The 57,671-nt window shown below is 45.2% G+C and carries 47 protein-coding genes, 1 tRNA gene and 1 pseudogene (1 of these 49 running past the window's edge); 25 read left to right on the top strand and 24 right to left on the bottom strand.

The features are described from left to right. The 7 genes from Q1V85_RS08330 to Q1V85_RS08300 all read left to right on the top strand — a co-directional run. Positions 1 to 259, top strand: partial view of a helix-turn-helix domain-containing protein gene (locus Q1V85_RS08330; RefSeq protein ID WP_300598873.1) — the 3' portion only. The gene continues 629 nt to the left of window position 1, outside the view; 259 of the gene's 888 nt are visible here — the last part of the coding sequence; its start codon lies beyond the left edge, outside the window; its stop codon occupies positions 257 to 259. A 118-nt stretch (positions 260 to 377) separates the two neighbouring features. Next, entirely contained in the window at positions 378 to 1,664 is a 1,287-nt protein-coding gene (locus Q1V85_RS08325) for a 6-bladed beta-propeller (RefSeq protein WP_300598871.1), read from the top strand. Positions 1,665 to 1,671: 7 nt separating this feature from the next. Further along, positions 1,672 to 4,596: an outer membrane beta-barrel protein gene (locus tag Q1V85_RS08320; RefSeq protein WP_300598869.1), complete on the top strand. Its 2,925-nt coding sequence runs from the start codon at positions 1,672 to 1,674 to the stop codon at positions 4,594 to 4,596. 313 nt (positions 4,597 to 4,909) lie between these two features. Continuing rightward, a complete protein-coding gene (locus Q1V85_RS08315; protein ID WP_300598867.1) occupies positions 4,910 to 5,074 on the top strand; it encodes a DUF1328 domain-containing protein in 165 nt (54 codons plus the stop codon). Between the two features lie 82 nt (positions 5,075 to 5,156). Then, a complete protein-coding gene (locus tag Q1V85_RS08310) occupies positions 5,157 to 5,876 on the top strand; it encodes a DUF72 domain-containing protein (RefSeq protein WP_300598865.1) in 720 nt (239 codons plus the stop codon). 12 nt (positions 5,877 to 5,888) lie between these two features. Then, entirely contained in the window at positions 5,889 to 6,182 is a 294-nt protein-coding gene (locus Q1V85_RS08305) for a hypothetical protein (RefSeq protein WP_300598863.1), read from the top strand. 450 nt (positions 6,183 to 6,632) lie between these two features. Then, a complete protein-coding gene (locus tag Q1V85_RS08300) occupies positions 6,633 to 8,195 on the top strand; it encodes a Na+/H+ antiporter (RefSeq protein ID WP_300598861.1) in 1,563 nt (520 codons plus the stop codon). A gap of 88 nt (positions 8,196 to 8,283) precedes the next feature. Here Q1V85_RS08300 and Q1V85_RS08295 read toward each other — a convergent pair. From Q1V85_RS08295 to clpB, 4 genes are all read right to left on the bottom strand, one after another. Then, positions 8,284 to 8,372, bottom strand: a tRNA-Ser gene (locus tag Q1V85_RS08295). Between the two features lie 106 nt (positions 8,373 to 8,478). Then, complete coding sequence (gene dnaA, locus Q1V85_RS08290; protein ID WP_300598860.1) at positions 8,479 to 9,912, bottom strand: chromosomal replication initiator protein DnaA; 1,434 nt, start codon at positions 9,910 to 9,912, stop codon at positions 8,479 to 8,481. Between the two features lie 429 nt (positions 9,913 to 10,341). Next, on the bottom strand, positions 10,342 to 10,998 hold the full coding sequence (locus Q1V85_RS08285; protein ID WP_300598858.1) for a thioredoxin domain-containing protein: 657 nt from the start codon (positions 10,996 to 10,998) through the stop codon (positions 10,342 to 10,344). A 349-nt stretch (positions 10,999 to 11,347) separates the two neighbouring features. Then, positions 11,348 to 13,942 (bottom strand): ATP-dependent chaperone ClpB, encoded by a 2,595-nt coding sequence (clpB, locus tag Q1V85_RS08280; protein WP_300598856.1) that lies wholly within the window; start codon positions 13,940 to 13,942, stop codon positions 11,348 to 11,350. Positions 13,943 to 14,315: 373 nt separating this feature from the next. Between clpB and queG the strand changes: the two genes are divergently transcribed. Continuing rightward, positions 14,316 to 15,245, top strand: coding sequence for a tRNA epoxyqueuosine(34) reductase QueG (gene queG / locus Q1V85_RS08275; RefSeq protein ID WP_300598855.1), 930 nt, complete (start codon positions 14,316 to 14,318; stop codon positions 15,243 to 15,245). Positions 15,246 to 15,403: 158 nt separating this feature from the next. Here queG and Q1V85_RS08270 read toward each other — a convergent pair whose 3' ends face one another. From Q1V85_RS08270 to sppA, 3 genes are all read right to left on the bottom strand, one after another. Beyond that, the gene (locus tag Q1V85_RS08270; protein WP_300598854.1) at positions 15,404 to 15,904 is read right to left on the bottom strand and encodes an SRPBCC family protein; all 501 of its coding nucleotides are present in this window, start codon (positions 15,902 to 15,904) and stop codon (positions 15,404 to 15,406) included. Positions 15,905 to 15,972: 68 nt separating this feature from the next. Further along, positions 15,973 to 17,061 carry an ABC transporter permease gene (locus tag Q1V85_RS08265; protein ID WP_300598852.1) on the bottom strand — a complete coding sequence of 363 codons (1,089 nt, stop codon included), beginning with the start codon at positions 17,059 to 17,061 and terminating at the stop codon, positions 15,973 to 15,975. A gap of 119 nt (positions 17,062 to 17,180) precedes the next feature. Beyond that, positions 17,181 to 18,935 carry a signal peptide peptidase SppA gene (sppA, locus tag Q1V85_RS08260; RefSeq protein WP_300598850.1) on the bottom strand — a complete coding sequence of 585 codons (1,755 nt, stop codon included), beginning with the start codon at positions 18,933 to 18,935 and terminating at the stop codon, positions 17,181 to 17,183. A 216-nt stretch (positions 18,936 to 19,151) separates the two neighbouring features. Here sppA and folK point away from each other — a divergent pair, with 216 nt between their 5' ends. The 5 genes from folK to Q1V85_RS08235 all read left to right on the top strand — a co-directional run bounded on the left by folK (position 19,152) and on the right by Q1V85_RS08235 (position 25,124). Further along, the gene (gene folK / locus Q1V85_RS08255) at positions 19,152 to 19,631 is read left to right on the top strand and encodes a 2-amino-4-hydroxy-6-hydroxymethyldihydropteridine diphosphokinase (protein WP_300598848.1); all 480 of its coding nucleotides are present in this window, start codon (positions 19,152 to 19,154) and stop codon (positions 19,629 to 19,631) included. A 35-nt stretch (positions 19,632 to 19,666) separates the two neighbouring features. Next, complete coding sequence (locus tag Q1V85_RS08250; protein WP_300598846.1) at positions 19,667 to 20,302, top strand: deoxynucleoside kinase; 636 nt, start codon at positions 19,667 to 19,669, stop codon at positions 20,300 to 20,302. Positions 20,303 to 20,721: 419 nt separating this feature from the next. Beyond that, positions 20,722 to 21,984 (top strand): MFS transporter, encoded by a 1,263-nt coding sequence (locus Q1V85_RS08245; RefSeq protein WP_300598844.1) that lies wholly within the window; start codon positions 20,722 to 20,724, stop codon positions 21,982 to 21,984. An 837-nt stretch (positions 21,985 to 22,821) separates the two neighbouring features. Next, positions 22,822 to 23,631, top strand: a complete 810-nt coding sequence (locus Q1V85_RS08240) for a DUF1080 domain-containing protein (RefSeq protein ID WP_300598842.1) — start codon at positions 22,822 to 22,824, stop codon at positions 23,629 to 23,631. 212 nt (positions 23,632 to 23,843) lie between these two features. Then, positions 23,844 to 25,124: a CinA family nicotinamide mononucleotide deamidase-related protein gene (locus tag Q1V85_RS08235; RefSeq protein WP_300598840.1), complete on the top strand. Its 1,281-nt coding sequence runs from the start codon at positions 23,844 to 23,846 to the stop codon at positions 25,122 to 25,124. Here the strand turns inward: Q1V85_RS08235 and Q1V85_RS08230 are convergent. From Q1V85_RS08230 to Q1V85_RS08220, 3 genes are all read right to left on the bottom strand, one after another. Next, positions 25,119 to 25,634 (bottom strand): 5'(3')-deoxyribonucleotidase, encoded by a 516-nt coding sequence (locus Q1V85_RS08230; RefSeq protein WP_300598838.1) that lies wholly within the window; start codon positions 25,632 to 25,634, stop codon positions 25,119 to 25,121. The two genes, Q1V85_RS08235 and Q1V85_RS08230, sit on opposite strands and share 6 nt — an antisense overlap. Positions 25,635 to 25,688: 54 nt before the next feature. Next, positions 25,689 to 26,210, bottom strand: a complete 522-nt coding sequence (locus tag Q1V85_RS08225) for an N-acetyltransferase (RefSeq protein WP_300598836.1) — start codon at positions 26,208 to 26,210, stop codon at positions 25,689 to 25,691. Positions 26,211 to 26,448: 238 nt separating this feature from the next. Further along, positions 26,449 to 27,546 (bottom strand): DUF3810 domain-containing protein, encoded by a 1,098-nt coding sequence (locus Q1V85_RS08220; protein WP_300598834.1) that lies wholly within the window; start codon positions 27,544 to 27,546, stop codon positions 26,449 to 26,451. A 60-nt stretch (positions 27,547 to 27,606) separates the two neighbouring features. Between Q1V85_RS08220 and Q1V85_RS08215 the strand changes: the two genes are divergently transcribed. Then, positions 27,607 to 28,158, top strand: a complete 552-nt coding sequence (locus Q1V85_RS08215; RefSeq protein ID WP_300598832.1) for an N-acetyltransferase — start codon at positions 27,607 to 27,609, stop codon at positions 28,156 to 28,158. On the opposite strand, the gene Q1V85_RS08210 is transcribed toward Q1V85_RS08215, so the two are convergent. Continuing rightward, positions 28,155 to 29,354: a M20 family metallopeptidase gene (locus tag Q1V85_RS08210; protein ID WP_300598831.1), complete on the bottom strand. Its 1,200-nt coding sequence runs from the start codon at positions 29,352 to 29,354 to the stop codon at positions 28,155 to 28,157. The two genes, Q1V85_RS08215 and Q1V85_RS08210, sit on opposite strands and share 4 nt — an antisense overlap. A 1,059-nt stretch (positions 29,355 to 30,413) precedes the next feature. On the opposite strand from Q1V85_RS08210, the gene Q1V85_RS08205 reads away from it, so the two are divergent. Together Q1V85_RS08205 and Q1V85_RS08200 are read left to right on the top strand one after the other, a co-directional pair. Further along, on the top strand, positions 30,414 to 31,070 hold the full coding sequence (locus Q1V85_RS08205) for an HD domain-containing protein (protein ID WP_300598829.1): 657 nt from the start codon (positions 30,414 to 30,416) through the stop codon (positions 31,068 to 31,070). A 22-nt stretch (positions 31,071 to 31,092) separates the two neighbouring features. Beyond that, complete coding sequence (locus Q1V85_RS08200) at positions 31,093 to 32,238, top strand: methionine aminotransferase (RefSeq protein ID WP_300598827.1); 1,146 nt, start codon at positions 31,093 to 31,095, stop codon at positions 32,236 to 32,238. Between the two features lie 4 nt (positions 32,239 to 32,242). On the opposite strand, the gene Q1V85_RS08195 is transcribed toward Q1V85_RS08200, so the two are convergent. Together Q1V85_RS08195 and Q1V85_RS08190 are read right to left on the bottom strand one after the other, a co-directional pair. Next, on the bottom strand, positions 32,243 to 32,740 hold the full coding sequence (locus tag Q1V85_RS08195; protein WP_300598825.1) for a hypothetical protein: 498 nt from the start codon (positions 32,738 to 32,740) through the stop codon (positions 32,243 to 32,245). A gap of 674 nt (positions 32,741 to 33,414) precedes the next feature. Further along, positions 33,415 to 34,116: a VIT family protein gene (locus Q1V85_RS08190; RefSeq protein ID WP_300598824.1), complete on the bottom strand. Its 702-nt coding sequence runs from the start codon at positions 34,114 to 34,116 to the stop codon at positions 33,415 to 33,417. 200 nt (positions 34,117 to 34,316) lie between these two features. Here Q1V85_RS08190 and Q1V85_RS08185 point away from each other — a divergent pair, with 200 nt between their 5' ends. Both Q1V85_RS08185 and Q1V85_RS08180 read left to right on the top strand, forming a co-directional pair. Next, a complete protein-coding gene (locus Q1V85_RS08185) occupies positions 34,317 to 34,940 on the top strand; it encodes an FMN-binding negative transcriptional regulator (RefSeq protein ID WP_300598823.1) in 624 nt (207 codons plus the stop codon). Further along, positions 34,937 to 35,716: a hypothetical protein gene (locus Q1V85_RS08180; RefSeq protein ID WP_300598822.1), complete on the top strand. Its 780-nt coding sequence runs from the start codon at positions 34,937 to 34,939 to the stop codon at positions 35,714 to 35,716. The genes Q1V85_RS08185 and Q1V85_RS08180 overlap by 4 nt, the downstream gene beginning before the upstream one ends. A 2-nt stretch (positions 35,717 to 35,718) precedes the next feature. Here Q1V85_RS08180 and Q1V85_RS08175 read toward each other — a convergent pair whose 3' ends face one another. After that, positions 35,719 to 36,900, bottom strand: coding sequence for an oxygenase MpaB family protein (locus tag Q1V85_RS08175; protein WP_300598820.1), 1,182 nt, complete (start codon positions 36,898 to 36,900; stop codon positions 35,719 to 35,721). A gap of 32 nt (positions 36,901 to 36,932) precedes the next feature. Then, the gene (locus Q1V85_RS08170) at positions 36,933 to 38,204 is read right to left on the bottom strand and encodes a nucleoside recognition domain-containing protein (RefSeq protein ID WP_300598819.1); all 1,272 of its coding nucleotides are present in this window, start codon (positions 38,202 to 38,204) and stop codon (positions 36,933 to 36,935) included. Between the two features lie 270 nt (positions 38,205 to 38,474). On the opposite strand from Q1V85_RS08170, the gene ychF reads away from it, so the two are divergent. Beyond that, positions 38,475 to 39,572: a redox-regulated ATPase YchF gene (gene ychF / locus Q1V85_RS08165; RefSeq protein WP_300598817.1), complete on the top strand. Its 1,098-nt coding sequence runs from the start codon at positions 38,475 to 38,477 to the stop codon at positions 39,570 to 39,572. Between the two features lie 1,222 nt (positions 39,573 to 40,794). Here ychF and lysA read toward each other — a convergent pair. The 4 genes from lysA to Q1V85_RS08145 form a co-directional block, all read right to left on the bottom strand. Then, positions 40,795 to 42,006 (bottom strand): diaminopimelate decarboxylase, encoded by a 1,212-nt coding sequence (lysA, locus tag Q1V85_RS08160; RefSeq protein ID WP_300598815.1) that lies wholly within the window; start codon positions 42,004 to 42,006, stop codon positions 40,795 to 40,797. 64 nt (positions 42,007 to 42,070) lie between these two features. Next, on the bottom strand, positions 42,071 to 42,958 hold the full coding sequence (gene scpB, locus Q1V85_RS08155) for an SMC-Scp complex subunit ScpB (RefSeq protein WP_300598813.1): 888 nt from the start codon (positions 42,956 to 42,958) through the stop codon (positions 42,071 to 42,073). 74 nt (positions 42,959 to 43,032) lie between these two features. Further along, positions 43,033 to 43,914 carry an ATP synthase F1 subunit gamma gene (gene atpG / locus Q1V85_RS08150; protein ID WP_300598811.1) on the bottom strand — a complete coding sequence of 294 codons (882 nt, stop codon included), beginning with the start codon at positions 43,912 to 43,914 and terminating at the stop codon, positions 43,033 to 43,035. A 140-nt stretch (positions 43,915 to 44,054) separates the two neighbouring features. Then, positions 44,055 to 44,924 carry a phosphodiester glycosidase family protein gene (locus Q1V85_RS08145; protein ID WP_300598809.1) on the bottom strand — a complete coding sequence of 290 codons (870 nt, stop codon included), beginning with the start codon at positions 44,922 to 44,924 and terminating at the stop codon, positions 44,055 to 44,057. 211 nt (positions 44,925 to 45,135) lie between these two features. Between Q1V85_RS08145 and Q1V85_RS08140 the strand changes: the two genes are divergently transcribed. After that, a complete protein-coding gene (locus tag Q1V85_RS08140) occupies positions 45,136 to 45,750 on the top strand; it encodes a hypothetical protein (protein ID WP_300598808.1) in 615 nt (204 codons plus the stop codon). A gap of 142 nt (positions 45,751 to 45,892) precedes the next feature. On the opposite strand, the gene Q1V85_RS08135 is transcribed toward Q1V85_RS08140, so the two are convergent. Then, entirely contained in the window at positions 45,893 to 46,933 is a 1,041-nt protein-coding gene (locus tag Q1V85_RS08135; RefSeq protein WP_300598807.1) for a hypothetical protein, read from the bottom strand. Between the two features lie 181 nt (positions 46,934 to 47,114). On the opposite strand from Q1V85_RS08135, the gene Q1V85_RS08130 reads away from it, so the two are divergent. Next, positions 47,115 to 47,714: an ankyrin repeat domain-containing protein gene (locus Q1V85_RS08130; RefSeq protein ID WP_300598806.1), complete on the top strand. Its 600-nt coding sequence runs from the start codon at positions 47,115 to 47,117 to the stop codon at positions 47,712 to 47,714. Between the two features lie 51 nt (positions 47,715 to 47,765). Then, positions 47,766 to 48,152, top strand: coding sequence for a hypothetical protein (locus Q1V85_RS08125; RefSeq protein ID WP_300598805.1), 387 nt, complete (start codon positions 47,766 to 47,768; stop codon positions 48,150 to 48,152). A 193-nt stretch (positions 48,153 to 48,345) separates the two neighbouring features. On the opposite strand, the gene Q1V85_RS08120 is transcribed toward Q1V85_RS08125, so the two are convergent. The 3 genes from Q1V85_RS08120 to Q1V85_RS08110 form a co-directional block, all read right to left on the bottom strand. After that, complete coding sequence (locus Q1V85_RS08120; protein WP_300598804.1) at positions 48,346 to 48,654, bottom strand: DUF3467 domain-containing protein; 309 nt, start codon at positions 48,652 to 48,654, stop codon at positions 48,346 to 48,348. A 281-nt stretch (positions 48,655 to 48,935) separates the two neighbouring features. After that, on the bottom strand, positions 48,936 to 50,330 hold the full coding sequence (locus Q1V85_RS08115; protein WP_300598803.1) for a SusD/RagB family nutrient-binding outer membrane lipoprotein: 1,395 nt from the start codon (positions 50,328 to 50,330) through the stop codon (positions 48,936 to 48,938). A gap of 53 nt (positions 50,331 to 50,383) precedes the next feature. Further along, positions 50,384 to 53,659: a SusC/RagA family TonB-linked outer membrane protein gene (locus tag Q1V85_RS08110; RefSeq protein ID WP_300598802.1), complete on the bottom strand. Its 3,276-nt coding sequence runs from the start codon at positions 53,657 to 53,659 to the stop codon at positions 50,384 to 50,386. 670 nt (positions 53,660 to 54,329) lie between these two features. Here Q1V85_RS08110 and Q1V85_RS08105 point away from each other — a divergent pair. From Q1V85_RS08105 to Q1V85_RS08095, 3 genes are all read left to right on the top strand, one after another. Then, entirely contained in the window at positions 54,330 to 55,703 is a 1,374-nt protein-coding gene (locus tag Q1V85_RS08105; protein WP_300598801.1) for a serine protease, read from the top strand. 308 nt (positions 55,704 to 56,011) lie between these two features. Beyond that, entirely contained in the window at positions 56,012 to 56,212 is a 201-nt protein-coding gene (locus Q1V85_RS08100) for a hypothetical protein (protein ID WP_300598800.1), read from the top strand. Between the two features lie 4 nt (positions 56,213 to 56,216). Then, positions 56,217 to 56,789, top strand: coding sequence for a transposase (locus Q1V85_RS08095; protein WP_300598799.1), 573 nt, complete (start codon positions 56,217 to 56,219; stop codon positions 56,787 to 56,789). Here Q1V85_RS08095 and Q1V85_RS08090 read toward each other — a convergent pair. Continuing rightward, a pseudogene (locus Q1V85_RS08090) lies at positions 56,779 to 57,370 on the bottom strand (IS481 family transposase); the annotation flags it as partial. The gene Q1V85_RS08095 and the pseudogene Q1V85_RS08090 overlap by 11 nt on opposite strands. Positions 57,371 to 57,671: the final 301 nt, after the last annotated feature.

The following is a 57,671-nucleotide window of genomic DNA, read 5'->3' as shown; positions in this document are numbered from 1 at the left end:
GCTGCGGCTGGATGAGATCAGCACCGCCGTTGGCCTTTCGGCATCTCATCTGTCTTCCTTATTTAAAAAGCAGGTCAAATCCAGCCCCATCCATTTATTTACCTCCCTTAAAATACAGAAGGCCTGCCAAATGCTGATGGATAGCTCACACAATATCAAAACCATTTCCTATAGCCTGGGATATGAAGACCAGTATCACTTCTCCAGGGTTTTTAAAAAGATTATGGGTGTTGCACCAAAACATTTCAAACACAAGTAACCTATTCGTGGGCCGCGGTGATAGCTACCCGGAGAATTAACAAATCGCTAGATAAAAAAAACGGGGCATCTGCCGTTGCACCCGTACATTTGATATACAGACCAATGCGCTTCCGGTTATGAAAAGACTAATGCTACTGAGTTTGCTTATAGGGGCCTGGCATCTGATACATGCCCAGCCTCCGCCGGTATTGTTAGACCCGGCTAAGGCTAAAGACACCACATATTCCGGCATTTTTGAAGAAACCGAATTTATCCCCCTGGAAACAACCCGCCAATCGATCTTTGGCGTTATAAAACAACTGGTGGTAACCGACCGGTACTTTATCATCCTGGATACAGACACGGACGCCATTCTTTTTTTTAACAAACAGGGGAAATTTATTACAAAATATAAAAACAGGCTTAGCCGCTACCGTATTACCTATATTCAGCAGGACCTGCTCCATAATGCGCTGCTCGTTTTTAGCCAGAACCGTAACTACAATATTACAGCGGCCAAGCTGCAAAAATATTTGGCAAAAGAGGCCAGCCAAAATTTATCAACACTGGCAATGGCTACCCGGTTTTATCTTGATGATCCCTACGTTCATCATACCGAATCGTTATCAACACCGGCCTACCTGCTTACGAACCCCGTTTTCCTGGGTAATGGCCAATTTGCGTTTAGCTTTATCTGGTCCGATCAAAAAAACCCCGATATCCAGGATTATGAATTACAGGTAGTAAAGGATGACAGCCTGATACAAAAGCATTTCCCATATCATTTAAAGACCGATTCTGCTTTTTATGGTTCAACGGCCCGGCAGTGCAGCTTTTTCCCAACACTGAACGATTCGGTGGTTTTCATGTCCCGCCCTTTTCAGCCCTTTATCTACAGGCTTACGCCCCGGACCGTTACAGAAGCCTATCAAATCGCGCCCTCCCAGGCATCGGCCAATAAGACGCCACCGGAGGGGTTTTCATTTGCAAGTTTTGGTCAAATTTCCATTGGCAGTGTTACGATCAGATCCGGAAGATCGCAAAACCGGCAAGGAGGTCTTTCTTTGAATAACGCGAATACCGTTACCAACTTTATCAGCCAGAAACGGTTTATTTTTTTTAATGTGCAGCAATCCACAGGCAGCTACAACAATTACATTTTTGATACCCGCGAAACCCGGTTGTATGACCGCAGTAAATTAAAGGCAGACAGCAATAATTATATATTTCCTTTGCGAACGCCGATACTGGCCTTTGATGAAACAAATATTTATCAAAGCTTTTCCGCAAGAGCTCTTTTTAATTTAAAAAAAGGAGCCGGGAAGGATACACCGCATTATGAAAAAAGTCTTGCCCGTTTTTATGATACCGGCAAGCCGGAGAACAATCCGGTCATTCTGCGTTTAAAGCCAAAACAAGACTGATAAACCTATGAAACGGCTGCTGGTTATCCTACTACTTCTTTTCCGGCTCGCATCTTTTGCGCAAAACAAAGGCGTCGTTAAGGGCACGGTACTCAGTTCTATTGACAGCAGTGCTTTACCTTCCGCAACCGTTACTGTTTTTAAGCGATCCGATTCCGCCGTCGTCAATTACCAGGTAACGGAAGCGCAAGGATTGTTTGAGATAAAAGAGCTGCCGCTAAAAACACCGCTATACATTTCAGTAAGCCACACCGGTTTTGTACCCTTTATAAAAGATGTTGACCTGGATTCCGCTAAAAGTAACTACAACTTTAACAATATAAGCCTGATACGGGATACCGGGCAGGTATTGGAAGAAGTAGTCGTAAAAACTGTAGCACCCGTAACCATCAATGGGGATACCCTGGAAATTAATCCGGCGGGGATCCGGCTGGATTCCACAGAAGTTGCTGAAGAAGTGTTATTAAGAACCCCTGGTGTAACCCAATGGCAGGACAGCTCGTTTACCGTAAACGGAAGACGGGTAAAAAAAGTGTTGGTAGATGGGCGGCCTTTTTTTGACGGCAGCTTTAACATGGCGCTGAAGAACCTGCCTAAACATGCCATTGACAAAATACAGGTATACCAGGAGCGCGATTTTTATAAACAAAAAATAGAAGACATACAGAAAGACACCACCGTAGTGATGAACATAAAGCTAAAGGCAGATAAGCGTAAAGGCCATTTTGGCAATGTTACGGCCAGCGCCGGAACCAATAAAAGTTATGGTGGCAATACGTCAATGCAGTTGTATAATAAAAAAACGAACCTGGGCCTGAATGCCAATGTGAATAATATAAAAAAGGCCCTGGGCAATATAGAGCCCGTACTGCAAAACAAAGACCTGAACATTCAAAACAACTGGGTCTCCGGCCTCTCCTACCGGAAAAACTTCAACGAGGCTGCCGATTTTTTCAACGACCGATCCTTCAACGGACAGTATACAGTTTCCGGTAACCGGAATAGTTCGATCAACAACCGCACCACGGTCAGAAGCCTGGGTGATACACGATTTACCGATGTCAATAGCGGCTACAATCTATCCCGCGTATTATCACAATCGCTCCGGGGAGAATATAATTTCCGGAAGAGAGAACGGTCTTTTTCCATGAACGCTTCCTATCGCCGGACCAATTCCAGCTCAGCTTCTGAAGGGAATGTAATTTCATACCGGGATGACTCTATACCCGCCAGCCGTTCGGCCAATAAATCACAGGCCGAAAGTACCGGCAACGACTTCAATGTGAATGGCAATTATAGCAATACTTCGGTGAATGAGGAGCCGGGGGCAAAAAATCTCTCATTGAACTATTCGCTAAATTATGGAACAACCCTAAGCAACAACAATACCTACAGCCGTTTCGAAGCGCTGACAGACAGCATATACACCAATCTTTACGACCGGAAGTATGTTAACAGAAACTCAAACCTGAACGGGAACCTGGGCATAAATTACGGCGGCTTACGGCAGCTCCTGTTAAAGAATCATAATTTCTGGAATATTAATATGGGACTGAACAATAATACCCAGTACTCCGTTTCGGAAATACATGCGGATGTAAGCGACCGGGACACGATCGCCAATACCTATTACCGGAACAACAATCTTTCGAATATCAGCAGTACCACGAATATTAATAACAGGACCGGCTTTCAACTGGAAAAAACTTTTTTAAAAAACATTACCGACCGGTTTCAGCGAAGCATACAAATCAGCACCAACCTGCTGAACCAGATGCTGTATCAAAAGAACCAGTCTACGCTGAGCTACCGGAACCGCACATTCATTTATAACTTTTTTACACCCAGCTCCGGTATTTCCTATAACTACGTAAAAACGGACGGTCCCAGTATGACGGCAAACCTTACCCATAACAGTTCTGCTACGGCGCCCACTATTGACCAGTTATATCCCATACAGGATAGTGCTGCCAACCGGTATCATATGGTAGTAGGAAATCCGAATCTAAAATCCCGGTTCAGCAATATCTATAATCTTAACCTATCTTATAATAAAGGCAGCTTATTTGAAAGCAAATACGCTTACAATACCAATTTAAATCTTGGTTACAATAAAGAGCGGAACGGCATATCGGATAGCACGATCTATGATGGTAATGGGGGCAGTATTTCTTACTTTATTAATACGCCCGGAACTAAAACATTTAACGCCGGTTTGAATGCGGGGTTATCGTTAATGCTCAAAAAAACAACCGTTCACGTAAACACCAATGGCGGGTATGCCAACGGCCGTACTTATTATGCTTCGGGGGCCGGCACCAATAGTTCCTTTAATGGCGGTGCCACCCTGAACATCTCCTATCCAGTGAAAAAAAATATTTACCAGTTCAACTATAATGGCAATTGGGGCAGTTCCCGCGGACCCCAATATATCGATGGCGACCTGTTAACCTACAAGAATGACCGGCTGAATCACTTTGTTGTGCTTTCCTTTAATGCACCAGGCATTATTGAAGTATCTGTACAGCAATCCATTTCAAGGACCAGGACGGAACAATCTGGTGGTCGCAATCCATACCCCCCCGCAAAAACACAATCGTATAACACTACTGCAAGAGCGACACTTAAAGTACCCAAAAATTTCACATTAGGAAACAGTTTCCGATATAGCAAAAACATTTCGGTAGACCGGCAACCGATCCGGAACCTCAATTGGGATGCGTTTGCCAGCTACGCATTTCCCAGGAAAACAAAAATGTTTGAAACCCGGGTATCCGTATTCAATATCCTGGGACAAAACCAGACGGTAAACAGCTACTCAAACGGGAACACCACTACCACCAGCGTATCGCAAGGATTACAACGCTATTTCCAGCTAACGCTTTCCTATTTTCCAAAGCAATTTGGCGGAAAGGTTAAACCCTCCCGCTAACGCCTGATATAAGTAATTTTTGCAGGGCAACATGCGGAAACCTCTTGTGTTATATAATGCAGTAAAAGAGCAATGCAGAACCCGCGATATATCAATTGCACGTTGTGATACGCCCTTATGTGTTGCAGCCGTTCTACATTGTGTTAAAAATTCCCCGTTATAGCGGTAAAACGCGGACGATAACAACAGTATGATGGAAGCCGCCCATGGTCCAAACCACCTGTTAACGTTGGTATAGTTCTTGTTTTTATTGAAACAGGTTTGCGATCAGCTTATTTTGTATAGCATATTTTCTTATTTAAAACACATTCTTATGTTACGCTGGACCATCACATTTCTGATCATCGCCATCATTGCAGGTGTACTGGGATTTACAGGCATTGCCGTTGCTTTTGCAGGCATTGCCAAAGTATTATTCATTATTTTCGTAATCCTTTTTATCCTGTCCTTTTTTATGGGAAAAAGAAGCGCACCCTAGCTCAATAAATCTTCTGTAATTATACTCGAACCGCTTTTATAAGACGGTGATCAATATCACGGTCTTATCATCCATACAGCGAATGCTTTATATTGGCACATCAGGTTATAGTTATCCTTATTGGAAAGGCCGGTTTTACCCGGATAAGTGGCCGGCATCCAGGTGGCTGGAGTACTACGCTACGCAATTCAGCACCCTCGAATTAAACCATACATTTTACAGGTTTCCAACGGTTGCTTCCTTAAAGAAATCGGCAAGCCGCACACCGGCCAACTTTTCTTTTTCTGTGAAGGCGCACAAGGTCATCACCCACACCAAACGGCTGACGGGTGTTAAGGATACGATACAGGAATTCATGAACATCCTGCATGATGGACTTGAAAATAAATTAGGCTGCATTCTGTACCAGATGCCCCCATCCTATACATTTTCGGAAGAACGACTGGCCCATGTTATTGAACACCTATCGTTCAGCAACCGGAATGTTATTGAGTTCCGGCACCTTTCCTGGTGGCAGCCGGCTGTATTTGATCTCCTTGCAAAACATCGTATTAATTTTTGCAGCGTCAGTTATCCCGGGCTACCGGCCGAAAATATTATCACCGGTGACTTTTTATACCGTCGCATGCATGGTGTACCGGAATTGTTTAAGTCGGCCTATTCCGAACAACAACTAATGCAGCTGTACCAGGAACTGCCGGTTGCAAAAGAAGTATTTATTTATTTTAATAATACCACTTTTGAAAGCGGGTATACCAATGCGTATTTTTTACAGGAACTGGCAGCCGCAGCACATCACTAAAACCTGTCATAAATGTTCGCTTACCTTCTTTCCGCCGGTTGTCTGACCTCGGTTTCCCGGTATGGTATTTGGCAGATTATCTATGTACTCAAACTATTTTTTATGAAGATCCTGGTATTCATGATCGCAGCAGTCATATTGGGAAGCTGCAACAACCCATCGAACAAAGCCCCCGCTCCAACAGACGGCGTAAACGGAACGGTTACCACTCCGGATAGTTCTACAACTACAACCGGCACACAGCAGCTAAAAGATCCGCACGATACCAGCACCTGGGAAGGCGCGCCGAATGACTCAGGGCGGTAGTGAAACAATGGACGGCCGGTCAGCGTGGTGAAGAAAACCGCGCTCCGGGCTCTAATACGTTACCAACACAAATGCCTGTAAGCTTAAATGCTCCCGAAGGGCGCGTATTTAAAGCTAAACAAAGTACCGGTCCGTTCAAAAACGGATCTGCCTTTTGCTATGGCATTATTTCAACCTTCTGTCACTCTTCCAACATCCTTCATCCTAATTAAAATCATTTAAAGCCAAGGGTTATTATCATCAGAACAAAAACCGGCCGGTGTTTTCAGTTTAAAATATTTGCCGCATACTTCCAGCCAGACTATACGATGCTTGTTATACCAGCGAACCGGACTGTTTACAAAAAAGCCAAGAATCACTTTTAGAAGGCGCTTTTTTTATATATATTTACTTAAGATACCAATGCTCAGCCTTTGTGACATTCTCGTTCAATTTAAAATTTAAGGTTCAATGCATACACTGTTGCCGTTTTTCTTAGCAATGATAGCTGCCATTGTACTTCTCAATATGCTGGCAACCAGGTTAAAAATAGCTTATCCCATTGTGCTGATTATTGCTGGGCTATTGATCAGTTTTATTCCCGGCCTGCCCGTTATACATATCAATCCGGATCTTATTTTTTTTGTCTTCCTCCCGCCCTTATTGTTTTTTTCGGCATGGTCTGTTTCTTTTAAAGAAATGCGCAAATGGTGGCGTATGATCAGCAGCTTTGCTTTTCTGGTGGTGTTTGTTACAGCATGCACTGTAGCAGTGGCTGCCAATTATTTTATTCCGGGGTTCTCTATTGCGCTAGGATTTTTACTGGGTGGTATCGTATCTCCGCCCGATGCCATTAGTGTAGCAGCCATCACCAGGTTTGTCAAAATCCCTAAAGTAATAGCAACCATTCTCGAAGGAGAAAGCCTTATGAATGATGCCTCATCACTGATCATATTTCGGTTTGCGCTGATAGCTGTAGGCACAGGACAGTTTATCTGGAAAGCTGCGGCACTTAGTTTTTTGTGGATGATTTTCGGGGGCATCGGCATTGGGTTGCTGCTGGGCTGGATATTTGTTCAAATGCACCGGCGACTTCCTACAGATGCACCCTCTGATATCGCTTTTATGCTGATTGAGCCGTATTGCATGTACTGGATTGCGGAACAGGTGCATAGTTCCGGCGTAATGGCCGTAGTAAGTGGTGGCCTGCTGATGGCCAATCAATACCTCGTTTTTCTAAACAGCACCAGTCGCATACGGGCATTTAGTGTATGGGAATGTTTTGTATTTATCCTCAATGGTATTGTGTTTTTTATTATCGGGTTGGATCTGCCGGAAATTGTGCAGGGGCTAAAAGCGGAGGGTATTTTCTTAAGCACCGCAATTGGCTATGGAGTGCTTGTAACTGTTGTTTTAATAGCAATCCGTATTGTTTGCGGTTATGCAGCACAGCTAGCCACCTTTATTTTCAGGAGGCAAATACTGCCGGCCACGATTCCCAAAACGGCGCGGTATGCACCATTGGTAATGGGCTGGACAGGTATGCGAGGGGTAGTATCGCTGGCAGCAGCATTATCTGTTCCTGTTGCTTTCCCACAACGTAATTTAATATTGTTTATCACCTTCCTGGTCATCTTGCTCACATTAGTGGTTCAGGGGCTTACGTTGCCCTACTTTATCGTGCGCAGCAAAGTATTTGAAGCCTTTGCCGAATCCCCGGAAGAAGCACAGAAGCAAAAAATAAAAAGCGGATTAAAAAAAGAAATAAGCCTGTTTTTAAAACACAAATATGATAACGGGCATTTTCAAAATAATATGGTCATTCAAAAAATGATGCAGCATTGGGAAGAAAAAAGCAGGGCCACCGATGACGACTGGATGAATGCGGAAACAAAAATCGTATTTAGAGAAATGCTTGACATGCAACGCAAATACCTTGTTGAGCTGAATAAAGATCCCGATATAAGCGAAGAGCTGATTCGGGGACAATTGTACCAGCTGGATCTGGAAGAAGAACGTCTGAGAGTCCTTTAAAAGATCATTGCCGCAGGCGTTTATGCAAATTATCCTCCGTGGTCCCTCAAAAAAAATGCTCCCTTTTGGGAGCACTTATTCTTTTTTGCGGTGAGGGCGGGATTCGAACCCGCGGTACAGTTTAACCCGTACGGCAGTTTAGCAAACTACTGATTTCAGCCACTCATCCACCTCACCGGGGCTGATCCCCTTTCAGGGGTTGCAAAAATATAGAAACTCAACTATATAAACTAAAAATTGTGTGCAAATTCATGAAAAAAAATCAAAAAGATTTCTGACGCTTTTACATGGCAGCCAACTGCACTTTCTGATGCAATTCCAGCACATTTTCACGAAAAACAGCATCGGTATCCATCAGGTCTTTAACCGTTTGACAGGAATGAATCACTGTAGTGTGATCTCTTCCACCAAAATGTTCCCCGATCGTCTTCAGGCTGTTTTTTGTAAAAGACTTGGCCAGGTACATCGTAATCTGGCGGGCCTGCACAATTTCCCGTTTGCGGGTTTTTTGTAACAGTTTGTCGTAGGGTACATTAAAATAATCGCAAACCATCTTCTGGATCGTGTCTATCGTAATTTCTTTACTAGAGGATTTAATAAAGTTCCGGAGTACTTTCTTAGCCAGGTCCAGGTCAATCTCCCGCCGGTTCAGGGAAGACTGGGCCAGCAATGAAATCAGCGCACCTTCCAGTTCCCGCACATTGCTATTGATATTATACGCAATATATTTTACTACTTCCTTGGGCATGTCAAGGCCATCGGCCTTCATTTTCCGTTCAAGAATCTCGATACGGGTTTCATAATCAGGAATTTGGAGGTCCGCACTCAGTCCCCACCGGAAGCGGCTCAACAGTCGTTCCTGCACCCCTTCCAGGTCCTTGGGCGACTTATCCGAAGTAAGGATCAGCTGCTTTCCTGACTGATGAAGGTGGTTAAAAATGGCAAAAAAAGCATCCTGCGATTTTTCGGCTTTGCTGAAGAACTGTACATCATCAACAATCAGCACATCGATCAGCTGGTAAAAATGAATAAAGTCATTGATGGCATTATTCCGGCTATGGTCCATAAACTGGTTGATGAACTTTTCGGAACTTACATAAAGTACGATCTTATTGGGATGTGTTTTCTTTACCTCATTACCGATGGCCTGCACAAGGTGCGTTTTTCCTAATCCCACACCGCCATATACAACCAATGGGTTAAACGAATTGGCTCCGGGTTTCTCCGCCACCGTTTTACCGGCACGGCGGGCAACACGATTACAATCGCCCTCAATATATGCGTCAAACGTATAGTTCACGTTTAACTGAGGATCGATCTGCATCTTTTTAATGCCCGGGATGACAAACGGATTCTTTACGGGGTTATTGATCACGAGCGGAAAATCCATTTCGTTATTGGAATAGGTTTTATATCCCGTACCTGTAACATCCATTGTCAGTGGTTTGTTCTTGCTGTTTCCACTGTCGACCATGATGCGATATTCAAGACGGGCCTCTTTCCCCAACTCACGCTTCAATGTCTTTGCCAATAAATTTACGTAATGTTCTTCAAGATACTCAAAAAAGAATTGGCTGGGGACCTGGATCACCAGCACATTATTTTTTAATGAAATTGCTTTAATCGGTTCAAACCAGGTTTTATAGTGCTGCCACTCCACAATGTCTTTAATAATCTTTAAACAATTCGACCAGATTTTTTCGACATTTTTCTCCATCAGAAGTTACCAAGTTTATTGATGCATTTACGATAATGTTTCTCCTAAAAGTCCAGCAAAAAACCATCCTCTCATAACGATAAAAAAGTTTCGCGGGACAGCGAATATCCACATTTATTCAACATAAAAAAAATTTAATCTTCTATTTTTTTTACGTATCGCACAAAAAAGTTTTTTTCCGATTGTTTCTTGAATTTTTTTCAATTAAATCCCTGAAAATATAAACAATGCTGGTGCTGCAAAGAAGGCACACATGTCTGCCCGCTGCTTAACAATTAAGCGGAAGCCGCTTCCACCAAAAAGGCTGAAACCCTTTACTGTAAAGGATTTCAGCCTTTTAATGTTCTTTTTCACTATTCCGTTCTTTCAAGAAATCCGCATGGGCCGCCTGCAACAGAAGTATTGCAAAGCGCGGACTGTAATAAAAAATTATTTGGTTTTTGTCTTTGTTTTTACAGGTGCTTTTGCAGCCGGTTTTACCTCCGTCTTCACTTCTGCTTTGGGCTCTGTTTTGGGTTTTGCTTTCGCTTTATCCACAGGCTTTTTCTTTGCACCTTTAAGGGCTTCATCAATGGCCTGACTAAGGAGCGCATAGGTTGTTTTTCCCTTTACCATCTGGCCGTTTACAAAAAAGGTTGGCACTTCTTTTACACCCAGGTCGATCCCATATTTCAGATCGTCCTGCACCTGCCAGCCATAGGTTCCGTTTACCAGCTCTTCCAAAAAGTTTTTGTTGTTTACGCCCGCTTCTTTGGAATGCAACTTCAGACTTGTGGTACCAAGATTCCGTCTGTTTTGAAAAAGCACATTGTGCATTTCCCAAAACTTACCTTCCTGCGCAGCAGCAATTGCGGATTCGGCTGCCTTCAAACTTCTCTGATGAATTCTTGTTTGAGGAAAGTGGCGGAAATTAAGCTTTACCGTGCCTTCATAATTTTCCAAAATCTGTTTTACAATTTCATTGGCCCGGGCACATTCTTCGCTTTCATATTCCCCAAACTCCATCAATACGACAGGCGCGTCTTTTTTGCCCACAAATATGTCCTTCGGCTCAATAATTTCTTCAGATTCTTTCTTCAGACTCATACAATTTAAAAATTTTTCTGGTTTGGAAGGGCGGCGTTGATTTTAAACTTTTAAAAATCAATACATAAATACAACAAATATCTCAAAAAAGCGGTTGAAGATAATTTTTTTTTTCTTGTTACAAATTTTTTCTTTGAGGGAATAAATAGCCATATACAAATGGCTGGTTGTCAGCCAATAAAAAGCCATCCCGAATTCATTTTATTTAAGACCATTTCCGGGCGGCGCGGATCTCCCGGAAGGCCATGCGAGCAACCGGCTGCGATGCTCCAATTTGTACCCCATCCTTCCTCTTCTTAAAAAAAATCCCCGCAACTGCGGGGATCTGTTCTGTCCTTTTCGTTCAGCCTTATTTTTCATTTCGGAAAACGACCATATTATCAAATACATCAACCAATACCGGTTTAGACCGGTCCAGGTCGCCCTGCAGGATCCGTTTGCTCAGCTGGTTAACGATCTCCTTTTGGATCAGCCGTTTCAGCGGCCTTGCTCCAAACTGGGGATCATATCCCTGATCGGCCAGGAACTCGAGCGCATAATTGCTAAATTCCAGCTGGATGCCATTCTGGGCCACCAGTTTTTTCAATGCCTCCAATTGTATCTTCACAATGTCCACGATGTCTTTTTTCAACAGCGGGTGGAACATGATGATTTCATCGACCCGGTTGAGAAATTCGGGACGAATGGTTTCCCTCAGCAGGCTCATCACCTCCGTTTTCGCCTTTTCAGTAGCTTCTTCTACATTTTTTTCACTTACATCTTCAAAGGCATTCTGTATAATATGACTGCCGATGTTGCTGGTCATAATGATAATGGTGTTCTTAAAGTTTACCACCCGGCCTTTATTGTCGGTCAGGCGTCCATCATCCAGCACCTGCAGTAATACATTCCATACATCCGGATGTGCTTTTTCAATTTCGTCCAGCAATACCACGCTATAGGGCTTCCGCCGCACGGCTTCGGTTAACTGCCCCCCTTCATCATATCCCACATACCCGGGAGGCGCGCCCACCAAACGGCTCACCGTATGCTTTTCCTGGTATTCGCTCATGTCGATACGGGTCATCATCCCTTCGTCATCGAACAGGAATTCGGCCAGGGCCTTTGCCAGTTCCGTTTTTCCCACACCCGTAGTACCCAGGAAAATAAAGGATCCGATGGGTTTGCGGGGATCCTGTAACCCGGCCCGGCTTCTGCGCACAGCATCAGCCACCGCAATGATGGCTTCGTCCTGACCTACCACCCGCTGGTGCAGGTGCGCTTCGAGATTCAGCAGCCGCTCTTTATCACTCTGCATCATTTTAGTAACCGGGATACCCGTAGCTTTGGCGATGCTTTCGGCAATATCTTCTGCATCCACCTCTTCTTTCAGCAAACGGCTTTCTGCCGTATCGTTCAGCTCTTTTGTAAGCCGGACAATCTTGGCTTCTTCTTCTTTTATTTTACCATACCGGATTTCTGCTACCCGGCCATAATCACCATTCCGTTCCGCCTTCTCTGCTTCAATTTTGAAATCTTCGATATTCGATTTGCCGGTCTGTATCTTTTCCACCAGTTCTTTTTCCTCCTGCCATTTGGCTTTCAGCGTGTCCCGTTCTACAGACAGGTTGGCAATATCGGTATTGAGTTGTTTTAATTTTTCGTCATCATTCTCGCGTTTGATCGCCTCCCGTTCAATTTCCAGCTGGCGGATATGACGGTTCAGGCGGTCCAGCTCCTCCGGCATGGAATTCATTTCCAACCGCAGCTTTGCGGCGCTCTCATCAACCAGGTCAATGGCCTTATCCGGAAGATACCGGTCTGTAATATAACGGTGCGACAATTCTACAGCAGCAATGATCGCCTCATCTTTAATGCGTACATGATGGTGGGTTTCGTATTTATCTTTTAACCCACGCAAAATAGAAATAGCATCATCCACCGAAGGCTCATCCACCATTACCTTTTGGAAGCGCCGTTCCAATGCCTTGTCTTTCTCAAAAAACTTCTGATATTCATTTAAGGTGGTAGCGCCCACCGCTCTCAATTCACCACGCGCCAATGCCGGCTTCAGGATATTGGCGGCATCCATGGCCCCTTCACCACCGCCGGCTCCTACAAGCGTATGGATCTCATCGATAAATAAAATGATCTCCCCATCGCTTCCGCTTACCTCTTTAACCACACCTTTCAAACGCTCTTCAAATTCGCCCTTGTATTTAGCCCCGGCAATCAGCAGCCCCATATCCAGGGCATAAATCACTTTCGACTTCAGGTTCTCCGGCACATCACCATTAATGATCCGGTGGGCCAATCCTTCCACGATGGCCGTTTTACCCACACCGGGTTCCCCAACCAGGATGGGATTATTTTTGGTACGGCGACTTAATATATGCAGAGTACGGCGAATTTCTTCATCACGGCCAATCACCGGATCCAGTTTACCCTGGCGGGCCAGTTCGTTCAGGTTCTTTGCATATTTATTTAATGCATTAAACTCCTGCGATTGCGTTTGCGATGAAACAGTATCGCCTTTTCGCAGCTCCCTGATTGCCATAACCAGCCCTTTTTCGGTAAGGCCTGCGTTCTTCAGCAATTTTGCCGCAGCATCATTCCCCTGTACAATGGCCAGTAACAGGTGTTCCGGGGTGATAAATTCATCATTAAATTGTTTTAAGGCAGCCCCGGCCCTTAAAACCACGTTATTAGCATCCCGGCTGATCTGCTGTGCCGGTTCTCCATTTGTAACAGGCAGTTTTTGGATCAATTCATCCAGCTTGGCATGTACCAGGTTCAATGTCACGTTGTTTTTCTTTAAAAGAAACTCCACCGGTGAATCCTCCTGGTCCAGCAAAGCTTTCAGGATATGCTCTACCTCTATGTTTGGATTTTTAGCATTAAAGGCCAACTGCTGGGCCTGTTGAAATGCCTCTGCTGCTTTAATTGTAAAATTTCCTAGATTCATAATTTGTATTGTTAATGGTTACCCATTCCCTGATTTTGGATTCTGAATGCCTGGCATCCAGGATCAGTTATGGTGACCGGTATTGAGATAGCAAATCAAAATCCAAGCCGGTTTTTATGGAAATTTTGTCAGGAAACCCTCTTCAAAACTGACTATAATGCAGTCAAAATAAATGTTTTATGAAATTTTAGCAGGAACCATTCGCTGCAACAGCATTTCCTTTGAGATCCCTTGCCGGTTATCATTCTAATGTCCTGACATTTGAGAAGCAGAAGGCCGTCATCCGCCTGGAAACAACAGCGTTTGCTACATTCCTGTTTTTAGCCAGAACAAATTTACCGTTTAATTTAACGGAGCCCGTAATTTTACGCCGGTGAATCCGATTGAACAGCATACACAGCTTATTAAACAATACAGCAGGGAACTGGGCTTTGACTATTGTGGCATTGCAAAAGCCGTACAGCTGGATGAAGATGCGCGAAAGCTGGAACAATGGTTGTCAAAAGGCATGCATGGCCAGATGCAATACATGGAAAATCACTTTGACCTGCGGATCGACCCCACAAAGCTGGTTCCTGGTGCTCAATCGGTAATCACCCTGCTGATGAATTATTATCCGCCGCAATTACAGCAAACCGATGGCCCCCGGGTTTCAAAATATGCTTACGGACAGGATTATCATGAAGTGATCCGCGCCCGGTTGAATGCGCTGCTGCACCGTCTCCGGGTGCAGATCGGAGATATCAGCGGGCGGGGCTTTGTAGATTCTGCCCCTGTGCTGGAACGGACCTGGGCCCGGAGAAGCGGGTTGGGCTGGATCGGAAAGAACGGCAACCTGCTGGTAAAAGGGGCCGGATCGTTTTATTTTATTGCTACCCTTATTACCGACCTGCCACTGCAATATGATGATCCTTACACCAGGGATTTTTGCGGCAGCTGCACGAAATGCCTCGACGCTTGTCCAACCGGGGCCATCCTTCCCGGGAAAGTGGTAGACGGCAGCAAATGTATTTCTTATTTTACCATCGAATTAAAGGAAGCGCTGATACCGGATGCGGTAAAAGGACAGTTCCAGGATTGGGTATTTGGTTGTGATGCCTGCCAGGATGTATGCCCGTGGAACCGCTTCAGTAAGCCGCATCAGCAGGAAGTATTTATGCCCCTGCCGGAGATCCTGAATCTTTCTACCCGGGAATGGGAACAGTTTTCGGAAGAACAATTCCGGATAGTCTTCAAACATTCGCCGATCAAGCGAACAAAGCTTAAAGGCATTCAACGCAACCTGGAGTTTATTAAAAACTAAGCGATTTCTGCCACAAGGTGCTAAGGCACTAAGAAACATAGGAGGCGCGTATTCCGGGGTTTTGTAGTGGCCATGAAGGTACCAGGACGCCAAGAAACGTGAAGGATTTATTTCCATCCTTTGTGATAGTTTGTGTCTTCGGGTCTTTGTGGTTCCAGCTATTTGTGCATTTGCTCCTTTAGCTGCCTTAATCCCTGCTCCATGATGCGGCCATAGGAGCCATCCAGCAGCAGACCCGAAAAACGCTCCCAGGGATACCATTTAAAATCAAACTCCATATAGTTCTGAAGCGTCAATGAATCTGAATGGGCATAGCGGATGAGTTTCCAGCTATTGCGTACCGGCTGTGTGCCCTTCTTCATTTGAACGGTCACCAGCGAATCGGTGGTATTGATCACCTGCAGTTGTATATTCTTTACAGAGGCCCTGATTACCCGGCCGTTCTCCACTACAGCGTCCTTCAGTTCCAGCGTATCAAAACCCGGATACCAGTTTTTCCATTTAGCCAGGTCACTTACCTGGTTCAACACCGAATCATTCCCCGCATACAGGTTTACGGCTCTTGATACCCGCACATGTGAAGGCAACAAAAGTGTTACTCCGGTAATGGTCAATAAAAGGATCACCGCACTAAAAATCAAAAGCTTTATATACTTCATAGTTGATATTGGATTTGCCGGTTAGGATATGGTCGCCGGCCCTAACAGTTAATACATTTATACCTGGGTTATTCCCATCGCATGATCCGGGAAACGGTGAAATAAATCACCACGATCCAGATGCCCAGGTACCCCAGCTCCTTCCAGCAGTCGTACAGATGAAGTCCTTCGAACGATACTTTGCGCATAGCATTATTGAACTGCGTAAGCGGCAGCAGCTCACAAAGGCGCTGCATCCAGTTCGGGAATACCTCTACCGGGAAAAAAGTTCCGGAAAGCAGGATCTGCGGAAATCCAAAAACATTGATCATTAACGGGATGACCGTATCGTTTTTTGCAATGCTGCTGATGATCAGCCCTACCCCCATCAGCAGGAACAACATCACTACCGACAATAACAGCATCTCCACAAATGTAAGGGCCCCATGCACCAGGGTAAAGTGTAAGAAGAAATGACCAAACAGGATCAGTACCACTACGTTTATGAGCTGAAAGGAAAGACGGCTAACCCCGATACCGATCAGGATATTCAGCTTTTTTACCGGTGACGCATAAAAGCGTTTTAATACCAGCTGTTCCCGGAGGTTAAAAAAGATAAAGGCAATACCAAATAACGTAGCAAACAGTACGGAAAAGCCCAGCTGCCCGGGCAGCACAAAATCGATCGACCGGTATTTTTTTCCCGGCACGATCTCCGTTTGAATGGTATAGTTCTTTTTTATGTGTGCTGTGTTCAGCTGCATACGGAGTGCCGCATAATCAATGGTGCGTACCAATCCTGGTAAAGCCGCCATTCCTGCTTCGCTGGTCCGGATCAGCACTTTTGCACCGGCCGTGTCTGCTGCATTGCGGATCTGCAACACGGCATCGAGCTTTCCCTTAGCCAGGTCGGCGTTACGGGCAGCCGTATCTTTATAAGGCACTACTTTTATAAATCCGCTGCTTATAAGGCTGTCTAAAAATACACCGGAGGTATCGCCCACCGGGTCAATCGCCACACTTCTTGCAGCCGGTGGCCTGTCTGTAAATGCTCCAAAAATCAGGATAAATATGATCGGGAACAGCAAGCTAAAAAAAAGAGAAGATGGCTGGCTGAATATAGCCTTAAAACTTGCCTTGGTAATGGCCCAGAGAGCCCGTGACTGACGATACTTCATTTTTATTCGTTGATACCCGATTAATTTCAATATTTCCGTTTCCTATATGAGTCCAGTATTTCCCTTATCTGATCTCTCCCCATTGCCTCTTCACCATTCACTCTTCACCATTTCCCCGCTTACTGAACAAAAAATTCAAACGGCAGCCGGGCCTGCACACTGTTGGTCATTTGCTTTACCGATTTCAGCTGTTGATATACTTTTGCATATTCCGGTCCCAGCTCCTGCTTCACCATGGTTTCGGTGCTGCTGTTCTTATTAAAGCCCAGGATCCGTTCCAGCAAATTACCATACCGTGGGTATTCTTTTACTTCAAACTCTTTCAGGCCCGCCTTTTTTGCAGCCGCATTGATGGCATCCTGCAAACCGCCATAACTGTCCACCAGCCCAATCTCCTTGGCTCGCAGTCCTGTCCACACCCGCCCCTGGGCAATGCTTTCTATATAGGCAGTATCTCTTTTACGGCCTTCCGCCACCCGCTGTTTAAACTGCTCATACACCCGTTCGATGCTCCCCTGCACGATCTTTTTCTCCTGATCGGTCATCGGGTGGTCAATGGAACCTGCATTGGCCAATGGCCCTGTACTAACCCCGTCAAACGTTACCCCCAGTTTATTTTTCAGGAATGCGCTCATATCTGGTATCACGCCAAATACACCGATTGATCCGGTAAGCGTTCCGGGCAATGCAAAAATACTATCTGCCGCACAGGACATATAATAGCCGCCGGATGCCGCCACATCTCCAAAACTCACCATCAGCGGTTTCACCGCCCGGGCCAGTTTCATCTCCCGCCAGATATGATCACTGGCCAGCGCACTGCCGCCTCCTGAGTTCACCCGTACCACGATGGCCTTTATAGAAGGATCCAGGCGCGCTTTTCGCAACAAGTCTACATAAGCACCATCGCTGATCACACCTTCCTCTTCTTTACCATCAACAATATTCCCTGCGGCATAGATCAACGCTATTTTTTCGCCGCTGCCGCCCAGGTTTTTGTTTACCTGTGCATACTGCCCAATGCTTACAAAATTTATTTTATCGGTACTGTCTATTTTCAGCTGCCGTTTGATCTCAGTTTGTAATTCATCATCATAGCGAACCCCATCAATCAGTTTACGCTCTACAGCCTGCTGCGGCGTAACAATCACACCTTCGTTTGCCCATTGATGCAAAACGGCCGTATCCAGCTTTCGCTCTGCCGCCGTCTTTTGCAAAAGATCCGCATACAGATCATTCAGCCAAACGCTTGTTTGGAGTTGATTGGCCTCCGTCATTTTTTCTGCCCGCAACGGTTCTGTTGCGCTTTTAAATTTCCCGGCATAAAAGATCTGCGGGTTAATCTGCAGCCGGTCCAGGGCGCCTTTCAAAAACAGGTAGTTTACCCGGTAGCCAACCCATTCAAAATCCCCTGATGGGCTTACATACACTTTATTGGCAATATTTGCCACGGCATAAGCCTTCTGGGTCATGGTATTTCCAAAGGCGATGATCTCTTTTCCTGAACTTTTAAAATCTGCCAGCGCGGTCCGGATCTCGTCGCTGGATGCAAACCCGTTTGCATTTCCGTTCGCCTCCAGGTAAATCACCTTGATCCGGTCGTCTGTTTTAGCCTTTTTTATCAGCCGGATCACATCATATAAGGTAGGCGTTTCTTCCAATGATTTTGCCTGTACGATTGACTGCATATCTTTGGATGAGATTTCTGTAAAAGGCGCTCCCAGGTTAATTTTCAGCACCGACGGATCGGCAATGACCGGAATGGAGCTGGAAACCGCACTGCTGGCCATTCCCATAAAAAAGAAAAAGATGATGGCACAAAAAACGAGGAGCGCCAGGAAGGAGGCCAGGAATATTTTAAAAAAGGAACGCATTATAGTTAATTTTAAAACGGATCTTCTTTTGATGAGATGTCAAAATTAAAGATATTTGACGTGCAGGAATGCAGAACATTTTTATTAACCGCAGAGAACAGGAGAAACAGAGCTAATGCCAGGCGGTGGCAATACAGCGCTGTGGGAGCTCAGCCGTTATGCTGCTCCACGGTAGAAAAGGCAGCACACAAAAATATTATCGTTTATATATTCAGGATGAACCGGATATTTTTATTAATAGGAGGAAATCTGGGCGATCGTACTGCCCATTTGGAACAAGCCCGTGCATTGATTGAACGGCATATTGGTACCATAGAGAAAACGTCGGCCATCTATGAAACCGCAGCATGGGGACTGGTGCATCAGCCGGATTTTTACAACCAGGCCCTGCAGGTTTCTACGGCATTGCAGCCGGAGCCGCTGATGCAAATGATTTTAAAGATCGAATCCGGTATGGGCCGGGTCCGGAACGAACGGTATGGACCCCGGGTGATTGATATCGATATTTTATTATACAATGACCTTGTTTGCGCGTTGCCCCAGGTAACCCTTCCCCATCCCCGGATGCAGGAACGCCGGTTTGTGCTGGCACCGCTGGATGAAATCGCCCCCGAACTGCAACATCCGGTGCTGCACCAAACCATCCGGCAATTGCTTGCCACGGTAAGCGACGATTCCGCCGTAAAAAAAATATAAGGTTTCAAAATTGTGCTTACTTTGCAGCCGGTTACATGCAGTACGATTTTATTACCATCGAAGGAAATATTGGAGCGGGGAAAACAACCCTTGCTACGGCATTGAGCAAAACATACAATGCGCGCCTGGTGCTGGAAGAATTTGCCGACAATCCTTTTCTGCCAAAATTTTATGAAAATCCGCAGCAGTTTGCCTTTCCCCTGGAGCTATTTTTTATGGCCGAACGGTACAAGCAATTACAGGAGCTGCTGGTGCAAAAAAACATGTTCCAGCAATTAACGATCAGCGACTACCTGTTTACCAAATCCCTGCTCTTTGCCCGGGTTACACTTTCGGATGACGAATACAAGCTTTACCAGCGCCTGTTTGAAATCGTGCAGCAGCAACTGATACAACCGCAGTTGCTGATTTACCTGCACGCTCCTGTAAGAAAGCTACAGGAAAACATTAAAAAAAGACAACGCAGCTACGAGCAAAAAATCCCCGACGAATACCTGCAACGTATCCAGGAAACCTATCTGCAATATATTAAACAACTTCCCCTGCCGATTTTATTTGTAGATGCTTCGCGAGCCGATTTCATTACCAACCAGGTTCACCTGGACATCATCCGTGCAGCGCTCGAAAAGCCCTATACTGCTGGGTTACATCCCATCTCGCTGGAGCCCTGAACAGCCGGCTATCAGCTGTTAGTCTTCAGTGATCAGTTATCAGCCATCAGTTATCAGTTGTGATGTCAGGCGAAGATGTTTGTTTCTTGCTTTTGGGATTTTTTGGGGATCTTGCCTTTTGAGATTTGTAATTTGGATCTTGTTTTTTTGACCCTTTAGAATTTGGTATTTAATATTTTAGAATTTATTCCAGGTCAGGAGCTTTCAGTTATCAGCCATTAGTTATCAGTTATCAGTGTCATGCGATGAGGTCTGTCTCTCTCTTGGAATTTTTTTGGATCTTGTCTTTTGAGATTTGTAATTTGGATCTTGCTTTTTGCCCTTTAGAATTTAGCATTTAGTATTTAGAATTACACACCCGGTTTTTAGCACCGATTACCAGGTATTAATTGTAAACCTTCCGTACCTTTGTCCCCTCCATGGAAGATGAACAACAACCTGTTGTCCAGGTAACCGATGATCCTTTTGCAGCAGTACGCATTCCTGAATACCGGAACTTAATGACCGGGCGCTTTTTATTTGTATGCGCCATGCGCATGATTACCACCGTTGTAGGCTGGTGGATTTACAAACTTACCAAAGATCCCGCGGCCATTGGGTTAATCGGGCTTTCGGAAGTCATTCCCGCATTTATGCTGGCTCTGTATTCCGGACATAAGGTAGATGTGAGCGACAAAAAGAAACTATTACTGCAATCGATCACCGGGTACTTCCTCGCAGCCTGTTTTCTCTTATTTCTTTCTACCAGCGCGGCCGGGCATTCCTTTCATATCCGGCACATCACCTGGTTTATTTATGGCACATTCTTCTTCACGGGTATACTTCGCTCCTTTGCCGGTCCTTCCTTAAACTCAATGATCGCCACGATTGTACCCAGGCACCTGCTTCAGAACGCCACTACCTGGAACCAGGGCACCTGGCTTTCTGCTTCAGTTACCGGGCATGCCGTGGGCGGCTTCCTGATTGCGCTGGCCGGTATCACCAACACCTTTATTGTAATTGCGGTTCTTATTTTCCTGGCCCTGCTGGCCCTTACCCGGCTAAAGCCCAAACCGCCTTTTAAAGGCAATGTTGAAAAGAAAACATGGGAAAGTGTAGAGGAAGGCCTGCGTTTTGTATTCCGCACCAAGGCGCTGCTGGCAGCCATGGCACTGGATATGTTTGCCGTGCTTTTTGGCGGAGCCGTGGCCATGATCCCCGTTTTTGCCTCCGATATTCTAAAGATCGGGCCCATGGGTTATGGCTGGCTGAACGCCGCTGCAGACATAGGGTCCATCATTATTGTACTAACCCTCACCTTCTCCCCCATGAAAAAGGCCCAGGGTAAAAAGATGCTGATCGCCGTTGCCGGTTATGGCATCTGTATCATTTTATTCGGGTTATCCAAATGGTTCCTGCTTTCGTTCTTTGCATTACTGGTCTCCGGTATCCTCGACGGTATCAGTGTAGTAGTAAGAGGCACTGTGATGCAATTATTAACGCCGGATCATATGCGCGGCCGGGTAAGCAGTGTCAGCAGCATGTTTGTTACCAGCAGTAATGAACTGGGACAGTTTGAAAGTGGCATGATGTCGCGGGTAATGGGCGTTATCCCTTCCGTAATTTTTGGCGGTGGCATGACGCTGATCGTAGTGGCCGCAGCCTGGCTGAAAACACCTACCTTAAGAAAGTTTGAGTACTGATTTTTTTTAGGTACCCAGCGGCAGTACTGCTATCAGCTTTACTTGTGTCACTCACTTGAGCCCCGGTGCACTGCTCGGCATTGCGTTCCGGCTTCAGGTTGGGTTGCGTTTGATGCCCGATGAGAAAAGGCAAATCTGTGCCCCCGGACGTAATCGACTGAAAACTGATTACTGACGACTGAAAGCTGTTTCAAGTTTCAGGTTTAAGGTTTCACGTTGGAGCCATTTCATGCTCGGTGATCTGTTCCTGCACTTCCACATTTCCACATTTTCACATTTCGTATTCAATATTTTACATTCCTGCAGAACGCCACGCGGTATACCGGCTAAAGAAAAATCTCCAGGCAAGCACCGTCGCTTCATTTTCACATTTCCACATTTTCACATTCCTAAAAAAGGAAAAGCTTTAAAGTTCCAGCTAGATCCATTTGACACCTGATGCAAGAAGACAAACTTATAATCCCGGGCGTAATCGGCTGAAGGCTGAAAACTGATCACTGAAAGCTGTTTAAAGAAAGAATCCCGAAGCATAACGGCCTCTTCATTTTCAAATTTTCAAATCTTCACATTTTCACATTCCTAAAGAAGGAAAAGCTTTAAAGTTCCAGCTAGATCCATTTGACACCTGATGCAAGAAGACAAACTTATAATCCCGGGCGTAATCGGCTAAAGGCTGAAAACTGATCACTGAAAGCTGTTTAAAGAAAGAATCCCGAAGCTGTAACGGCAGCTTCATTTTCAAATTTCCACATTTTCACATTTTCACATTATACCCGGCTACCAGAAAACCGTCCCTGCTTCTTTTATACAATTCCCTATCTTTATCCAACCCAATTTATGTTTTCCAGACATTACATACCCGCACTTTTATTTTTCATGGCCGTTGTTGTCATTTTCAATGGTTGTACCGGTACGCATAACTCCACTTCAAAGGATGGCTGGGAGTCGCTGTTCAATGGTAAAAACCTTAACAACTGGATCGTAAAGATCCATCATCATGAAACCGGCGACAATTATGCCAATACATTCCGCGTAGAAGACGGCATGATCAAAGTGCGGTATGATGGTTATGATCATTTTAACGAGCGTTATGGTCACCTTTATTATAAAACACCCCTGTCTCATTATCACCTGAAATTTGAATACCGCTTTCTTCCGCAATCCGAATGGAGAACCGATGCGCCGGAATATACGATTGAAAACAGCGGTATCATGTATCACTCCCAGGACCCGCGTACAATGCCTAAAGAGCAGGACTGGCCCATCTCTATTGAAATGCAGTTACTGGCCGGACTGGCAGATGGCCAGCCAAGAACAACCGGCAACATGTGCTCACCGGGTACGCATATTTTTTACCAGGGCAAACTGGATACCCGGCATTGCATCAACTCTTCTTCCAAAACATTCCCGCCCGGCGTTTGGGTAAAAGGCGAACTGATCGTACACGGCGATTCGCTGATCACCCATATTATCGAAGGGGATACCGTAATGCAATATTCAAAACCCCAGATCGGAGGCCCCGTGGTAAACCGGTATGCACCCGATCAGAAGATCGATGGCAAAGCCCTTACCTCCGGCTATATTGCCCTGCAAAGCGAAGGCCAGCCGATCGACTTCAGGAATATTCAATTAAAAAAATTAAAATAAGGCCGGTCAAACAGGCAGCATATCCGGTCAAACCGGACCGCCATCATCATCCAGGCCAGGGTCGTTCTCTTCATCCCGACCGCAGTGGAGGGATCTCTGCGGCAACTCCCAAACCTGAGTCCTCAGAGCAGCACCATGCCCTTTCCATTCAAACTGTTTCAGCCCGGTAACGGAAGAATAAGGATATTTGCAAACTAAATGCATGGAAATTTATGAATGCGTCCATTATTACAATCGGAGATGAGTTACTGATCGGCCAAACCATCGATACCAACAGCGCTTTTATTGCACAGGAATTTAATAAAAAGGGGATCTGGGTTAAAAGACGGGTAGCCGTGGGCGATGTAGCGGAAGACATTGAAAAGGCACTGGATGAAGAATCCAAAGAGGCGCAGATCGTTATTCTTACCGGTGGACTGGGACCAACGGCCGATGATATTACCAAACCACTTTTGAACAATTATTTCGGGGGTAAAATGGTGCTTGACCCGGATGTGGCCAGGCACATCGAATACCTGTTCCGGGAAGTATACCGCCGGCCCGGCCCCATTGCCGAACGCAACAAAAAGCAGGCAGAGGTACCAGATGTAGCAAAAGTATTACACAATGCCCGCGGATCGGCACCCGGTATGTGGTTTGAAAAAAATGTGAATGGCCGGAATGTGGTCTTCGTTTCATTACCGGGTGTACCACACGAAATGAAAGGGTTGTTGATAGAAGCAGTGATTCCCCGGCTGCTGAAACATTTTAAATTTCCGTTTATCATACACCGTACGGCTTTTACAGCAGGTATGGGTGAATCGATGGTGGCCGAACGGCTGCTGGATTTTGAAGCAGCCCTGCCCAGGCATATAAAACTGGCCTATCTGCCCAGCTATGGTGTTGTAAAACTCCGGCTTACGGCGCAGGGGCAGCAGGAGGAACAACTTACCGAACAAATAAATTTCCAGTTTGGCCAGATGACGGCCCTGCTCGATGATATCGTTGTTTCAAAAGAAGATGAGCCCATTGAAAAAGTAATCGGCCATCTGCTGCTGCAACAGCAAAAAACAATGGCTACCGCCGAAAGCTGCACCGGTGGCAACGTTGCACACTGGATCACCCGCGTACCCGGTGCATCCGCTTATTACAACGGAAGCATTGTTTCTTATTCCAACCTTATTAAAGAAGCGCTCTTAGAAGTACCGGCTGAAACCCTTCGTATGCAGGGCGCGGTGAGCAGCGAAACCGTGGAGGCCATGGTAAAGGGCGCTTTAAAGCAACTGGGTACTGATTATGCGGTTGCCACTTCCGGCATTGCCGGGCCGGATGGAGGTACCCCTAACAAACCGGTGGGCACAATCTGGATCGCTGCAGGAAACCAGGACCGGGTGGTTACCAAACTGCTGCAACTCCGGTTTGACCGTGAACAAAACATCGAGATCACTACCATGCAGACACTTTTATTATTGCGCCGGGTAATTTTGGGCCTGGAGGCCGATCCGGCTTTATAGCAAAACCAGCCGTACCTCCTGCCAGTTTGCTACGCGCTGATGTTTGCCGGCGTCTCTTTGCATGTTGTGTGGCTGGGAATACAACAGGGTTTTACCACCAAAATGATCCAGGTTCTTAAAGTGATCATCCAGCATAATATCGCCCTGAACGATCTTCTTGGAACCACAGAGCACCAGTTGCTCCCAGATAAGAAAGGGAAAATGTTGTTGCAGCCATTGATATTTTTCATAAAGGCTTAGGGGAAATTCCATAGCCGAAGAAACGATATACAGATCATATTGCTGGTTTAGCTGCTGCATTACTTCCACGCTATCCGGTATTACCGGCGCTTCCAGGAAAAAGCCGGGCGTGTTTACATAGGTCCGTACATTTTTAAAGGCTTCCCGTTCTGTTTTCCCGATAATTGCGGCTTCGTCCTGCTCAATACCCAGGTCTAACCGCTCATATTTCCTGAACTGGCTATATACATCAGCCAGCACTCCATCCATGTCTACAATCAAACGTTTCATATATATACTTTTCCCGAAGCATTACATTTTGGCAACATCAGCGCACTGCGTTGGTTAAACCGCTTCAAATTCTTTTGCATAAACCACAATACCGGATACCATTTTCAAACCGCACTCTACCAGTTCCACTGCCATAAAAGCCTCATCCGGCACATCAAACGGGGCCTGTATATTCCAGCGCGAAGCGGGTTGAAAACCAAATTTCGGATAGTAGGTCTCATGTCCCAATACAATTACAGAAAGATAACCAATTTCCCGGGCCTTATGCAACCCCGCCCGGATCAGCGCTGCACCGATCCCCTGCCGCTGAAAGGAGCTGCGGACAGCTATGGGCGCCAGCGCCAGGCTTTCAAAACGATGATTGAAACTGTCAATAATCTTTATTTTGGTAAAAAGCACATGCCCAACGATCGTGCCGTCCATTTCCGCTACCAGCGAAAGTTCCGGAACAAAAGCACTGCTGTTTCTGAGAAGGTCTACCAGGTTCGCTTCATCTGCCCTTCCAAAAGCTTCTTCATTTACTTCCGAAATGGCCGTTGCATCTGCACTGTGCTCTTCCCGAATCAATACGTCCATTGATCTGAAATTTTACCAAATTTAAGAAACGAAGCGCGTAATAGCGGCAGGTTAGAAAATCTTTGCGAAATTTTAGAACTACGAAATAATTCCGGGTTTACACAAGTGATGCCTTATTCATATATGCTGCGCCAGACAAATGCAGATACTTGTTATTGCGTTATTTGAGTCTGCATAAACGTTAAAACACTGCCTTTAACATTTATTAAACTTTTTCAACACCGGTAATTACCAAACATTATATAGCATCCTTGCCATATTTTTTGTACCAGGCCACCAGCCAGTATACCACTTCATCGTATGCATATTTTCCTGCGGGCTGGTTGTTAATCTTCAGGTAATTGGCATACAGCCAGCTGACAACCGTTTCTACTTTGCCCTGGTACTTTTCATAAAAAGCGCGATAGGCCGCCATATCCCGTTGCACCTGCGGGTGAAGGGTACTGTCGTATTGTTTTACCTTCGTTGAATCGGCCATATATAACATGCCCTGGGCATACGCATACATTACAAAATCGGTTGCATACTGAAAATGAATAGAAGGATGTTGCCGGCTGGTCAAAAAGCTCAGGAAATTGGCTTCACTTTCCATTCCATAACCCGCCTGATGCCCTATTTCATGAGTAACTACAGAAGGCAACAGGAAGTCTGGAATGGTAGTATTTACCTGCGCCTCCCCGGAAAATGGATTGTAATAACCCTGCACGCCTGTATAGTTCATCAGCCTGCCAAAAAGCGAGGACTTTACCGATACCGGCCGGCTGTCTAAAAAGGGATATCTTTTCCGGGTAAGGCGATACGCTTCTTCTGCCTGTTTAAAAAGATATTCCTGGTTGGTAAGCGAATCCCGGTCCTGTATCCGCAATAAGGTTATATCATGATTAATGCGGGTATGCAGCAGCTGCACCAGCGTATCCATATCCTGTGTGGTTATGTTTTTCTCAGGAAGATCAAACTGAACAGCAATACCCTGCCGGCTGTAGTTCAACCCCCAGGCGGCATAAAAAACCACATAAAGCAATAACACCGCAAAAGCCAGTTTCCGGAAACCGGCGGCCCACCGTATGGGCTGTTTGCGCCGGTTAAAGAACCGTTTAATGCCGCGGGCAGCGATGAACAGGATATAAAAGATCAGGACTGCATAAAAAACATCCCCGATGCTAAAAGGCAGCCATCCAAAAAGGAACCGCAATGTTTTTGAAATGCCCATATAAAGGCCACGTGTGTACCAGGTTTCCACAAAACCGGGAAACAGGGAAACCAGTTTAATAACGAGTGCTGTTATTCCCAGCAATACCCAGGTCCTGTGCGTACGTATCCAAGCCAGCCATTTCATAAAAACAAATGTATCATATTAAATGAATGATCATACCCTGCCGCTTTATTAATTTTGGGTATGAAAATCGATCCGGTTATTGTAACCCTAAAGAACCAGGTTAGCATTACCATCAGAGCCGCCATAAAAACAGATGCCGAGGGCTTGCTGGAAGCCGGCTGGCGTTATCTGCAGGAAAGTCCCTATCTGATCACTACCGTTAATGAATTTAACTTTACAAAATCACAGGAACAGGCCTGGATCCGCTCGTTGAACGAAAGCGACAACAGCTTGCTGTTGGTGGCCGTATACAATCACAAAATCATTGGAAATCTTCAGCTGCGCGGGGAACCCCGTAGTAAGATACGGCACAATGCCCTGCTGGGAATTGCCATCCGGAAACAATGGCAATCGATCGGCCTGGGAACCGCGCTGATCGGTACCGCTGTAAACTGGGCCCAGCGCAAGGGCATATTGAAAACCATCTGGCTGCATGTACATGCCACCAATGAACCGGGCATCGCCCTTTATCAAAAAATGGGATTCAGGGAAACCGGTCGGCAATCGCATTATATAAAAGAACCGGATGGACGGTTTACCGATAATATACTGATGGGATTGTTACTGGATTAAGCATTCGAAGCATTTTCCAGCCACCGGAGGGCCCCATAGGCCATTAACCCCATTCCCAGCTCCAGCGCTTCTTCATCGATATTAAAGGTGGGCGTATGTAAGGCCGAACAGATATCAAGGCCTTCATTGCGCACGCCAAGCAGATAGAAAAATGATGGCAGTTCCTGGCTATAATAAGCAAAATCTTCAGAGGCCATCCAGATATCCTGGGGAAGGACCTGCTCCGGGCCCGCATATTCCTCAAAATAGGTACGCATTTGTTCCCCCAGGACTTCATCATTCTTTAAATGCGGGTATCCCCTGCGAATCTCGATCTCGCATCGCCCTCCCATGCCAGATACCAGGGTCTGCGCCAGTTCTTTTATACGGCGATGAGCCTCTGTTCGCCAGGACTCATCCAGGGTACGGAACGTACCTTCAATAAGCACCATATCCGGAATGATATTGATGGCGCCGTCTGCTTTTAATTTTCCAAAAGACAAAACGGTAGGCATCAGCGGCGGCGCATTGCGGCTCACCACCTGTTGCAATGCCTGCAGCAGCGAGCAGGTGATCATCACCGGATCCACCCCTTTATGTGGTTCTGCGCCATGGCCGCCTTTTCCGTATACTTCTATTTTTATTTCATCCATCGATGCCATAAACAAACCGGTACGCATTCCGATCTTTCCTGCCGGAATCGCCGGCATCACATGCTGCCCCAACACCACATCCGCCTGGGGATCGGTTAATCCACCTTCTTCAATCACCTGCTTTGCCCCGCCCGGCAGCAATTCCTCTCCCGGCTGAAAGATCAGTTTAACGGTTCCTGAAAAATCGGCCTTCATCGATTCCAGGATGCGCGCCACACCCAACAGGGACGCGGTATGCGCGTCATGTCCGCAAGCGTGCATCACCCCATCATGCACCGACCGGTACGCCACCGCATTCGCCTCTGTAATGGGTAATGCATCGATATCGGCCCGCAAAGCAATTACTTTATCAGAAGATCCCGCTCCTTTTATAACCGCCAGCACACCCGTTCCTGCAATGGGCTTCCAGGGGATGTTCATCCTGTCCAGTGCTTCTTTTATAAATGCCGAAGTCCGGAACTCCTTAAAGGAAAGCTCCGGATGCTGGTGCAGGTGTCTCCGGAAGCCGGTTACTTCCTCTTTGATCGCCGCGGCGGCGGCATGTACCTTTCTTTTCAGATCCATAATGCGATAGCGTATTTATGCGTTGTAGCGGATATCCTGGCAAAGCAGTAAAATTAACACACCCGCTTTAAATTACAGGGGAAAACGTCTTTAAATTATTTACATCCACCAATGATGATGATTCCGGGGATAATGCTCCTGAAAATTTCGAGAACATGGCTCATGTCACCCCTTCGGGGTTTAAATCGCCCAATGATTCGAAGCTAGTATCCTTGCATCCCTTCGGGATTGAGGAGGTGATGATTCCTTAAACTTAGTGTGTTTGTGCTGGTATAAAGAGAATGCATCTGAATTATTATTCCATTGACAGCAGCTATAAATCATTTCATAGCAGGTTATCCGTAAGAGATGAAACAGGTAAATCCCGAAGGGATGATCTGATTATAACAACTAGATCTGGAGATCAGGAACCCCGAAGGGGTGACATGCATCATTGAGTATGGGGTGTACCAATTTTTGCAGTGTTGTATGTCACCCCTTCGGGGTTTAAATCACCCAATGATTCGATGCTGGTATCCTTGCATCCCTTCGGGATTGAAGAAAGCTGCTAGTACATAAATACTGCATATTTGTCCTGGTTTTAATAAGGAGCTCATCTGAGTTATTATATCACTATCAAACAGCTACCGATCATTTCTGCTCTTCAGGATTCAGCAGGAAAGACCAATGATTGATCCATAAGAGGTGCAACAGGTAAATCCTGAAGGGATGACATGATTATAACACAGCTAAGCCCCGGGGACCAGGAACCCCGAAGGGGTGACATGAATCATCGGAGTAAGGGGTGTGCCAATTTTTACAGTGTTGTATGTCACCCCTTCGGGGTTTAAAACCCTTCCAATCACCCGATGCTATTAGTATTGCATCCCTTTGGGATTATGAAAGCACAATAATACAGGACATCAGATTTCGCCAGGAAAGGCCGGCGAACATCTGCGTAAAACACAGCGGTATCTGCGGTCAAAGTCATCACCAGCCACTCCGGACACTTAATTAAAATACCGGCCCTGCGTGCGCTTATGCCGAAATAAATATCTTTGTTCCGGAATCTTTATCAGCATGACAGCACACAATGAGATAATTGAAAAGACGCTTGTTTTTGTTCAGCAGCAGCTACAGGGTGCAGAGGCCGGGCACGACTGGTTTCATATTGAGCGGGTTTGGAAAACTGCCAAACATATTGCAGCACAGGAAACATCCAACCTCCTGGTGGTGGAGTTGGGAGCTTTGCTGCATGATATCGCCGACGCTAAATTTCATAACGGTGATGAGACCCTGGGTCCGCGTATTGCCCGGCAATTCCTGGAAAAAGAACAGGTGGCCGAACCGGTTATTACCGCAGTGGAAAATATTATCCGCCATATTTCCTTTAAAGGAAGCTATACATCAGAAAACTATAAAACCATTGAGCTGGACATTGTGCAGGATGCGGACAGGCTGGATGCACTGGGCGCTATCGGCATTGCCCGGGCTTTTAATTATGGGGGGTATAAGAACCGGAAATTATACGACCCGGCCATAAAACCGGCGCATTATACCACAAAAGAACAATACAAAAACAACGAGGCCCCCACTATCAATCATTTTTATGAAAAATTGTTTTTATTAAAAGACAAGATGAACACGGCAACCGGCAAACAAATGGCCGAAGACCGGCACAGGTTTATGGAAACCTTTGTGGAACAATTTTACCAGGAATGGAATGGCTTAAACTAATCCGGTCCTATAACGTATAAACATGAAAATGATTCCTAAACATACAGCTGCTGCGCTCAATATCTTCACCACTATGTCGTCACTGGCCCGGAAAGAAAATGCCTACAATCTTTCACAGGGTCTGCCCGATTTTCCGGTGTTCCCGGCACTAAGTGATTTACTAAAGGAGGCGACAACAGCAGGCTTCAACCAGTATGCCCCAATGCCAGGACTGACGGAACTGCGGGAAAATATTGCGGCCGTTTTTAACAACAGGCACCAAACAGATTATTGCAGTCCGGACACCGTCACTGTTACGCCGGGCGCTACCTACGGCATCTTTACCGCGCTGACAACGGTACTGAATAAAGGGGATGAAGTCATTTACCTGGAACCGGCTTTTGACTGTTATGTGCCGGCCATCGAAATTAACGGGGGCATTCCGGTTTGTATACAGCTCGATGAACAGAAAAACTTCGAGATCGACTGGCAGCAGATCAGGGATGCCATTACGGAAAGAACGAAAGCCATTATCATTAACACACCGCATAACCCAACCGGAAGGGTATGGACCTCTGCCGACTGGGATCAACTGGCTTCGATCATTGGCGAACGGGAGATCTATGTTATATCGGATGAGGTTTATGATACCATCGTGTATGACGGACAGCTACACCTTCCGGGATTTCTTCAAAAAGGCCTGGAAGGGAAAGTGCTGTCGGTATATTCCTTTGGGAAAATGTATCATATTACCGGCTGGAAGGTTGGCTTCTTAATCGCAGCCCCGGCACTCACCGAAGCCTTCCGTTCCATTCACCAGTACCTGAGCTTTAGTGTAAACACACCGGCCCAATACGCGCTGGCAAAATATCTTTTATTGCCTGACCAGGAGCCCGCTTCAGTAATGCTGCAAACCAAACGCGATCTGCTGATTCAAAGGATGCAGCTTTCCCGGTTTCAGCTGAAAGCCCCGTCAAAAGGCACCTATTTTCAACTATTCGATTATAGCGCCATCAGCGATATGGATGATATTGCGTTTGCCCGCTGGCTCGCAACAGAACATAAAGTAGCCACTATTCCATTAAGTGCCTTTTACCGGAAGCCTCCGGGGATCCGGCAGGTACGGTTGAGCTTTGCCAAGAACGATGATATACTGGAAGCGGCGACTGAAATCCTTTGTAGCTTATAAAACATTACCGGCTGTTATACCGGATCTGGTTAGTCTGGCAAAAGGATTCAAATTGAGTCCGGATATTTTTCCATTGTTTGGGAGTAAATTTACAAACCACTTTATTTTCCCTGTCAAACACCAGGGTATACTTAAACCGCATCTGGTTGAAAGTTTTAACGCGCACCCCCGAAATAGTGGTTGTTACCTTATCTTCATTTTCATACTTTTCAGCAAACGCATCAATCGCCTGTAAGAAACGGTATGTCTCCGCCGCATTCCCTTTGAAATACGTAACTTCATAAGCGCCCGTATCCCAGCTGTCGTGATAAAGCTGGTATCCCCAAAGCGAAAATGTGTCGGTCTTTTCCTGACCCGGTTGCTTCTCCAGTTGTTTCCAGTAAGAAAGATAGGTCATTTGTATCCTGCCCGTAAATACCGGTTCCAGTTTATATACCTGTGAAAATAAAGCAGTGGAACAAAACATCCACAACAGGAAAAGCATTAATTTTTTCATAGACATCTGGTTGCTTATTTTAGTAATACACAAAAATAGCCGGAAGCATACCCGCAACCGAACCCATAGGTTTGAATTAGGAAAAGATTAACCCCTGCCCCGGGGGAATAGTGAATGGTCAATAAATTCTGTATACAGGAAACCAAAAAACAAGAACCAAATTTCAAATATCAAAAGACAAGATCCCAAAAATCCAAAAGAAAGAGACAGACCTCATCGCATGACACTGATAACTGATAACTGATGGCTGATAACTGAAGGCTCCTGACCTGGAATAAATTCTAAAATATTAAATACCAAATTCTAAAGGGTCAAAAAACAAGAACCAAATCACAAATATCAAAAGACAAGATCCAAAAAAATTCCAAGAGAGAGAGAGAGAGAGAGAGAGACAGACCTCATCGCATGACATCACAACTGATAACTGATGGCTGAAAACTGAAAGCTCCTGACCTGGAATAAATTCTAAATATTAAATACCAAATTCTAAAGGGTCAAAAAAACAAGATCCAAATCACAAATATCAAAAGACAAGATCCAAAAAAAAAATCAAAATATTAAACCCTAAATTCTAAAGCGCCAGGAATAAAAATCAAAGATCAAAAGACAAAACCTCAAACAGGACCGGATCATCTGATAGCTACCTGCTAATTGCTATTCCTCCCTGGCAAACCAGTCTCCTATCCCGTTTGCACCCCAAACAAATAACCCACCAGCGCGGTAGCGCCCATGGCCACCGTACCCCAGAAACAAACCCTCAGGATTCCTTTTATGATACTGGATCCACCGGCCCGGGCAGCTATCATACCGGCAATGGCGAGGAACACAATGGAGCTTAGATATTCGCTAACCACCATGTATTTAACCGGCGCAAAAATAGCCACCACCAGGGGCAGCACACCACCGGCAATAAAGGAAGCTCCGGAAGCGATTGCCGCCTGAAACGGACGGGCCTGCGTCATTTCATTGATGCCCAGCTCATCCTTGGCGTGGGCCTCCAATGCATTGTGCGCCGTAAGTGCCTGGGCTACCTCCATGGATAGTTCCGGAGACAGTCCGCGGCCCTCATATATTTTCGCCAGTTCTTTTAGCTCCACATCCGGCATGGTTGCCAACTCTTTTTCTTCCCTTTTCAGATCAGCGGTTTCAATGTCCGACTGCGAGCTTACAGACACATATTCACCCGCCGCCATAGAAAAGGCACCGGCCACAATACCTGCCAGCGCCGCCAGTACAATCGGATTGCGTAGATCGGTGGCCGCAGCAATACCGATCACCAGGCTCGATGTAGACAGGATGCCATCGTTGGCGCCCAGCACCGCAGCCCGCAGCCATCCGCTCCGGTTAATATAATGCACTTCTAAATAGTGTTCCCTTTCCATGGTAAAGATTTAAGGCGTTTAAAATACAGGGGGCTGTTATCCGGTAGCTCCTGCTTTTTGAAGAATTGTTACATGCATTGCTAAATTAATCATTTCTCCGGCATCCTCCCAACAGATCCATATTCAAAGAAAGCGGTTAACTTTGATGAGCTGGTATTCAGCAACAGGATTCGATCCATGCAAAACAACTTTTTATAATTGTGTATATTCCTTCGATCAATCGCATGACCAACAATGAAGAGATCCGCTCCTTTATAGAACGGTTTTCATTCGGAACGATTGTTACAACAGCCGCGGAGGCGCTCCCCATCGCCACGCACCTGCCTTTCCTTATGAAACAGGAAAATGATTCACTGGTATTGATTGCTCATTTCGCCAAAGCCAATCCTCAGTGGAAACAGATTGAAAACAATGGACAGGTGCTGGTGATCTTCCAGGAACCGCATGCCTATATCTCGCCGTTTCACTATGAAAAGGAACTCAATGTACCTACCTGGAATTATATAGCCGTTCATGTTTACGGCCAGGGATCCCTGATTACAGAACAGGATGCCGTCTTTGAAATACTGGACCAGACCGTTGCGCAGTATGAACAGGCTTATAAAACCCGGTATGATCAGCTTCCGCCAGACTTTAAACTTAAAATGAGCCAGGGCATTGTGGCGTTTAAAATCCGGGCTACCGAAATCCAGGCCAAGCAAAAGCTGAGTCAGAACAAAACAACAGCCGAACAGGAAAAGATCATTCATACCCTTGCCCAAAGCCAGGACAGCAATGAGCGCTATATTGCAGCATACATGCAAAAAAATCAGCAGCCGTTATGACGGGTTATCATGCCCGCATAACAAAGAGCATCTCTTTATTGATTCCGGCGGCACTGTTTTCTTTTGTAACGGGCTGTTTTCGTCCGCCCATGACACCGGTATACGCATTACAGGATCCCTGTGCAGAAACGAAAGCCATCGCAGAAAAAGCCACGCTTTTTTCAAAACACATGATGTACCGTGCTGCATTGGCAGCGATCACCAGGGCTGCGATCGATCAAAAGGAGCATGCCATATCCTTTGGCCTTGCCTCCAACGACAGCATCATACATTCGGCGATCAGTAACGGCACAGTGAATACGGCCCTTGTTCCCTCTATCACCCATCGTTTTGCAGACCTGCATAATCATCCGGAAAACCGTCCGCCATCCAGTGGTGATCTGTATCATTTTATTGACCAGGCAATGGCCAATAATGAAACGTATCAAAAATTTATCGTACTACCCAACGGCACGCAGTACGCCCTGGTGCTTGTCAGCGCACAGGCTGCCAGGGTCTTTAACACCCGCTTTCCCAGAACCCGGGGCATTCGGGATACCATCGCCCAAATACAATACCAGCCTACCTTCCCTAAGTTATTAATTGATGAAATCAATCAATTGAAAGGTTGGGGCGGAGCTACAGAAGAAGCTGCAATGGCGTATATACTTCAAAAATATCATACCGGTGTTGCATTATTAAAAAGAGACAGCGATGGCAGCTTCAAAAAAGTATATACCGTCGAACAGCAAAAGGACGGAACCCGGGCTTATACTGCCTGCACCTGCCTTAACTGATATTAGAACCGTTTATATTTCAGGTAAATTTCCAGCGCCCGGGCCTGGCGTGCTCCTCCCTCCCGGATAGCTTTTTCACGAAACTCCGGTTGGTGCATCTTCCGCTCCAGCCTTCTAAGGCGCCACAAGAAAAAGTAGGCGATATTTCCAACCACCGGCCTGGGAATCTGTAGCAAACTACAGGAATAGCCCCCCAGGAAGAAATGATTGTAAAACAGGTGCAACTGCTGCATCAGCCTGCGCGCCCATATCGATTTCGGAAAGCCGGAAGTTACGGTTTCACTGATCAGCGCCTGCGCCAGGGCCACCGAATCGGCATCACCTTTCGACTGGGTCATGGTCCAGTAGTAGAGGGCTTCGATCGCTTCCGGTTCGTTCTCCGGCAACAGTTCCAGGGGAATGCCTAGAAGGTATCCGATATATTTCCACAAATGAAAAAGGCCTTCCGTTTCTTCAGCAGAGGGCCGGAATCCCATACGCCGCAGACCGGTAAGAAAAACCAGTGAAAAGCCCAGTTGTGTAGCCAGCATATCCCAGGTATTCAGCGGCACACCCCATTGCGCTGTATCCCAATCTGTTTTTTCAAGGATGTTTACACGGGAATACGAATGAATAAGGCGGGTACTAAGCACCTGGAACAATCCACGTCCGCCATTCTTAAAGGCTCCGGAACGGGTAATGCTGATCCAGAAAAGCGTTGTTTCAGTGAGCCGTTTCGCAGCACCTTTTTTTAGCGCCCCGGTGTAGATCAGTGGCTTATTGATAGCTGCAGATTCATAGCCGCCCATTAAACAATAATTGCGCAATACCAGCAAACCGGGAATGCCGGAGCGCTGACTTAATTCAATGCCCTTATCTATTTTATCATGATCCAGCCAGGAGGGATTGATTTCAAAAGTATTGAAGAAAGTACCCAGGATAAGCGAAGCTTTCCTGCTTATGTTGTCGTTCCGCAGATAGGCTTCCAACTCCGCATGCGCTGCTGCAAACCCCACCTGGTTATAAAGCTGGTGTACCACGGCATCTCCGGCCCGGTCCCATTCCAGCAGGTATCGTTTAAGGGAGTCTGCATTCCGGATATCGGGTGTATATCCTAATTGCTGCAATAATAAACGCCCTGCTCCTTTTTTCCAGTAATGATCAAAGGACGTCGTATTAACCTGGTAACGGGAAGGCGTTTCCATAAAAACTTAAAACAGGGAAGCAGGCGAAAAGTTTAAGCAAAAAACAAATAACTGATACCGATGGCCGTTATGATACCAGCCAGGTCGGCCAGCAACATGGTGCCGATGGAATACCGTGTATTTTTAATCCCCACGGCACCAAAATAAACCGCCACTACATAAAACGTGGTGTCGGCAGCGCCCTGGAATACGCCCGAAAGCTTACTGGCAAAAGAATCCGGACCAAAAGTGGTCATGGTACTTACCATCATTCCCCGGGCCGCGCCTCCGCTAAGCGGACGGATCAATGCGGTGGGCAGGGCATCTACAAAACGGGTATCTGCTCCCATGGCATGAAATACATATTTCATCCCGTTTATGACCATGTCAAAAGTTCCGCTGGTACGCAGCATACTTACAGCAACCAGGATACCCAGGATATAAGGAATGATCTTTATCGCCGTATCAAAACCGCCCCTGGCCCCATCGATGAACGAACTGAATACATCGATTTTTTTATATACGCCTCCCAATACGATCAGTATAAACACCAGCAGGATCAGTCCATTGCTCAGGACGCCGGAAAAGGATTGGATCGAAGCGGCATTTAAAGAAGATACATAAAGCACCAGGGCCACCACGGCTGCCGATATGCCCAACAGCCAGGCCAGGATCACCGGTTGAAAGAGATTCACTTTTTGCCGGAATGAAACAATGATCAGGGCTACCAGCGTTCCCACAAAGGTCACGATCATACAGGGAATAAATACATCGGTAGGGTCAGAAGCGTTTTGAGCCGCCCGGATAGCGATAACACTCACCGGTATTAAATTAAAGCCTGCCGCATGTAAACAAAGGAACATGATCTGGGCATTGGAGGCTACTTCTTTATTCGGGTTCAGTTCCTGCAGACTATCCATTGCTTTAAGGCCGAAGGGTGTTGCCGCATTATCCAGTCCCAGGAAATTGGCCGAAAAATTCATCACCATATGTCCCATGGCCGGATGATCTTTGGGTACGTCCGGAAAGATCTTTGAAAAAAAGGGACCAATGATGCGGGATAAAAACCGGATCCCCCCGGCTTTTTCCGCGATGCTCATAAAACCCATAAAAAGACAGAGGACCCCGATCAGTTTCAGACAGATCTCCACAGCAACCCAGCAGGTTTCAATAACCCCATCCAGCTTTAGCGGGTTGGCGGGGTCGCTGGCCTTGCCACTGATCATGTAGCTGAAAAGCTGTGTTTCTCCCAGAAAAAAGCACTTGAAGGCGGCAACCAGAATAGCGATAATGATAAATGCCGACCAGATCCTGCTCAATGCCATAATGCGTCAGATTATGATTTTAAATCGAAAGCGGGAAGTTAGGCTTTATTTGAGAATTGCGCCGGAGAATTTGTACCTTTGCGGCCGGAAAATTGAGATCCAAAGATCCAAAGATCCAAAGATCCAAAGATCCAAAGATCCAAAGATCCAAGATCCAAAGATCCAAAGATCCAAAGATCGAAGGCCGGGTTTGAAATTTGGAACCTGGGTTTTGGAATTTGAGATTTAGAATTTAGTATTTCGTATTTGTAATTTGAATTTTATCGCATAATGGCATTACAGGCAGGCATCGTGGGATTACCCAACGTAGGAAAATCAACGTTATTTAACGCAGTTAGCAACAGTGCAAAAGCACAGGCAAGCAATTACCGCTTTTGTACCATCGAGCCCAATGTGGGTCTTGTAAACGTACCTGATGAGCGGCTGAGCGTACTTACGGAGCTGGTACAACCGGAGCGGGTTGTGCCTACGCAGATCGAAATCGTTGATATCGCCGGACTCGTGCGGGGTGCCAGCAAGGGCGAAGGGCTGGGCAATAAATTCCTGGCCAATATCCGTGAAGTAGATGCTATTATTCATGTGATCCGCTGTTTTGAGGATGAGAATATTTTGCGGGATGAAGGGGCTATTAACCCCGTGGGTGATAAAGAAATTATTGATACGGAATTACAGTTAAAAGACCTGGACAGCGTGGAAAAGCAGATCCAGAAAAAAGAAAAGCAGGCCAAAACTGATCCGAAGGCAAAAGTGGAGCTGGAAGTGCTGCTGCAATGCAAGGCACACCTGGAGCAGGGAAAAAGCATTCGTTCCCTGGACCTGAGCAAAGAAGAAAAGGAAACTGTTGCCGACCTTTTCCTGCTTACTGACAAGCCGGTTTTATATGTTGCAAACGTGGATGAACCTTCTATGCACACCGGTAATAAATTTTCAGAAGCATTGAAAGCATCCATTGTGAGCGAAAATGCGGAAATGATCGTGATGAATAATTCGATTGAAGCGCAGATCTCTGAAATGGAGGATCCGGATGACAAGGCGCTGTTTATGGATGAATATAAAATGACGGAACCCGCCCTGGATCGCCTGATCCGTTCGGCCTACAAATTACTGGGACTAAATACCTATTTCACTGCGGGCGTGCAGGAAGTGCGCGCCTGGACCTTCCACAACGGGTGGAAAGCGCCTCAATGTGCCGGTGTGATCCATACCGATTTTGAAAAAGGGTTCATCAAAGCCGAAGTGATCGCTTACAATGACTTTGTGCAATACAAGTCCGAAGCAGGAGCCCGTGATGCAGGAAAGCTTCGTATTGAAGGAAAAGAGTACCCGGTGAAAGACGGCGACATCATGCATTTCCGGTTTAACGTATAATTTTTATAGCCCAGGCGATGGCACTTATGGTGGCGGTCATGTACCTGTCCGCCGCGGAGGATCGCACACTTCTGCAGCGGTGCAGGGTGTTTCCTTATAACGCCTGCATACAGTTGCGTGGCTCGTTTTCGTTATAATCATGTCATCCCTTCGGGATTTACCTGTTTCATCTCCTACGGATCTATCACCTGCTATGAAATGATTTATAGCTGCTGATTATGGAATAATATTCAGATGCATTTTCCTCTTTATACCAGAACAAACGCGCTGAGTTTAAGGAATCATTACTTTCTCAATCCCGAAGGGATGCAATGATTCTAGCATCGAATCATTGAGGTTTTAAACCCCGAAGGGGTGATATACAACATTGCAAAAATTGGCACAACCCCAACTCCGATGATTCATATCACCCCTTCGGGGTTCCTGATCTCCGGGGTCTAGTTGTTATAATCATGTCATCCCTTCGGGATTTACCTATTTTACATCTTACGGATCAATCATCGGTTTTCACGTGGATTCGAAAAGAAGAAATAATTTATAGCTGTTTGATTATGGGACAACAATCAGATATGTTCCGCCCTTATTTAAACCAGGACAAATATGCAGTGTTTGGATGTAATAGCAGCTTTATCAATCCCGGAGGGATGCAATGACTCTAGCATCGAATCATTGAAGGATTTAACCCCCGAAAGGGTGATATACAACATTGCAAAAATTGGCACAACCCCAACTCCGATGATTCATGTCACCCCTTCGGGGTTCCTGATCTCCGGGGCTAGTTGTTATAATCATGTCATCCCTTCGGGATTTACCTGTTGCACCGCTCATGGATCAATCATTGGTCTTTCCTGCTGAATCCTGAAGAGCAGAAATGATCGGTAGCTGTTTGAGAGTGATATAATAACTCAGATGCGCTCCGCTCTTATTTAAACCAGGACAAATATGCAGTGTTTGGATGTAATAGCAGCTTTCTCAATCCCGAAGGGATGCAAGGATACTAGCATCGAATCATTGGAGATTTAAACCCCGAAGGGGTGATATACAACACCTTCATATTCCGTTCTTTTCATCCCGGCCACTATAATCACGCGCATTCTTTATGCCACTGAAACACAGAGGGCATCGGTAAAGCCGATACCCTCAAATATGTTATCAAAACCTCCGGGATTCTTTGCGCTTCCGCATCTTATGGTTAAATACGGACTTCCCTCCTCAAAAAACATCAAAGCTCCACCACTACCTGGTTACGGGTCAGATCTTCCAGTGTATCTCTTTTACGGATCAGCTGCGCTTTTCCATTACGCACAATCACTTCCGCAGGACGAAAACGGGAGTTAAAGGTAGAGGCCATTTCATAGCCATAAGCTCCGGCATTATAAAACACCAGCAGATCCCCTTCCCGTACTTCCGGCAGCGGCCGGTCCCAGGCAAACGTATCCGTTTCACAAATATTTCCCACTATCGAATAGGGCTTTGTTGCCCCATCGGGATTGCTTAGATTCTCGATCCGGTGGTAGGCATCATAAAACATCGGGCGGATCAGGTGATTGAACCCGCTGTTGATGCTTACAAAGGTAGTAGCCGCCGTTTCCTTTAAAAGGTTCACGGATGTAACCAGGTACCCGCATTCACTTACCATAAACTTACCCGGCTCAAACCAGATCTCCAGGTTGCGTGCGGCTTCATGTGCATCAAAGGCCGCCAGCACTTTTTGCGAAAGCTCCTCGATATTGATCACCGGATCACCATCTTTATATGCCACTTTAAAACCTCCGCCCAGGTCAATCGATTTCAGATCGGGAAAATGCGGAATAATATCAAATAGCACATCAATTCCTTTTATAAAAATATCCGCGTCTTTAATATCGCTTCCGGTATGAATATGCAGGTTGTGGATCCGGATATCATATTGCTTTATAAGCGCCTCTAACAGCCCCAGTTGCTCCACAGGAATACCAAATTTGCTCCGGTCGTGCCCCGTTGATATTTTAAGATTGCCGCCGGCCATAATATTCGGACGCAGCCGCACACCCACCGGATATTGGGCGCCATATTTTTCACCCAGTTTCTGAAGATTGTAAAGGCTATCGATATTCACAAACACGCCCAGCTTCAGCGCCTCTTCAATTTCAGAAAAATGGATCCCATTGCTGGTATACAGTACCCTCGAAGGCTCAAAACCCGCCTGCAGCGCCAGCTTTACCTCGTTAATAGAACTGCAATCCACATTCGCGCCCAGTTTATGAATAAAACGAAGCACACTCAGATTGGTTAATGCCTTTGCCGCATAAAATATCTTTACGCGCCCCCCATCAAAAGCGGTACGCAATCGCTGGTATTGCTTTTCAATTTTATCAGCATTATATACATATACCGGGGTTCCAAATTCCTGTGCAATCTGGATCAGCTGTTCGTTTGTTAATTGTTCGCTCATAATGGTATTTACAAAAAAAGCAGTAAAATTACTGCTACATAAAAAATAATATGCCGGGCAGCAGTTACTCTTCCTCCGGCTTCTTCGAGTTATCTTCTGTTGAATCTTCTTCGTTATTTCCTGCTTCTATATCCGTATCCGCTTCCGCATGGTCTTCTTGCTGCGATGGGGTTTCAGGTTCTGGATCTTCTTGCCCTTCTATCGTTTCTCCTTCCTGCGCTTCTTCAGATACAGCCTCTTCCTGCTGGACTTCATCAGCTGTAGCGGTGGCATCATCTGTTCCGGCGGCTTCTACCAGTTCTCCATTTTCCGCCACAACAAGCGGATGAGCTGCATCATCAACTACGGCATCCGGCACAATCGCATTTCCCTCTTCATCAACCGGCGTAGGCAGGATCTCCTGCTCTGCCAGCACTTCCTTTATTTTCGGCAGCTCTTCTGCTGAATTGATGCCAAAATAATCCATAAATGTTTTTGAGGTGGAATACACCAGGGGATGACCGGGCAGCTTTTCGTTCCGGCCGCTGATAATCACCAGTTCTTTTTCCAGCAATTTCTGAATGGCATAGTCTGCACTAACGCCCCGGATGGCTTCAATCTCGCCCTTTGTAACCGGCTGCTTATACGCAATGATCGATAAGGTTTCAAGTGCCGCCGGCGACAGGCGTTTCATAAACTTATCCCCATTGATCTGGGCAACCGTTTTATGATAATCTTTTTTGGTGAGGAATTGCCAGCCGCCACCGCTTTCACGTACTTCAAACGGGTAAAACTCCGAGTTATATTTTTCTACAACCCCTTCAATAGAGGCTTCTACCTGATCCAACGTGATCTTATCTTCCATGAACCCGAATGCGTTGTTCAGCAGGTCCGTCAACTCCAGCGGGGTAAGCGGCTTATCGCTTGCGAAGATCAGTGCTTCAATATGTGGAATCAATCCGGTTATGTCCATGATAAGCGTTTGATGTTAAAAATTTGAAATTTGAGGCTGAACATCAGACCAAAAACTTCAAATCTCAAACTTAATTATCCCTGTAAGGCTGCGGCACCGCTTACGATCTCCGTCAACTCTGTAGTGATGGCCGCCTGGCGCGCCCGGTTGTAGGAAAGTTTCAGGTTCCGCAACATTTCATTTGCGTTCTCTGATGCTTTGTCCATGGAAGTCATCCGCGCGCCGTGCTCAGAAGCGTTTGAATCCAGCACTGCCTTAAACAATTGCGTATTCAGGATCTTAGGCATCAGCTCTCCAATCAGCTCTTCTTTATTGGGATCAAAAATAAAATCTGCTTTTACAACACCTTCTTTCTTCTCCACTTTCGGGATGGGTAAGAAGGGCTCCACTGTAAAGACCTGTGTTGCCGCATTTCTAAACTGGCTGTATACGATCTCCACTGCATCAAATTGCTTCTCTTCAAAAGCCTTCATGGCTTCGGTAGCAATCTTCTGCACATTCTCAAAAGAGAGCTGCAGGAAAATATCCTTATAAGTATCATCGGTTTTATACCCGGCCTTTGTCAGCGCCTCATATCCTTTTTTACCCAGGTTCCAGATGGTTACATTGCCTTTTTCAAACTGGCGCTGGTATTTTTCGCGGATCAGGGATTTAGTCAGCTTCACTACATTTGCGTTAAACGCTCCCGCCAATCCACGATCGCTGGTAATGGCGATCACCAGTACTTTTTCAACCGGCCGTTCAGCAGCCAGTGCCATTTCGGTATCACCGTCGTTATTACTCACGATATTGCTCAGCATTTCCTGCAGCTTCTGGGCATAAGGCCGCATTTGAAGGATGGCATCCTGTGCACGACGGAATTTTGCCGCACTTACCATTTTCATTGCCTTGGTAATCTGCTGCATGCTTTGTACCGAACTGATGCGATTGCGAACCTCTTTTAACTGACCTGCCATAGTTTTCTGACTGTTTTAATGCGGAATATCCGTGATTTTAAGGCGCAAAAGTAAGCGCTAATCGCCAGATTTCCATATCTGAAAGCGGTAAATTGGACAGCTTGTGGAAAAAGGGCTGATAAATCTGCAAAACAGGCCGTTTATCTACTGTAATACAATACATTAGCTACCGCCCGCTCGCCCTCATGATCCCATTTCTTATTATCTGTCGGATGGTTGATCACTCCGCTTTTCCGGGTCCACAAAGTGGAAGAACCGCCACCATCGAAATTGATGGCAGCAGTGCAGTTTAACCAACGCATGATTTTCTGTAACTCATTCAGGCTTAAACCTGCCGCATTCGCATTCCGCCCATCGGCCACAAGGAGGATCACCTTCCCTTTTTTGGTAACGCCTACGGCTGTACGGGGATGCCGGTTCTGCGAAAAAGCCGAAGCATCCATTACTGCATCAACGGAATGCAGGGTTAATAAAGGGCCATTGGCTAAAACGGAGCTGGCAGCGATATGGTTCGTCCAGCCTGAATCATCTCCGCCCGTTACAATAGACAGTTTGCCTTTTTCGATGGCTACGGCAGATTGCTGGTGCACACTCAGTTTTCCATGCGCTCCCACAAGATTTTCACTAACCACCTGACCGTCTGTTTTCACATAATCTACCGAACCGCCGTCTTTTGTATTAAAAAAATTACCGTTCACCGCCACAATTGCGTCTCCTTCCTTAGCAAAAACGGATACCGGTTTCAACAATTTTTTTTCAGCTGCGATACGAAACCGTCGCCGCCCACCACGATTTTTTACCACCGCATAAGCAATGAACTGGTTCGATGCAAAGAGTTCTTTGTTTTCAAACTGGCGGGTAAACAGCCGGACACCGGAACCCAACCGCTCTTTTTTCCAGGCCGTTTTTACAAACCGGGCCGAATCCATATCCTGGGCAGCAGCCCATAAAAGACACATGCAACATAAAAGCATCAACACGCCCTTACGGGCCACACCAGCGGTAAACATCGTTTCAACATTTTAGGGCTACAAAAATGCAATGTTTTTGTCGCATTATTTTGATTAAAGAAAACTATAATGTACTTTTAATAAAGGGTTGTTTTACTTATAAACAGACTGTTTTTTATACACCTGCACGTATCTGTAATACGCCGGGGACGCAGCTGTTGCCGGGTATTCGGACCATCTTGTTTCTTCATCAACCATTAAACGATTGACCATGCTACAGATTGCCAGCCGCGCATTGCTGCTACCATTGCTCCTTATTGTAACGATCCTTACGCAGGGACAATCCTTAAAGACAAAACAGGAAAAAGGGTACTTCAATATCACTACCCCCGCAGAACTCCAGGTAATGTGGTCCATTGATTCGGCGATGCTGAATGAAGGCAATGCCCGGTTTAAAGCGGGGTTTGAAATGCAGACCATCAATGGTTATTTTGTAAATCCCCAGTTCTCTGTTGGCCTTGGCGTTGGGTTGCAGTTTTCGCATTATAAATATTATCCATCGGCTGCTGTAACCGATGATACGCTGCATGCTCATGGCGCGCGGGTCACTTCGCTTCCCATTTTTGCCGATTTCCGGTATTATCCCCGCAACAGCATCAATGGAACCATGTTCCTGGTGAATGCAGGCTATGCACCGGCCTTACAAACCAGCAACAAAGAGCATAAACCCTTTTTTAACGGGGGGCCCTTTCTCAAGCTGGGAGCCGCTTATAAATTTTACATCAGCGACCTGCTTTCGCTGGTTCCTTCAATCAATTTTAAAGCCCAGCGATACGGTGATCATACGGTTGCAGGCGGCACATTGGGATTGGGATTGATGTTTTAAGAGCAGGTTAGCGGCGGTCAACTATCAGCCTGGGATGGCAAAACACATATTTGGTGCCCGGTTGTGGATGCTCCTTTAAACCGCTTAAGGCACGGCACCTTCCCACGCTGGCCCAAAGCTGAAGGCTAACAGCAAACCGTCACTAGCCTTTCGTAAATCGCTTGCGCATCTGCTCCGTTTTACGACCGATTAACCAAAAGGAAAGTGCCAGGATTGCAAAAAAGATGCCTTTGTTCGTTCTGTCCCAGAAATATTCAAAATACCGGGTATAAATATTTAACAGAAAGAACAGTAATACCAGGTCGCGAAACAGCTCATCCTTTAGCTTATAGGCATATGCAATAAGACCACACAATAACAGCGTGTAACCCAAGGCCCAGGGAAAAAGGCGTCCCTGGCGGATATTACTCCATACATCATAACTCAGATTGCCGGATACGGAGAGGAACAACCCCGAAAGCAGCAGGAAGATCCAAAAGAAATAAACCGTAATTTCATAAAAAGGCGGGTGCTTCATTTGCAGCTGGCGGCGCAGGAAAACAGTTGCTGCCAGTAATACGGTACAAAAAACCGTTACCCGCAACGGGTAGTTCATACCAAGGAAATATAAATGGGCAGGGCCGGACCAGGTCCAGGTTTGAATACACCAGCTCACCACCAGTGCTAATAAGGCGCATATCCATATCAACTTCGACTGCAGATAAGTGGCTACGAAGCCATAGCTGACAGCCAGTGCGAAAACAACCAGTCCATAAAACCGGTATCCTTCTCCCAAACCCCGGGTTAAATAGGTGATGGATACGCCCAGGCTCAAAACAGTTAGTATATTAAAGCTTTCATTACTTAGAGAAGCATCGGGGTGTTTTTGTTTCCGTCTCCGGGCAAACCAGATCAGCACCGCAGAGAGCCCTAAAAAAATGCCGCCGATCAATACCTCCGAAAATGCAAAAAAACGGCGAAGCCTTTCGATCCATTTTTCGTCCAGCACAATGGCACCAAACGCAAGGATGGCGCAGGAAACCGCCGCTACAAACGCATAAAAGGTAAAAGAGCCCAGGTCGTCTTTGTATACATCAACCGCATTTCGCAGCTGCGCCGCTTTTTCTGTATCAACTACCTTTTCTGCTTCCCAGTGGTCAATAGCGTTGTGAATGACTTCTGCATCTTTTTTGGATACCCGCATCACTCAAAGATCGTAATAAATATTTTACTATGAACCGGTAGCTTTTTTAACCAAGACTTAACCAGTAAACCGGCATCCGGTTTCTGCATTTTAATCTGCAGACATTGTCTTTCCGTTTATTAAAAACAGCTTATTATTGCAGGGCAGATTTCACGTAGCGGGATCATTATATAAAAACAACATGGGTATCAACCTTTTTAAGTGCATCGACGATCATAAAACGGAGTATATTAGGGCTGCGCTTGCGGGCGGGGCCAACCTGGAAACAACCAATCCGGAAAGCCAAACCCCGTTGCTATACGCCTTATACAAAAAACAGATCGATATAGCCCTGCTGCTGATCGCACATGGCGCAAACGTAAATGCCCGGGACGCGGTGCTTTTTACCCCATTTTTGTATGCCGGTGCACAGGGATTTACCACCGTGGTAGCAGCCTGCCTGGATCATGGTGCGGATTTTAACATTTTCAACCGCTATGGAGGTACGGCGCTGATTCCGGCTGCAGAAAAAGCACACCTGGAAGTTGTACGATTGCTCGTAAACACCCCGGGATTTCCCATTGACCATGTCAATCAACTGGGCTGGACCGCCCTGTTGGAAGCCATTATCCTTGGTGAAGGCGATGAAACACATGCGCCGGTTGTGGCAGAGCTTATTGCCGGTGGCTGCAATGTAAACCTTCCTGATAAAAAGGGCGTTACCCCGCTGGCACATGCGCAGAAACTGGAATATCCCAAAATAGCGGAACTGCTTGAAGCGGCCGGAGCCATGCCGGTATAACAACCTTTTGCCTTCCCGCTGCGTCTTATAAAAGAACCAGTGTTAAAAAAAATGAAGCAGACCGGCGTTTTCCTTATATTGATGCTAGCAGCGATAACCGCAAGGGCGCAGCAAATTGAAAGCATTCATTTTCACCTGTATACAGACAGTCTGAAAAAAGGTACCTATAATTATATTAACATTGATGGCAAAATGAGCGATGGCAGCTGGTTGCCCCTTACCGACAAGGAGCTCCGGTTTACTACCGATTACGGAAAATTTGAAGGCAATAGCCTGGTATTACCGGATGCGCCCACCGTACAGAAAGTGTCTATAACAGTAGCGCTAAAGCAAAATCCTAAAATGACACAAAGCACCGTTATCTGGATCAAGCAAAAACCGGATCCTCCCCTGCCCAAATATGAATCCGATGCCCCCCGCGGCAGGAAAAGGCGATAGATTTGAAGTTCACGTTTGAAGTTCCAGGTTTCACGTCAGATCCGTTTTGCTACCTGATGCCGCGTACTATATCATCGTTTTAAGAGGCCGGATCTGCTTCAAACTTATATCCCCGGACAATGTTTTCGCTCTATGATCTGTAATCGAAGAAGCCAACCTGGAACCTGAAACTTTTAAACCTGAAACAAATTAGTTAGGCCTGCGCTGTAGGTCCGCCAAAGTTTACCGGCACCTGCATTTCATCCAGGTCCTTGATCACCCCCTGCGAAGCTTCAAATTTCTCAATATTGTCGATCAGCGCTTTCATAAAGCGTTTTGCGTGTTGCGGGGTGAATACGATCCTCGATTTTACTTTGCTTTTGGGTGTTCCCGGCATTACATTTACAAAGTCGATCACAAATTCCGCCATTGAGTGGGTGATGATCGCCAGGTTTGCATAGGTTCCTTCTGCCACTTCTTCCGAAATTTCTATATTTAACTGGTTCTGTTGTTGTTCGTTCATTTTATTTGTTTGAACGAAGGTAATAAAAGAAGTAGTATCAAAGTACTGCGTCGGTACCGGGTTTAAAATCATGTTTTTGTTAAGGAACAAAATTGAAGGAACTTTTAAATTTCCTATTTTTTATTTGGAACATATTTCTGTTAACGGCTCTCTTACTACCTTAAGCCGCGCTCTTTTGGTTTATTACGCTATGGCCAGGCAGGTGCTGCAGATCTCTATATAAAAAGGGGCCATCTTCATTTGAAGAAAGCCCCTCATAAAATTAATAAGGAAATATATCATTATTTATCCCACCAAAGCTTGCTCGTGAGCGTTCTGTTCTTAGGGGTATTGCTGTTATACCTTATTTCTTTGCTGGGATAAACCAATGCCCGGGGAATAATTCCACCGGTAACATTTCCGCTTGCCGGGGTTAACTGGGGCAAGCCAGTTCTGCGCCAATCCGTCCACACTTCCGACGATAAGAAAAGTGCAATGTATTTCTGGGTCATAATATCATTTAACGTGATGGTTGCAGCGGTCTTAGCTACTACAGCTGCATAAGCGTCATCGGCCCCTGTTCTTGCCAGGTTGGCTGCTACCGCCGTATTATAGGCATCCGCCGCTAATGATTTTGCTCCTTTTTGGAACTGGGCCTCCGCTTCAATGAATTTCAGCTCATCATAAGTCATTAAATATATAGAAGAACTGGCGGCACCATTAAAACTTCCCAGGTCTACCAACGTATCAATTTTGCCGGTTTGTTTATCTACCTTCATGGTTGTATCATAATAGATATTGTAGCGGGGATCATTTCCCAATAATTTGTAATATAAAAAATTACTGCCGTAAGCGATATCTCCCCGCTGATCATTAAACTGGAAAGTAGGATTGGAAGAGTTTACACTGGAACCGCTAAAAGGTACGATCGCATTATCTGAATTATCCTTAAACGCCAATGGCACTTCCTTTAAAACAGAATCATAATAAACCGGGGAAACCTTTGCAAGATGAATAAAACACCTGGCTTTTAGCGCATGTGCAAATCTTTTCCAATGCCCTATTTGCAAATCAATATCATTCTTTGCATTGCGATACAGGATATCCTCCTGCCCGGGTAAGGTTGCGCCTTCATCGCCAGCTTCGATCTCTGCTATGCCCCCGTTTAAAAGCGAGAAAACAGTCGCATAAATAGACTCCTGTGTATCAAATGCTGCATTTTTACTTTCGTTTCCTTTAAACGCCTGTGCATAAGGAATATCTCCCCATAAGTCTGTTGCTCTTTGAAGCAAATTGGCCATTACGATCTGCCCGATGGCGTGATAGTACTTCTGATTCAGTTCTCCTGATTTTGTAATTAGATCATAGGTATTGTTCATCAGCCCCCCATAAAATCCAAAGCTCCACATATTATCGACATCATCCGGAGAAATATTATAGATACCTGCTGAATAAGATTGATTAGCGGCACCGGTTACCTGCTGCATAAAAATAGAAGGGAAACGGGATTCATCACCACCGTATTCATACCCCGATGCAAGAAGAATCGGCGATAACAATAATGCCGGTGTGGGATTTTTAAGCTGTGTAGGATCATCATTAATCCCATCATAAAAATACTTCTTGTTACAGGCGCTTATTAAAATGACTGTAACAGTAAGAAGAATTACAGAAAGCTTTTTATTAAAATATTTCATTATTACTTGATTTAGTTTATGTAAAAGAAGTGGCTGTATTTTGGGTGCATCTTTTAGAATTTTACTTTCAGATTCACACCAAATGAAGCCGTACCTGGCATATTGAAGTAATCAATGCCCTGGGCACTGGTAGCCCCCGTCAGACTTGTTTCCGGATCGATCCCTTTGTAGGGTGTCCAGAGAATTACATTTCTCACAAAAACGCCCAGCGATGCTCCCCTTATAAACCGCCGTTGATCCAGCAGGTATGAAAAATCATATGACATACTTGCTTCCCTCAATTTGATATAAGAAGCGTCTTCTATAAAGGCTTCATTCAGGTTGCCAAAGCCGCCGCCGTTACCGCGATACCAGGCTTCGTTTAAAGGCACCTCCACTGTATTTGCAGCTCCCGGCCCTGCCACCTCATTTCCGTTTGCATCATTGTGCACCAGTTCGCCGGCATCATTTAAATGCCCCAGCACACCCTGGAATAAATACATCTTATCCCGGTTATTGGTCAAATCAGAGGTTCCGATCGCCGCAAGAGATCCCCGCGTACCATTCCACATTTTTCCTCCGTTTTTCCAATCCAGCAAAGCATAGAGGGAAAGGTTCTTATACGTAAATGTATTTCCAAATCCCATTAAGAATTTCGGATTTGTATTTCCCAGAAATTTTTGTACAGCCGGCGCTATCGGATAATACCGCGCATCGCCTTCCCTGTCATCAACAACAATATTACCATTGGCATCCCGCTCGTAGCCATAGCCAAAAATGGAAGCGGCGCCGTACCCCGCGATTTGGGCAATGGTGGTTCCGGTAAAGCCATTCAGGTCTATTTGTTGTACTCCGTCGGCCAATTTCAGAATTTTGTTTTTATAGGTACTGAAATTTACAAAAGATTCCCATTTGAAGCTGTTGGTTCTAACAGGAGTTCCCGTCAGCTGAAGTTCCAGACCTCTTGTTTCAATAGAACCTGAATTAATTACCTGGGAATTGTATCCTGTAGAGGCTGCCAGTGGAGCCGTTACAATCAAATCAGATCCCTTGGAGTAATAACCCGTTGCATCCAGGCCCAGCCTGTTTTTAAAGAACTGAAGGTTTAACCCAACTTCATAGGATGTTGTCCGCTCCGGCTTTAAATTTGGGTTGCCTAAAACTGAAACCCTTCCAAAGCCGGCAACGCCATCATTTGGATACGTAATTCCGGAAGTATACCCATCTGAAAAAGTGGCCTTGGAATAATATCCATTCAACGCAAAGGCCGGGGCATCTTTACCAACCTGGGCCGCAGACAGTCTTACTTTACCATAGCTTAGTATATTACTGTTCTGCAGATTTCCTAATTTAGAAAATACAAAACCTAAATTAGCCGACGGATAAAAAAATGACCGTTTATCCACAGGTAGCGTAGATGACCAGTCATTCCTTCCCGTTACCTCAAGGAATAAAATAGAGGCATAGTCCAGATTAAGATCAAAGTATACAGACGATCTTCTGTATGGAGTAACAAAGTTGGCCGACTTCACAACGGTGGCGTTATCCATATTATTAAAATCGGAGGATACGAGCCCATCTCCCTGCGTATACAACTCGTTTAATTTATTGGAATAGAAGTTATTTCCCACCTTACCATCAAACTTAAATGCTTCAGAGATCTTTTTTGTATATCCCAGAATCAGATCTGAATTCAGACTGGTATATGAGTACCGGTCATAGAAAATACGGCCATCGGAATACGCACTTGACCCTTTATCGTAATATTGCTGCCGGTTATCCTGGTAAATATCTGAGCCTAGACGATAAAGCGCTGTAAACCCGTTGCCGATATTATAATCCAATTGAACATTTCCAATAATACGATTAAGATCCGTAGTAAAAGGGGTCTTGTTCAAGGTCCAATACGGATTATCATAAACGCCCAATTCACCATTGAATCGATAAGCTCTTTGCAAACCTGCAAATTCGCTTCCAACGGGAAACAGGTACGCCTTTGGATCTTTTGCATCTTTAGCGCCATTTGAATTATCAAAATCGATTGGCGTCCTCGTTAACCCCAGCATAATACCGGAAGTATTGCTACCATTCTGGGGTTGGGTACTATTGCTTCGGGTGTAATTTATCGTAGAAGATGCCTTAAACTTTTCTGATATTTTCAACGATCCTGCGAAACTCAATGAATTCCGTTGAAAAGATTGCGTAGGAACGATTGAATTCTGATAAAGATTGGTATACCCCATTCTGTAAGTGGCCACTTCATTACCGCCGGAGAAGGAGATAGAATTCGTATAGGAAGGGGCCGTTCTGAAAAAACTACGCATATTATCATAAGGCACAAAAGGTATTTTCGCCCTGGGGTCAGATTTACCGACCACTTCGCCGTGTATATCAAAATCATTCGGAACGCCCGTCCAGAAAAGGGTATCAACTTTAGCGCCCCATGAATACCTGTTTGATGAAGGGTACCCCGCTATATATCGGGCTTGATCTATAAAGGATCCCTTGATCCATTGATTTTGCAGTCCGGGATAACGATTCACTTTGTCAAAAGAGAGCGTCGAATTAAATTCTACCTGCGTTCTACCAGCCTTCCCACTTTTTGTAGTAATAAGGATGGCTCCGTTTGCAGCTCCGATACCGTACAGTGCAGCGGCGGCAGGCCCTTTTAAAACGGTAACGCTTTCAATATCATTCGGGTTAATATCGGCCCCTCTGTTGGTATTTGTAGTTCCAAAAAGAACATTATTCGTTCCATCTGCCGGATCTCCTGAATAATTTTGACCATTATCTATAGGAACGCCATCGATAACAAACAAAGGCTGGTTGTCACCGGTAATGGAATTAGCGCCCCGTAATTGTATATAGGAGGCTCCGCCCGGCGTACCGGTGGAGCTGGTGATTTGTACACCCGCAACTTTCCCCGAAAGTGCCTTCAACGCATCAGTTTGCGCAGCCTTCGACAGCTCTTCGGCGTTGACGGTTTGTGCCGCATAGCCAAGATCATTTCTGTTTCTTTTAACACCAAGAGCGGTAACCACTACTTCCTGGATCACCTGTCCCTGTCCTGCACTAAGAACAATATTCATAGGATTGGCAGTTGCACTCACGCTTTGGGTTTGGAATCCTGCAGCTGACACTTCCAACAGCGCGCCTGGTTTAGCAGTAATACGGAAGTTTCCCTGCTCATCCGCAGATACGGCATTCCGGGTATTTTTTTCCGAAATAGTGGCAAAAGGAACCAGGTTGCCGGCCTCATCTTTTACAGTACCTGTAATGGGTTTTGTTTGTGCCCGGAGCAAAAAATTGCTGGCCAGCAGCAAAATGCTTAGTAATAAAGTACTTCTCATGTAATGTGTTTTTGTTAACGAATAAGTTAAACCAATTAGTAGTTTTCCAAAAAAACACTATCAAGTTAGCCACTATTAAGAATATTTTCAAAAAATATTAACAATAAATATACAAACATCAATCAGAATAAATAACAATCGTTTGTTTGCCAATATCTTATAAGATTTTTTTCCTGGCCAGACTGAGATATCAGACTCCCAAATTGACCATTTCATGTCGATCCATATGGTCGAATTGGGTCAGCTTTATTTATCATTTATGGGCATACTGCGTATTTCAGATGCTTTGAAGAAATACCACAGCAAAACATGAATGTTATGATTTCTTTCCATGAGGCAAATATTTATCGGGTTAACAAGTGCTATCTCATTGTGCTATTTCTTCATGTACCAATTGCCAGGCGAGTGCCGCATTCAGCACAAGTGTTTATTATAAACCTCAGCCAATTAAATATCAACAAATTACATACTTCAATCAAGCTTCTTTTTACCCAATCAGGACAAAATAAACAGGGCAGAACACCTGTATGCGTCGACCCCGACAAAAGGGCTTTCTCAAAAGCTTTTCGGGCTTTTTGTAGTTATAAATAATTTGCTAACACATATTAAAAATACTATTTTTATGTAGTACCAGTTTGAATAACATTTTTTTTTACCTAAAGTACAAGCCATGAAAAAAAAACATGCTTACCAAGCAATTGCTTTATTATTGCTAATTTTTGTTGGATGCCAGAAAAAGGACAAAATTCAGCTCCAGGAAACTGAAAAAGATCTTAAAAAGCCAGAAACAACCTCAATTGTTGGAGGGGATCCTATCAGTATTGATAATAGAGCTTATCAAGTTTCCTTCTCAATACACCTAAATGATGGGAATTTTACACTTGGCGGCGGGTCAATTCTTAGTCCTACTATTATAGTTACAGCAGCACATCTTTTTGATAACGCATCGATCCCCTACAACGGGACAGTCGGGGCAGGTTCAACTTCTTCTGTAGCAAGTGTAAATTTTAACGGCCAAAGTAGAAGTATTGATACAGTAGTAATTCATCCATTATGGGATGGTAATGTTAAACATCTTTATGACATTGCAATAGTGCGCCTTTCCCAACCGTTAGTTCTAGACAATGCATCTCAATCAATTAACTGTATAGCATCAAATCAGCTATCATATCAGGATGTTGGAGAAACAGTCAGCGCCTCAGGCTGGGGACATACTGGTAGTGGTGGTAATGATAGTCGGGATCAGCTACGTTGGGTACACATGAAACTCATAGGAAAAAATAGTATGTTAATTCCAGATCCATTTATGCCAAGGTCTGATAAGCTCCTTTATGCGCACAGAAATGAACCATCAATAGAGGGTATTGCAGAAGGAGATAGCGGGGGGCCCTTGACAGTCAGCATACCCGGTATAGGGGATGTTCTTGTAGGTGTAGCATCAATGTCAGGTCCTGATGGTTATGATGTGCCATCAGCCTTTACAAAAGTATCTGAGTATCTTTCCTGGATTAATTCTACCAGCCAAGCCTTAGTACCGTCCATTGTTGGCTCATCATCTTTTTGTACTTCAGGAACTTACTCTATTAGTAATTTACCTACTGGTGCAACAGTGAACTGGAGCGCGAGCACCAGTAATGTAAGCATTTCTGCAAGCAACAATACTGCTGTAGTTTCCGCTGTTGGTAATTTCAACGGTATGGTTAGTCTAACAGCTACGATAACAACAGGTCTTTCATCTTTGACCGTAAATAGAAACATCTGGATCGGACGCCCAATAATAAGTTTAGCTCAAACGCCCGCAATTGCTAATGATCCTAATATGAATTATAGAGTATCTCTCGCTGGCTCATATGCCCCATTCTCTAATGCTCAAACTTATAATTGGACAATAACAGATCAAAACAATAATATTTATACGGTACAAACCTCAACTCCATTTATAGAATTTAATGAATATGTATTTCAAGTTAAGTTAACCTTATCGAATGCCTGTGGTTCAACTACAGCCCAGAAAAAAATTCTTTTAACAAATGGAGGACTTTAGGTGTGATACAACTTCCACGGGTTATTTTGTTTTTAGCGTGCTGGTAATTCTTTTCAGCTACATTTAAGATTCTGGAAGGAATAAATTAGACTTTCGAGAACGTTTATTTTTATTCCTGACTTGTAATGGAATTTTCCAATAAAGCTTAATACCAAGAGAGTGTCACAAAAGACACTCTCTTTTTTTGGGTTATTCACACTTGTAGATAAAAACAGACTGCCGAGTTTGTACTTGTGGATGTTGTATTTGCGTTAATAAGGCATGAGTAACTCAAATGTCTTTTTAAAACGTACAATCAGCAGCAGGCCATGTTACTTCCTGCAGACCTGGAAGAGTTAATAGAAAAGACATACCCGGTACGGATCATCAATACAATAATCGATCATTTGAATATTGATGGTATAAGCAGCCAGTACAAAGGCGGAGGTACCAGTAGCTATCATCCGCGTATACTGCTCAAGGCTCTGTATATGTCTATATCTGTAACGAGTACAACAGCCGTAGAATAGAACAATGAAGCGGGATGTATATTTTATGTGGTTAACAGCCATGTCTACCCCTAATCATAACACAATCAACCGCTTTCGCTCAGACAAGCTTACGGGAGTTTTAAAAGATGTTTTTACCCAGATAGTTCAGCTACTGATATCCAGTGGCCACATAGGTTTGAAAGATATTAATTTAGATAACACAAAAATTGAAGCCAATGCAAACCATTACCCTTTTGTATGGGGAGACACTATTAAAACCAATAGGTACAAGATAGCAGCCGGCCTGAAAGGTTTATGGAATTACGCCGAGTTGGAAGCAGCTGATGAGCTTAAAGATAAACGGCTGTCAAGCTTCGCACCTATTGATCCGGCCAATGTCCAACAAATTATTGATGAGCTTAATGCAGCCCTAAAAGATAAGACTGTAGACAGGAGGGTAAAGCAAAAGCTAAATAAAGCCGGCAAGAACTGGCCGTCCAACGCTGCAAAGTATAATGAGAACGAACGGATAATGGCTGGCCGTAATTCTTACAGTAAGACGGGGTCTTCTGCCATATTCATGAGAATGAAGGAGGATCATATGATCGGAAGATGACCGCGTAAAATTCGTCCTGGGCCATCTGGTGAAAGCGCTCGCAAATACCATTACTTTGCGGATGACGGACTTTGGTTTTGCTGTGATTAATACCCTCGATCTCTAAATACAACTCATATTTATGGTGTTCAAGCCGGCCATTAAATTCTGTGCCCCGGTCACGTAAGCACACGCAGCAGCGGGATTTCCTGTTGCTCAAAAATAGAATTACCGGTCATTGAGGATATATGCTGATGTGATAGCATGTTTACTGGAAAAGAGCTTTGCAAAGGCTACTTGGCTATAAGTGTCGATAAAAGTCTGCTGGTAAATACGCCCAACGCCTTTGATGGTTCCAACATAGTAGATATCCTGAGAGCCAAGATAAGCCGGGTATTCCGTCTTTATTTCGCCATGAGCTTCCTGCTTTTCCTGCTCACGTTCCATAGCCATCATCTGAGCCTCTGTTAACACCAGGCTTTCCTGCGCCATTCGGGCCTCTAATGCGCTTAAGCGTTTTTCAAAAGTTTCTAAATCATGACGTCGCCACACGCACCGAACACCTGCTGCTGAAATAAAAATCCCTTCCGGCGCAGTTCATTAACTTAGTCTCTAAATTCATAACCTGACTTTTGGAGGCTAATTAATATATTAAGTGTGGTTACTTAAAATTAATCCCAAACTGTCAGATCAAAACTATTTCACATAAGGGGCTGTTTTTCTATTTTCTAATGTTATACCAATTAGACATTAAATTTATACTTAAAGGTTTTTAGGTAGAATTCATTTCCGCAGATTGATTTTGTAATGATTGTAGTAATGTTGTTAACGACTTGCGTTAGCCTTTGTTGTAAGTCTTCAATGTTATTGTAGGCAATCATGCTCATTCTGTCTTTTATATAG

Origin of the sequence: Niabella sp. (assembly GCF_030150205.1) — a bacterium.
In the GTDB taxonomy this organism is placed as follows: Bacteria; Bacteroidota; Bacteroidia; order Chitinophagales; family Chitinophagaceae; genus Niabella.
Note: the sequence above shows the minus strand (reverse complement) of the source record. Positions and strands in the feature narration are given on the sequence as shown.

Bases quoted from the DNA above. Each gene is read 5' to 3' on its own strand.
- Q1V85_RS08325 (WP_300598871.1), top strand. From the start codon at position 378: ATGAAAAGACTAATGCTACTGAGTTTGCTTATAGGGGCCTGGCATCTG.
- Q1V85_RS08320 (WP_300598869.1), top strand. From the start codon at position 1,672: ATGAAACGGCTGCTGGTTATCCTACTACTTCTTTTCCGGCTCGCATCT.
- Q1V85_RS08315 (WP_300598867.1), top strand. From the start codon at position 4,910: ATGTTACGCTGGACCATCACATTTCTGATCATCGCCATCATTGCAGGT.
- Q1V85_RS08310 (WP_300598865.1), top strand. From the start codon at position 5,157: ATGCTTTATATTGGCACATCAGGTTATAGTTATCCTTATTGGAAAGGC.
- Q1V85_RS08305 (WP_300598863.1), top strand. From the start codon at position 5,889: ATGTTCGCTTACCTTCTTTCCGCCGGTTGTCTGACCTCGGTTTCCCGG.
- Q1V85_RS08300 (WP_300598861.1), top strand. From the start codon at position 6,633: ATGCATACACTGTTGCCGTTTTTCTTAGCAATGATAGCTGCCATTGTA.
- dnaA (WP_300598860.1), bottom strand. From the start codon at position 9,912: ATGGAGAAAAATGTCGAAAAAATCTGGTCGAATTGTTTAAAGATTATT.
- Q1V85_RS08285 (WP_300598858.1), bottom strand. From the start codon at position 10,998: ATGAGTCTGAAGAAAGAATCTGAAGAAATTATTGAGCCGAAGGACATA.
- clpB (WP_300598856.1), bottom strand. From the start codon at position 13,942: ATGAATCTAGGAAATTTTACAATTAAAGCAGCAGAGGCATTTCAACAG.
- Q1V85_RS08270 (WP_300598854.1), bottom strand. From the start codon at position 15,904: ATGAAGTATATAAAGCTTTTGATTTTTAGTGCGGTGATCCTTTTATTG.
- Q1V85_RS08265 (WP_300598852.1), bottom strand. From the start codon at position 17,061: ATGAAGTATCGTCAGTCACGGGCTCTCTGGGCCATTACCAAGGCAAGT.
- sppA (WP_300598850.1), bottom strand. From the start codon at position 18,935: ATGCGTTCCTTTTTTAAAATATTCCTGGCCTCCTTCCTGGCGCTCCTC.
- folK (WP_300598848.1), top strand. From the start codon at position 19,152: ATGAACCGGATATTTTTATTAATAGGAGGAAATCTGGGCGATCGTACT.
- Q1V85_RS08250 (WP_300598846.1), top strand. From the start codon at position 19,667: ATGCAGTACGATTTTATTACCATCGAAGGAAATATTGGAGCGGGGAAA.
- Q1V85_RS08245 (WP_300598844.1), top strand. From the start codon at position 20,722: ATGGAAGATGAACAACAACCTGTTGTCCAGGTAACCGATGATCCTTTT.
- Q1V85_RS08240 (WP_300598842.1), top strand. From the start codon at position 22,822: ATGTTTTCCAGACATTACATACCCGCACTTTTATTTTTCATGGCCGTT.
- Q1V85_RS08235 (WP_300598840.1), top strand. From the start codon at position 23,844: ATGAATGCGTCCATTATTACAATCGGAGATGAGTTACTGATCGGCCAA.
- Q1V85_RS08230 (WP_300598838.1), bottom strand. From the start codon at position 25,634: ATGAAACGTTTGATTGTAGACATGGATGGAGTGCTGGCTGATGTATAT.
- Q1V85_RS08225 (WP_300598836.1), bottom strand. From the start codon at position 26,210: ATGGACGTATTGATTCGGGAAGAGCACAGTGCAGATGCAACGGCCATT.
- Q1V85_RS08220 (WP_300598834.1), bottom strand. From the start codon at position 27,546: ATGAAATGGCTGGCTTGGATACGTACGCACAGGACCTGGGTATTGCTG.
- Q1V85_RS08215 (WP_300598832.1), top strand. From the start codon at position 27,607: ATGAAAATCGATCCGGTTATTGTAACCCTAAAGAACCAGGTTAGCATT.
- Q1V85_RS08210 (WP_300598831.1), bottom strand. From the start codon at position 29,354: ATGGATCTGAAAAGAAAGGTACATGCCGCCGCCGCGGCGATCAAAGAG.
- Q1V85_RS08205 (WP_300598829.1), top strand. From the start codon at position 30,414: ATGACAGCACACAATGAGATAATTGAAAAGACGCTTGTTTTTGTTCAG.
- Q1V85_RS08200 (WP_300598827.1), top strand. From the start codon at position 31,093: ATGAAAATGATTCCTAAACATACAGCTGCTGCGCTCAATATCTTCACC.
- Q1V85_RS08195 (WP_300598825.1), bottom strand. From the start codon at position 32,740: ATGTCTATGAAAAAATTAATGCTTTTCCTGTTGTGGATGTTTTGTTCC.
- Q1V85_RS08190 (WP_300598824.1), bottom strand. From the start codon at position 34,116: ATGGAAAGGGAACACTATTTAGAAGTGCATTATATTAACCGGAGCGGA.
- Q1V85_RS08180 (WP_300598822.1), top strand. From the start codon at position 34,937: ATGACGGGTTATCATGCCCGCATAACAAAGAGCATCTCTTTATTGATT.
- Q1V85_RS08175 (WP_300598820.1), bottom strand. From the start codon at position 36,900: ATGGAAACGCCTTCCCGTTACCAGGTTAATACGACGTCCTTTGATCAT.
- Q1V85_RS08170 (WP_300598819.1), bottom strand. From the start codon at position 38,204: ATGGCATTGAGCAGGATCTGGTCGGCATTTATCATTATCGCTATTCTG.
- ychF (WP_300598817.1), top strand. From the start codon at position 38,475: ATGGCATTACAGGCAGGCATCGTGGGATTACCCAACGTAGGAAAATCA.
- lysA (WP_300598815.1), bottom strand. From the start codon at position 42,006: ATGAGCGAACAATTAACAAACGAACAGCTGATCCAGATTGCACAGGAA.
- scpB (WP_300598813.1), bottom strand. From the start codon at position 42,958: ATGGACATAACCGGATTGATTCCACATATTGAAGCACTGATCTTCGCA.
- atpG (WP_300598811.1), bottom strand. From the start codon at position 43,914: ATGGCAGGTCAGTTAAAAGAGGTTCGCAATCGCATCAGTTCGGTACAA.
- Q1V85_RS08145 (WP_300598809.1), bottom strand. From the start codon at position 44,924: ATGTTTACCGCTGGTGTGGCCCGTAAGGGCGTGTTGATGCTTTTATGT.
- Q1V85_RS08140 (WP_300598808.1), top strand. From the start codon at position 45,136: ATGCTACAGATTGCCAGCCGCGCATTGCTGCTACCATTGCTCCTTATT.
- Q1V85_RS08135 (WP_300598807.1), bottom strand. From the start codon at position 46,933: ATGCGGGTATCCAAAAAAGATGCAGAAGTCATTCACAACGCTATTGAC.
- Q1V85_RS08130 (WP_300598806.1), top strand. From the start codon at position 47,115: ATGGGTATCAACCTTTTTAAGTGCATCGACGATCATAAAACGGAGTAT.
- Q1V85_RS08125 (WP_300598805.1), top strand. From the start codon at position 47,766: ATGAAGCAGACCGGCGTTTTCCTTATATTGATGCTAGCAGCGATAACC.
- Q1V85_RS08120 (WP_300598804.1), bottom strand. From the start codon at position 48,654: ATGAACGAACAACAACAGAACCAGTTAAATATAGAAATTTCGGAAGAA.
- Q1V85_RS08115 (WP_300598803.1), bottom strand. From the start codon at position 50,330: ATGAAATATTTTAATAAAAAGCTTTCTGTAATTCTTCTTACTGTTACA.
- Q1V85_RS08110 (WP_300598802.1), bottom strand. From the start codon at position 53,659: ATGAGAAGTACTTTATTACTAAGCATTTTGCTGCTGGCCAGCAATTTT.
- Q1V85_RS08105 (WP_300598801.1), top strand. From the start codon at position 54,330: ATGAAAAAAAAACATGCTTACCAAGCAATTGCTTTATTATTGCTAATT.
- Q1V85_RS08100 (WP_300598800.1), top strand. From the start codon at position 56,012: ATGTTACTTCCTGCAGACCTGGAAGAGTTAATAGAAAAGACATACCCG.
- Q1V85_RS08095 (WP_300598799.1), top strand. From the start codon at position 56,217: ATGAAGCGGGATGTATATTTTATGTGGTTAACAGCCATGTCTACCCCT.